At 42.2% G+C, this 57,671-nt stretch carries 50 protein-coding genes (2 of these 50 cut by a window edge); 38 read left to right on the top strand and 12 right to left on the bottom strand.

Going from position 1 to position 57,671, the window contains the following annotated elements:
• The 4 genes from RZO55_RS11830 to RZO55_RS11815 form a co-directional block, all read left to right on the top strand.
• Positions 1-585: the 3' portion of an ABC transporter ATP-binding protein gene (locus RZO55_RS11830; protein WP_318064488.1), read on the top strand. The gene continues 471 nt to the left of window position 1, outside the view; only the last 585 of its 1,056 coding nucleotides appear in the window; its start codon lies beyond the left edge, outside the window; its stop codon occupies positions 583-585.
• Positions 582-1,526 carry an ATP-binding cassette domain-containing protein gene (locus RZO55_RS11825; RefSeq protein WP_318064487.1) on the top strand — a complete coding sequence of 315 codons (945 nt, stop codon included), beginning with the start codon at positions 582-584 and terminating at the stop codon, positions 1,524-1,526. The genes RZO55_RS11830 and RZO55_RS11825 overlap by 4 nt, the downstream gene beginning before the upstream one ends.
• A 67-nt stretch (positions 1,527-1,593) precedes the next feature.
• Entirely contained in the window at positions 1,594-2,484 is an 891-nt protein-coding gene (locus RZO55_RS11820; RefSeq protein WP_318064486.1) for a C40 family peptidase, read from the top strand.
• Between the two features lie 21 nt (positions 2,485-2,505).
• A complete protein-coding gene (locus tag RZO55_RS11815) occupies positions 2,506-3,351 on the top strand; it encodes a serine hydrolase (protein WP_318064485.1) in 846 nt (281 codons plus the stop codon).
• Between the two features lie 4 nt (positions 3,352-3,355).
• Here the strand turns inward: RZO55_RS11815 and RZO55_RS11810 are convergent, their stop codons facing one another.
• Positions 3,356-4,027, bottom strand: coding sequence for a YjjG family noncanonical pyrimidine nucleotidase (locus tag RZO55_RS11810; protein ID WP_318064484.1), 672 nt, complete (start codon positions 4,025-4,027; stop codon positions 3,356-3,358).
• 4 nt (positions 4,028-4,031) lie between these two features.
• Entirely contained in the window at positions 4,032-4,670 is a 639-nt protein-coding gene (locus RZO55_RS11805) for a YczE/YyaS/YitT family protein (RefSeq protein ID WP_318064483.1), read from the bottom strand.
• A 77-nt stretch (positions 4,671-4,747) separates the two neighbouring features.
• On the opposite strand from RZO55_RS11805, the gene RZO55_RS11800 reads away from it, so the two are divergent.
• The 6 genes from RZO55_RS11800 to glyA all read left to right on the top strand — a co-directional run bounded on the left by RZO55_RS11800 (position 4,748) and on the right by glyA (position 11,492).
• The gene (locus RZO55_RS11800) at positions 4,748-5,371 is read left to right on the top strand and encodes a cyclic nucleotide-binding domain-containing protein (protein ID WP_318064482.1); all 624 of its coding nucleotides are present in this window, start codon (positions 4,748-4,750) and stop codon (positions 5,369-5,371) included.
• Between the two features lie 114 nt (positions 5,372-5,485).
• Complete coding sequence (locus tag RZO55_RS11795; protein WP_318064481.1) at positions 5,486-6,256, top strand: M48 family metallopeptidase; 771 nt, start codon at positions 5,486-5,488, stop codon at positions 6,254-6,256.
• Positions 6,234-7,349 carry an MCP four helix bundle domain-containing protein gene (locus RZO55_RS11790; protein ID WP_318064480.1) on the top strand — a complete coding sequence of 372 codons (1,116 nt, stop codon included), beginning with the start codon at positions 6,234-6,236 and terminating at the stop codon, positions 7,347-7,349. The genes RZO55_RS11795 and RZO55_RS11790 overlap by 23 nt, the downstream gene beginning before the upstream one ends.
• Positions 7,309-9,021 (top strand): single-stranded-DNA-specific exonuclease RecJ, encoded by a 1,713-nt coding sequence (recJ, locus tag RZO55_RS11785; protein WP_318064479.1) that lies wholly within the window; start codon positions 7,309-7,311, stop codon positions 9,019-9,021. The genes RZO55_RS11790 and recJ overlap by 41 nt, the downstream gene beginning before the upstream one ends.
• A gap of 22 nt (positions 9,022-9,043) precedes the next feature.
• Positions 9,044-10,171 carry a Gfo/Idh/MocA family protein gene (locus RZO55_RS11780; RefSeq protein ID WP_318064478.1) on the top strand — a complete coding sequence of 376 codons (1,128 nt, stop codon included), beginning with the start codon at positions 9,044-9,046 and terminating at the stop codon, positions 10,169-10,171.
• Positions 10,172-10,241: 70 nt separating this feature from the next.
• Entirely contained in the window at positions 10,242-11,492 is a 1,251-nt protein-coding gene (gene glyA / locus RZO55_RS11775) for a serine hydroxymethyltransferase (protein WP_318064477.1), read from the top strand.
• Positions 11,493-11,592: 100 nt separating this feature from the next.
• Here glyA and RZO55_RS11770 read toward each other — a convergent pair whose 3' ends face one another.
• Both RZO55_RS11770 and RZO55_RS11765 read right to left on the bottom strand, forming a co-directional pair.
• Positions 11,593-11,763: a DUF1540 domain-containing protein gene (locus RZO55_RS11770; RefSeq protein WP_318064476.1), complete on the bottom strand. Its 171-nt coding sequence runs from the start codon at positions 11,761-11,763 to the stop codon at positions 11,593-11,595.
• A 76-nt stretch (positions 11,764-11,839) separates the two neighbouring features.
• Positions 11,840-12,784 (bottom strand): glycoside hydrolase family 43 protein, encoded by a 945-nt coding sequence (locus RZO55_RS11765; RefSeq protein ID WP_318064475.1) that lies wholly within the window; start codon positions 12,782-12,784, stop codon positions 11,840-11,842.
• Positions 12,785-12,986: 202 nt separating this feature from the next.
• Here RZO55_RS11765 and RZO55_RS11760 point away from each other — a divergent pair, with 202 nt between their 5' ends.
• The 3 genes from RZO55_RS11760 to RZO55_RS11750 are packed head-to-tail and all read left to right on the top strand — an operon-like array spanning position 12,987 to position 16,508.
• Positions 12,987-13,763, top strand: a complete 777-nt coding sequence (locus RZO55_RS11760; RefSeq protein WP_318064474.1) for an FAD binding domain-containing protein — start codon at positions 12,987-12,989, stop codon at positions 13,761-13,763.
• A complete protein-coding gene (locus tag RZO55_RS11755) occupies positions 13,763-14,230 on the top strand; it encodes a (2Fe-2S)-binding protein (RefSeq protein ID WP_318064473.1) in 468 nt (155 codons plus the stop codon). The genes RZO55_RS11760 and RZO55_RS11755 overlap by 1 nt, the downstream gene beginning before the upstream one ends.
• Position 14,231: 1 nt before the next feature.
• The gene (locus tag RZO55_RS11750) at positions 14,232-16,508 is read left to right on the top strand and encodes a xanthine dehydrogenase family protein molybdopterin-binding subunit (protein WP_318064500.1); all 2,277 of its coding nucleotides are present in this window, start codon (positions 14,232-14,234) and stop codon (positions 16,506-16,508) included.
• Positions 16,509-16,538: 30 nt separating this feature from the next.
• Here the strand turns inward: RZO55_RS11750 and RZO55_RS11745 are convergent, their stop codons facing one another.
• Positions 16,539-17,579 (bottom strand): LacI family DNA-binding transcriptional regulator, encoded by a 1,041-nt coding sequence (locus tag RZO55_RS11745; protein WP_318064472.1) that lies wholly within the window; start codon positions 17,577-17,579, stop codon positions 16,539-16,541.
• Between the two features lie 189 nt (positions 17,580-17,768).
• Between RZO55_RS11745 and RZO55_RS11740 the strand changes: the two genes are divergently transcribed.
• From RZO55_RS11740 to RZO55_RS11720, 5 genes are read left to right on the top strand one after another with little or no spacing between them, the layout of a single operon-like run.
• Entirely contained in the window at positions 17,769-19,739 is a 1,971-nt protein-coding gene (locus RZO55_RS11740) for an alpha-amylase family glycosyl hydrolase (protein WP_318064499.1), read from the top strand.
• A 25-nt stretch (positions 19,740-19,764) separates the two neighbouring features.
• The gene (locus tag RZO55_RS11735) at positions 19,765-20,994 is read left to right on the top strand and encodes an extracellular solute-binding protein (protein WP_318064498.1); all 1,230 of its coding nucleotides are present in this window, start codon (positions 19,765-19,767) and stop codon (positions 20,992-20,994) included.
• A 20-nt stretch (positions 20,995-21,014) separates the two neighbouring features.
• A complete protein-coding gene (locus tag RZO55_RS11730; protein ID WP_318064471.1) occupies positions 21,015-21,905 on the top strand; it encodes a carbohydrate ABC transporter permease in 891 nt (296 codons plus the stop codon).
• Positions 21,902-22,744 (top strand): sugar ABC transporter permease, encoded by an 843-nt coding sequence (locus RZO55_RS11725; RefSeq protein ID WP_318064470.1) that lies wholly within the window; start codon positions 21,902-21,904, stop codon positions 22,742-22,744. Before RZO55_RS11730 ends, RZO55_RS11725 begins: the two co-directional genes overlap by 4 nt.
• Entirely contained in the window at positions 22,744-24,507 is a 1,764-nt protein-coding gene (locus tag RZO55_RS11720) for a glycoside hydrolase family 13 protein (RefSeq protein ID WP_318064469.1), read from the top strand. The genes RZO55_RS11725 and RZO55_RS11720 overlap by 1 nt, the downstream gene beginning before the upstream one ends.
• A gap of 123 nt (positions 24,508-24,630) precedes the next feature.
• Here RZO55_RS11720 and RZO55_RS11715 read toward each other — a convergent pair whose 3' ends face one another.
• The 6 genes from RZO55_RS11715 to RZO55_RS11690 all read right to left on the bottom strand — a co-directional run bounded on the left by RZO55_RS11715 (position 24,631) and on the right by RZO55_RS11690 (position 30,332).
• On the bottom strand, positions 24,631-26,061 hold the full coding sequence (locus RZO55_RS11715; RefSeq protein WP_318064468.1) for a cell wall-binding protein: 1,431 nt from the start codon (positions 26,059-26,061) through the stop codon (positions 24,631-24,633).
• A 194-nt stretch (positions 26,062-26,255) separates the two neighbouring features.
• Entirely contained in the window at positions 26,256-27,248 is a 993-nt protein-coding gene (locus tag RZO55_RS11710; protein WP_318064467.1) for a CapA family protein, read from the bottom strand.
• 168 nt (positions 27,249-27,416) lie between these two features.
• Complete coding sequence (locus RZO55_RS11705; RefSeq protein ID WP_318064466.1) at positions 27,417-28,001, bottom strand: cytidylate kinase-like family protein; 585 nt, start codon at positions 27,999-28,001, stop codon at positions 27,417-27,419.
• 21 nt (positions 28,002-28,022) lie between these two features.
• On the bottom strand, positions 28,023-28,688 hold the full coding sequence (locus tag RZO55_RS11700; protein WP_336624289.1) for an amino acid ABC transporter ATP-binding protein: 666 nt from the start codon (positions 28,686-28,688) through the stop codon (positions 28,023-28,025).
• A 64-nt stretch (positions 28,689-28,752) separates the two neighbouring features.
• The gene (locus RZO55_RS11695) at positions 28,753-29,421 is read right to left on the bottom strand and encodes an amino acid ABC transporter permease (protein WP_318064464.1); all 669 of its coding nucleotides are present in this window, start codon (positions 29,419-29,421) and stop codon (positions 28,753-28,755) included.
• A gap of 101 nt (positions 29,422-29,522) precedes the next feature.
• Entirely contained in the window at positions 29,523-30,332 is an 810-nt protein-coding gene (locus RZO55_RS11690) for a transporter substrate-binding domain-containing protein (protein ID WP_318064463.1), read from the bottom strand.
• 248 nt (positions 30,333-30,580) lie between these two features.
• Between RZO55_RS11690 and RZO55_RS11685 the strand changes: the two genes are divergently transcribed.
• From RZO55_RS11685 to RZO55_RS11650, 8 genes are all read left to right on the top strand, one after another.
• A complete protein-coding gene (locus RZO55_RS11685) occupies positions 30,581-31,750 on the top strand; it encodes an S-layer homology domain-containing protein (RefSeq protein ID WP_318064462.1) in 1,170 nt (389 codons plus the stop codon).
• Positions 31,751-31,767: 17 nt separating this feature from the next.
• Entirely contained in the window at positions 31,768-33,402 is a 1,635-nt protein-coding gene (locus tag RZO55_RS11680; RefSeq protein ID WP_318064461.1) for an efflux RND transporter periplasmic adaptor subunit, read from the top strand.
• Positions 33,383-34,144 (top strand): ABC transporter ATP-binding protein, encoded by a 762-nt coding sequence (locus RZO55_RS11675; protein ID WP_318064460.1) that lies wholly within the window; start codon positions 33,383-33,385, stop codon positions 34,142-34,144. The genes RZO55_RS11680 and RZO55_RS11675 overlap by 20 nt, the downstream gene beginning before the upstream one ends.
• Before the next feature lie 31 nt (positions 34,145-34,175).
• A complete protein-coding gene (locus tag RZO55_RS11670) occupies positions 34,176-35,306 on the top strand; it encodes an ABC transporter permease (protein ID WP_336624288.1) in 1,131 nt (376 codons plus the stop codon).
• Between the two features lie 107 nt (positions 35,307-35,413).
• On the top strand, positions 35,414-36,115 hold the full coding sequence (locus RZO55_RS11665; RefSeq protein ID WP_318064458.1) for a response regulator transcription factor: 702 nt from the start codon (positions 35,414-35,416) through the stop codon (positions 36,113-36,115).
• A gap of 13 nt (positions 36,116-36,128) precedes the next feature.
• A complete protein-coding gene (locus RZO55_RS11660) occupies positions 36,129-37,382 on the top strand; it encodes a HAMP domain-containing sensor histidine kinase (RefSeq protein ID WP_318064457.1) in 1,254 nt (417 codons plus the stop codon).
• A 113-nt stretch (positions 37,383-37,495) separates the two neighbouring features.
• The gene (locus RZO55_RS11655) at positions 37,496-37,951 is read left to right on the top strand and encodes a DUF6323 family protein (RefSeq protein ID WP_318064456.1); all 456 of its coding nucleotides are present in this window, start codon (positions 37,496-37,498) and stop codon (positions 37,949-37,951) included.
• Positions 37,941-38,798 carry a DUF6179 domain-containing protein gene (locus RZO55_RS11650; protein WP_318064455.1) on the top strand — a complete coding sequence of 286 codons (858 nt, stop codon included), beginning with the start codon at positions 37,941-37,943 and terminating at the stop codon, positions 38,796-38,798. The genes RZO55_RS11655 and RZO55_RS11650 overlap by 11 nt, the downstream gene beginning before the upstream one ends.
• 40 nt (positions 38,799-38,838) lie before the next feature.
• Here the strand turns inward: RZO55_RS11650 and RZO55_RS11645 are convergent, their stop codons facing one another.
• The gene (locus RZO55_RS11645; protein ID WP_318064454.1) at positions 38,839-43,080 is read right to left on the bottom strand and encodes an acyl-CoA dehydratase activase-related protein; all 4,242 of its coding nucleotides are present in this window, start codon (positions 43,078-43,080) and stop codon (positions 38,839-38,841) included.
• A gap of 251 nt (positions 43,081-43,331) precedes the next feature.
• On the opposite strand from RZO55_RS11645, the gene RZO55_RS11640 reads away from it, so the two are divergent.
• The 12 genes from RZO55_RS11640 to araA all read left to right on the top strand — a co-directional run.
• On the top strand, positions 43,332-44,273 hold the full coding sequence (locus tag RZO55_RS11640) for a magnesium transporter CorA family protein (RefSeq protein WP_318064453.1): 942 nt from the start codon (positions 43,332-43,334) through the stop codon (positions 44,271-44,273).
• Between the two features lie 18 nt (positions 44,274-44,291).
• The gene (locus tag RZO55_RS11635; protein WP_318064451.1) at positions 44,292-45,140 is read left to right on the top strand and encodes a DUF1751 domain-containing protein; all 849 of its coding nucleotides are present in this window, start codon (positions 44,292-44,294) and stop codon (positions 45,138-45,140) included.
• 15 nt (positions 45,141-45,155) lie between these two features.
• Positions 45,156-46,592 carry a pyruvate kinase gene (gene pyk / locus RZO55_RS11630; RefSeq protein WP_318064450.1) on the top strand — a complete coding sequence of 479 codons (1,437 nt, stop codon included), beginning with the start codon at positions 45,156-45,158 and terminating at the stop codon, positions 46,590-46,592.
• A gap of 142 nt (positions 46,593-46,734) precedes the next feature.
• Complete coding sequence (locus RZO55_RS11625) at positions 46,735-48,009, top strand: diaminopimelate decarboxylase (RefSeq protein ID WP_318064449.1); 1,275 nt, start codon at positions 46,735-46,737, stop codon at positions 48,007-48,009.
• Positions 48,010-48,371: 362 nt separating this feature from the next.
• On the top strand, positions 48,372-49,262 hold the full coding sequence (locus RZO55_RS11620) for a S8 family peptidase (RefSeq protein WP_318064447.1): 891 nt from the start codon (positions 48,372-48,374) through the stop codon (positions 49,260-49,262).
• 297 nt (positions 49,263-49,559) lie between these two features.
• The gene (gene recA, locus RZO55_RS11615; RefSeq protein WP_318064446.1) at positions 49,560-50,636 is read left to right on the top strand and encodes a recombinase RecA; all 1,077 of its coding nucleotides are present in this window, start codon (positions 49,560-49,562) and stop codon (positions 50,634-50,636) included.
• An 82-nt stretch (positions 50,637-50,718) separates the two neighbouring features.
• Positions 50,719-51,327, top strand: coding sequence for a regulatory protein RecX (locus RZO55_RS11610; RefSeq protein WP_318064445.1), 609 nt, complete (start codon positions 50,719-50,721; stop codon positions 51,325-51,327).
• A 125-nt stretch (positions 51,328-51,452) separates the two neighbouring features.
• A complete protein-coding gene (gene rny / locus RZO55_RS11605; RefSeq protein ID WP_318064443.1) occupies positions 51,453-53,012 on the top strand; it encodes a ribonuclease Y in 1,560 nt (519 codons plus the stop codon).
• 71 nt (positions 53,013-53,083) lie between these two features.
• Positions 53,084-54,514 (top strand): D-alanyl-D-alanine carboxypeptidase family protein, encoded by a 1,431-nt coding sequence (locus tag RZO55_RS11600; RefSeq protein WP_318064442.1) that lies wholly within the window; start codon positions 53,084-53,086, stop codon positions 54,512-54,514.
• A gap of 406 nt (positions 54,515-54,920) precedes the next feature.
• Complete coding sequence (fsa, locus tag RZO55_RS11595; protein WP_318064441.1) at positions 54,921-55,574, top strand: fructose-6-phosphate aldolase; 654 nt, start codon at positions 54,921-54,923, stop codon at positions 55,572-55,574.
• Between the two features lie 35 nt (positions 55,575-55,609).
• Positions 55,610-57,127: an arabinosylfuranosidase ArfA gene (gene arfA / locus RZO55_RS11590; protein ID WP_318064440.1), complete on the top strand. Its 1,518-nt coding sequence runs from the start codon at positions 55,610-55,612 to the stop codon at positions 57,125-57,127.
• 24 nt (positions 57,128-57,151) lie between these two features.
• Positions 57,152-57,671 carry the beginning of an L-arabinose isomerase gene (gene araA / locus RZO55_RS11585; RefSeq protein WP_318064439.1) on the top strand. It continues 974 nt past the right edge of the window, so 520 of the gene's 1,494 nt are visible here — the first part of the coding sequence; it begins with the start codon at positions 57,152-57,154; the stop codon falls past the right edge of the window.

The raw sequence follows: 57,671 nt of genomic DNA, 5'->3' as shown, positions 1-57,671 counted from the left end.
TATCAGTATCCCCATGAATTTTCAGGAGGGATGCGCCAGCGTGTGGTAATTGCCATAGCAATTGCCTGCAATCCAAAGATTCTTATCTGCGATGAACCCACAACGGCTCTCGATGTAACCATACAGGCACAAATTCTTGAGCTGATAAAGGAACTGCGGATGAAATATAAGCTTTCTGTTATACTGATTACCCACGATCTGGGAGTGGTAGCTAATATAGCAGACAGAGTTGCTGTAATGTATGCGGGGGATATTGTGGAGATTGGAACCTGTGAAGATATCTTCTATGATGCACGGCACCCCTATACCTGGGCGCTTCTTTCTTCATTGCCGCAGATAGGGATTAAAGGAGAAGATCTATTCTCCATAGCCGGGACGCCGCCCAATCTTTATACAGAAATAAAAGGGGATGCATTTGCTCCGAGAAATCCACAGGCGCTTAAAATTGATTTTGTAAAGAGTCCTCCATATTTCGGTATCTCCCCTACTCATAAGGCGAAAACGTGGCTGCTTGATGAAAGGGCACCAAAGGTGGATCCTCCCCAGGTACTAAAAATAATCAGAGAGGGAGGTCTGTTTAGATGAAGCGGGAAGTATTATTGGAAGTAAAAGATCTGGATGTGACCTTCGGAGAACGAAGAAAGAAATATCAGGCGGTTAAAGGGGTTAATTTTAAGATTTATAAAGGGGAGACCTTTGGACTGGTGGGGGAATCCGGTTCTGGAAAAACCACCATTGGAAGGGCTGTCATGAGAATTATTAAGACTTCAGGAGGAGAAATTCTCTATAAGGGTCAGAAGATAAACGGAGAGATATCCGCAGAACTGGACCGGAAGGTAATACAGGAGATTCAGATGATTTTTCAGGATCCCCAGGCATCACTGAATGAGAGAGCCAAGGTGGATTATATTGTCAGCGAAGGGTTAATGAATATTAAAAAAAACATTTCCGAGCCTGAGAGAAAGAAAAGGGTGAATCAGGCGCTTCTTGATGTGGGACTGCTCCCGGAGTTTGCCAGCCGGTTTCCTCATGAATTTTCAGGAGGCCAGAGACAGCGGATCGGAATTGCCAGATCTCTGATTATGAAACCTGAGTTTATTATTGCAGATGAACCAATCTCTGCTCTTGATGTATCGGTAAGGGCGCAGGTTCTTAATCTTCTTGCCAGAATGCAGAAAGAACGTCAGATCACTTATTTGTTCATTGCCCATGATTTATCGGTCATGCGTTTTATAACAGATCGGATTGCGGTAATCCGGAAAGGTGAGATCGTGGAGATGGCTGAGACGGAAGAACTGATCACTCATGCCATACACCCGTACACCAGGGCTCTGCTCTCAGCAATTCCCATGCCGGATCCAAAGCATGAACGGGATAAGAAACTGATGGTTTATGATCCGTATATGCATGATTATACGACAGATCAGCCTTCCTGGCAGGAAATCAGAAAGGATCATTATGTGCTGGCGAATAAAAAAGAGGCAGAAGAATATAAGAAATTATATGAATGCAGACGAAACGGATAAAAGGCAGCGGAATTGTCCGCTGCTTTTGATTTTTAAGTCCGGATCATTGTAAGGAATGGAGGCAGCGATGGAACAGTTTGCAGTGATTATAAAGCCGGTTATTACCATATGGGACCGGCCGGAGGAAACAAAAGAAAACAGGAAAAAGAAAATAGTTTCTTCCATTGCAGATGAAGGGATATATGGAATGGGACTCCGGATCAGAGGGGAGGAAGTACAGGGTTTTTACCCGGTTATGACTGCATATCATTATCCGGGGTTTGTAAGAAAAGAGGATGTTAAACTAGCCGGTCTTTCTGCACTGATTAACTGGGAAGAGGGGGGCCTTATGGTGACGGATGGAGAAGTCGTGGATATCATATCGCTGCCTAAGGTACAGGGTGTAAGAATTATAAGTGTTCCAAGGGGAGCGCTTATAAAGGTTATTGAGTTTGAATCCATGGAACCTGGATGGGCACTGGTGGAGTTATTTGACGGGCAGAGGGGATTTATGAGAAATCAGTATCTGCGTCCGAAAGAATATTCACAGAGCGGATTGTGGACAGGAAAGCTTCCCCAGAAGGAAATTGTGGATGAAAGGGGATTCCGTCAGGCAGTTGTGGAGAATGCAATGCAGTATTTGGGGACACAGTACCGATGGGGAGGAAGAACGTCACTGGGGATTGACTGTTCCGGACTGACTTCACAAAGTTATCTGCTGAGCGGGATCATTATCTTTCGGGATGCAAAGATCCAGGCAGGATTTCCGGTCCGGGAAATATTAAAGGAAGAAATGCTTCCCGCAGATCTGATGTATTTTCCAGGACATATCGCCATGTATATAGGAAATGGAAAGTATATTCATTCTACAGGAAAGATCGGAAACAGCGGAGTGGTGATTAACAGTTTAAATACGGATGCAGCAGATTACCGGGAGGATCTGGCAAAGAGCTGGTATGCATCGGGCAGTATATTCTAAGGGAATGAAACGGAGGAAGACATGGATGTAAGATTTACTTTAGAAAAAAGAATACAGGCGGAAATAATGAGCTACGATGGGAAGATGGGAATCTATTTAAATGATTTTCATGGCAATGAAATCGCTTTGGGCCAGGATGAGAAATATGAGACTGCCAGTACTATAAAAACCTTTATTCTGGCCTGCCTGTTTGATGAAGTGGAAAAAGGAAATAAAAGCCTGGAGGACCTTGTAGAATATAAGGAAGAGCATGTGGTGGAGGGGAGCGGAGTGCTGGCGGCTCTTGAACCGGGAGCTGTCTTGCGGGTTAAGGATGCGGCTGTTTTTATGATTATCGTCAGTGATAATGTTGCCACGAATATGATGATTGATTATCTGGGGCTGGACACCATTAACCGTTGCATTAAAGAGCTGGGATGCGACCATACAGTTCTATACAATCCCATTCATTTTGAACAGTATAAGAGACTTGGAACCAGTACGCCGGGGGATTATGGGAGTATTTTTACAAGACTGGTAAAGGGAGAACTGATCAGTCAGGAGGCTGATGCTGCAATGCTGGAAATATTAAAAAAGCAGCATTACAACAGTATGATTACAAAAAATTTCCCACCGGTTTATATGGACAGTGACAATACGGACGAGATACTGATTACCGTAGCTTCCAAAAGCGGGAGCATGGATGCCTGCCGCAATGATGGAGGGATCGTATTTACTCCATACGGACCTTATGTGATTGTCATGTTTCATAAGGAATTCTCTGACGCCATGTATTATCCGGCACATCCGGCTACGGTGTTCGGTGCCAGGGTAAGCCGTATGGTACTGGATCAGTTCCTTGCACTGGAAGGAAGACTCTGCCTGTAGAAAACTACAGGCTTAAAAGATCTGAAAGGTCATGAATGGTGTGAGTTGCGGCGGATTCGACGAAGGAATCTTTCCTGATAAAGAGACAGGAGTCGATTCCTGCATTCACAGCGCCCTGGATGTCAGAACTTAAACTGTCCCCTACCATAATGGTCTCTTTCTGATGAAAATCCGGAATGTGGTCAAAGCAGTGCTTGAAAAAGTGGACAGAAGGTTTTTCGCTTCCTACCTGTTCAGAGATAAACATGCCGTCAAACAGGTCGTGGATACCAGCCTGTTTCAGCCGCTTGATCTGAGTGGAATGGACTCCATTGGATGCGGTGTAAAGCCTTTTTCCCATATTTTTTAATTGTATCAGTGTATCTTTCGCGTGGGGCATCAGCTCAGGACTGCTCCCAAGAAAGCTTCTGTAGCGGGATTCAGCCTCGATCCCGTCTATCTCCTGGTTCAGAGTTTTAAAATATAGGGAAAAACGTGTGTGAAACACCTCTTCCCTGCTGATTTTCTCCTGTTCCAGAAGATCCCAGAGATGCCTGTTTATCTTTTTATATTCCCCCAGCATGGTGTGTTCAAAAGGAATGCAGTAGGATTCTATTACATTCTTAAAGCTCCGTTCTTCTGCAGCATCAAAATCCAGGATGGTGTTGTCAATATCAATTAAATATGTTTGGTACATGTATCTAGTCCTCCAAATTCCAGTGTTTTTTAAAAAAGCCATAGCAGATGCCTAGCAGTGGGGAAAGGAGCAGAACGCTGATTATGGTTCCTTCCCGAATCTGCCAGGGGGTATGTGCCCATAGAGTAAGGGCAATTGCAGCGGCCAAAAATATTACGTCAAAGCTCATACGGACAGCCGTGAATTTCTTGTGGTATAGTTTTGATATGGTCAGGCAGAGGCTTTCCAGCGGGAAGCTGATAATTCCAACTGCAAGGACTGCGCCAAGGCTTAAGGAAGCGATGAGCAGACCGGATATGTAAAGCAGCAGCCTGAAAAGATAGCTTTCAGCCGTAAAACCGGAAAGGATCTGATATAAAAAGAAGTTTATAATAATTCCGTTGGCTATGGTGGCAATAATCTGAATGATGTCCTTATAGTTTAATCTGGTACGTTTAAAAAGTAAATAGCAGATAAAAAAAATGGTATTGATCATATTTAATATGGTACCCACCTTCCATGGAATCAGGAAGGAAAGTGTAACTGCCAGGGCATTTAAAACACTCTGGCCGATGGCTGCTTTTAACTGCAGAGATATCCCGAAACCAAAGAATACAAAGGACAGGACAGAACAGACAGTTAATACTGTGTTTTTCTTCGTCATTGTTTTCACCTCGGTATTATGATACCATAGTTACTGAATAACCCACTATGAGAATTATCATATCAGAGGAATTTATAATGAAACAATTTGTAACGTGTGAGATCCCTGACAGCTTATTAAGAATAGGGCAGGAAAGACGGTTTTTAAAAGGCAGCAATATATTTAAGGTGGGGGAGGCCATTTCCCACTGTTATTATATCCGTTCCGGAGTGGTAAAAATATATATCGATCATGAAAACGGTCGACGGTCAATTCTGGATTTTGCAGGAAGAGAAGACTGGCTGGGGGAGCTTTCCATATTCTGCAATGAGGACTTTACGAAAGAAAACAGGGTGGTAGATGAGATATCCTGTCTGGAGTTTGATTTAAGTAAGATCAGGCAGATGTGCAAAAAGGATGGAAGCATATCCTTCTATTTTGCCTCCTATATTTCCAGCAAACTGATGACCAGAAGTTTCCGGCTTAGTGAATATTTAAATTATTCTCTGGAAAAAAGGTTTGCTTCTTTTATACTTTCCCACCACAAAGAAGGAAGATATGGGATATCTCATACGGATGTCTCAGAGTATATGAATGTCAGCTACCGCCATATTCTGTTTGTTATGAAAAAACTCTGTGATGAGGGGATTATGAAAAAGGAGAAAGGATATTTTATTGCTGATATCGGGAAGCTGAGAGAAATTGCAGAACGATCCGAATAGAATTGCAGGAAGCCGGCTGCTAATTTCCTATTGTTTCCTATTCCATTTTTCGCTATAATTAAAGATACGGGTTTTAGTGAAGAAAAGAAAACAAAAAAGATTGGAATTGTATGTATGGAAGAGGAACATAATGAAGATAGAAGGAGTACTGGAACTCTGCCCATGGAGGATGGTACCTTTTGCAGCTACCGGATTGTTAAATCCAACAGGAAATCAATGGCTTTGCAGATTTTAAAAACTGGTGAAATAATAGTAAGACTTCCATTGTCTGCACCTTACCGCTTTGGACACGATCTGATTGCAAAAAACAGCAGCTGGGTGTATCAGGCAGTGCAGAAGGTGAAGGTCTTGTCAGACCGGCAGCAGCAGCTCTCCTGGACGGATGGGAGTGCTCTGCTGCTTTTTGGGGAAAAGTTAACACTTCATATTCTTCCTGATTTTAAGCGAAAGGGAGTTCTGGTAAAAGAGTCAGGCGATGGTTTACTGCTTACCGGTTCTGTCAGCAATGAAGATAAAAAGGAGGGGGAGGATATCGTTAAAAATGCTATAAAGCACTGGTACCGGCAGCGGGCGAGGCAGTACTTAGAAGAGAAAACGGCTGTGTGGTCCCGGATTATGAATACGGATTATGGCAGGATTGCTATTCGGGACCAGGCGACCAGGTGGGGAAGCTGCAGTGGAAAAGGAAATTTGAATTTTAACTGGAGGCTGGTTCTGCTGCCGGAAGATCTGGCAGATTATGTGGTAGTGCATGAGCTGGCCCATCGGTTTTATATGAATCATTCTAAGGAATTTTGGTCTGTTGTGGAACAAGAAATACCGGATTACCGGTCCAGGAGGAAAAAATTAAGGGAATATGAAAATGAAATCTATCAGAAATATTAAAATAAAAACAAAGCTGCTTTTATTGGGGGCAATCAGCATTTTGGGCCTGTTATTTATCGGAACAGAATCTGTAATTACGGCAAGCAAAATTAATCAGGCCAGTACAGTGATTTCCCAGTCATGGGTGCCGGCCATCATCATTGCTGAGGAATTAAATACCAAGACCTCCGATTACCGTCTTAAGGAGTACAACCATGTGATTACCACCAATTGGGAAAACAAGTCTCAGCTTGAGAAAGAGATGGCGGATTTAAGGACTGAGATGGAACAGTCATTTACCCGGTACGAAAATTATACTGCTGATGAGTCGGACCGGAAGCTGATGGCACAAGCGAAAGAATACTGGAAAGAATATATACAATGCAGTGACAGCCTTTTACTGATCAGCCGGGAAAATGATTCCGCAGAAGCTTTCCAAATTATTATGGGGGAATCCAGCAAGCTTTATAATCGTGCAAGAAGCGGACTGTTAAAAGTTGTGGATTATAACAGAAAGGGATCAGAGGCAGCCAGCATCGGGGCGGATCATTTATATGAACGTCTTGCCAGAATGAAAGTCATCAGCGTAGGTGTGGTGGGTTTTTTGATTTCTCTTCTTGTCATTTACATTATTATAGCAATTGATAAACCGGTAAAGGATCTGGTGGAAGGAACCAGGAGAATGGCAGATGGAGATCTTGATGTTTATCTGTCCTATCGGTCCATGGATGAGATCGGCATACTCACGAATTCGGTCAATGAGCTGATTGACCGGTTAAAAAGAATTATTGATGATGAAAAATATCTGTTTCAGGAGATCGGCAGTGAGAATTTTGAAGTAAAATCCACTTGTGAAAAAGCCTATCGGGGAGATTTTGCTCCCATTCTTTATTCTATAACCAGCCTGATGAACCGCCTGTCTGCTGCTAAGAAGCGCAAGGAAGAGCCACAGAAGAATGGCCTGATTGAGAACAAGGGTATTCGGGAAATCAAAGGGATCAGAAAGTTAAGAGAGATGAAGGTATCAAAAGGAAGGGCAGCAGAAGTTTGTGTAGTTAAGGAGATTAAAAAAGATGGCAGCAGAAAAATGGATGCTTCAGACGAAAAGAGCTGATTTTAATGAAATGGCGAAAGTTCATCATATATCTCCCGTAACCGCAAGAATCATCAGAAACAGGGAGGTATTGGGTCCGGAAGCAGTGGAAAAGTATTTAAGAGGAGGACTAAATGATTTATATAGCCCGAATCTGCTAAAGGATATGGACCGGGCAGTGCAGATCTTAAAGGAAAAGATCGGTCAGAAAAAACGGGTCAGAATCGTGGGAGACTACGATATAGACGGAGTGTGTTCTACGTACCTGTTGTATCAGGCATTCAATGAAACAGGGGCAGTAGTGGATTATGAAATTCCTGACAGGATTAAGGATGGGTATGGAATTAATGAATCCATAATCAGGGCGGCTTTTAATGATGGTATCGATACAATTGTAACTTGTGATAACGGAATTGCTGCAGTTGAACAGATAATGCTTGCCAAAGAGCTTGGAATGACTGTAATTGTAACCGATCATCACGATATCAGAAAAGAGGAGGGGAAGGAAGTTCTGCCTCCGGCAGATGCCATTGTAAATCCTAAGCAGGAATCCTGCAGCTATCCGTTTCCTGAGATTTGCGGTGCAATGGTGGCATTTAAGCTGATACAGGCCTTATATAAAGCTTTCAACATATCGGAAGAGAAATGGCTTAATATGGTTGAATTTGCAGCTATCGCTACGGTTGGAGATGTGATGAAACTTCAGGATGAAAACCGGATTATTGTGAAGGAAGGCTTGAAGAGCATTGGAAAGTCGCAAAGTCTGGGGCTGTTAAAACTGATAGAGAAGAATAACCTGGATAAGGATCATATTACGTCTTATCAGATTGGATTTGTCATTGGTCCCTGTTTAAATGCAGGCGGTCGTCTGATGACAGCCAAACTGGCACTTTCCCTGCTTTTGTGCCAGGATGAGGAAGAAGCGGACCGAATGGCTGTTGAATTAAAGGATCTCAACGACCAGAGAAAGGATATGACAAAAGAGGGTACTGATAAGGCGGTAAAGCTGGTAGAAGAGCAATTCTCGAAGGATAAGGTTCTGGTGGTATATCTGCCGGACTGTCATGAGTCACTTGCCGGAATCATAGCAGGCAGATTACGGGAGCGGTATCAGAAGCCTGCTTTTGTGCTAACCGATGGAGAAGAGCAGGTAAAGGGATCCGGCCGTTCCATTGAGTCCTATCACATGTTCGATGCGCTGATGGAGGTAAAGGAGCTTCTCCTGAAGTTCGGAGGACATCCCATGGCAGCAGGATTGTCTCTGCTTAAGGAGAATGTAGATGAATTCCGGAGAGCGCTAAACAAGCATGCAGACCTGACGGAAGATGATTTTGTAAAGAAGGTGTGGATTGATGTACCGATGCCTCTTGAATACATAAATGAGCCTTTGATCGAGGAACTGGATCTTCTGGAGCCTTATGGACAGGGGAATGAAAAGCCTCTCTTTGCCCAGAAGGATTTATACATACGCAGTGTCCGTGTTCTTGGCAAGAATCGGAATGTGGTGAAATTTTCTCTGGCTACAGAGAATGGAACACCCATGGATGGTCTTTTGTTTGAGGATGGAGACAGATTTGTAAACGAACTTGGAAACAGCCGCCAGCTTGATGCGATCTATTATCCGGCAGTCAATGAATACAATGGAAATAAATCGCTGCAAATCGTGATAAAGAATTACCGGATCATAAGCTAAACAGATGTAATAAGGAGATTGCATGGAGACTATAAGAACCGTTATAATCGGCTATGGGGGAATGGGAAAGAAATATGCACGGATGCTGGCAGATGGGAAGGTCACCGGAATGGTTCTGGCGGGAATCTGCTGCCGGAATTCAAAGGGACAGGAGGAGATTAAGAATCAGTACCCGGATGTAAACATCTATCCTGATACAGATGCGGTATTCGCAGCCAAAGATACGTTTGATGCAGTAGTAATCGTAACGCCTCACGATACCCATGTACCCATCGGGCTTATGGCAGCAGAGGCAGGGAAGCAAATTCTTATGGACAAGCCTCTGGGAGTTTCGGCAAAAGAAGCAGGCGTGATGGTAAGAGAAGCCAGGAATTGTGGGATAAGTCTTGGGATGATATTTAATACCCGGATGAAAGGCGGTTTTCTGTCTGCCGGAGAGTTTCTAAAAAGTGGCGGACTGGGGAGAATAACCAGGGCTGTATGGGTCTGCAATACCTGGTACCGTACACCTGCTTATCATAACAGTGCTCCATGGAGAAGTACCTGGAGAGGAGAGCACGGCGGACTTTTAATCAACCAGTGCCAGCATTTTCTGGATGTCTGGCAGTGGCTTTTTGGAATGCCTGATGAGGTATATGCTTCCATTGATTATGGAAAATATAATACTATTGCAGTGGATGACAGTTTTGATCTTCAGTTCTTTTATAAGAATGGATTGCGGGGGACATTAATTAGTTCCACAGGAGAAAATCCTGGAACCAACCGCCTTGAAATCTGGGGATCTAAGGGCAGACTGACTGTTTCAGACGGAGTGGAATTAATTTTTGATGAAAACGTAGTTTCTACGGAGGAATTTGCACGGACGAATCAGGATCCGTTTGGAAAACTGGATTCTGTTCACAGCTCACTTGAAACAGTAGATCATAACGGAGAGGAATACCGTATGATCTTTCAGAATTTTTCCGATCACCTCCGTTTCAAAGCGGAATTGATGACTCCGGGTGAAGACGGACACCGGACACTTATGATGGCTAACGGAGCGTATCTTTCCTCCTGGCTGGATAAGAAAATTTCTTATCCCATCGATGAGGAGCTTTATGAAAAGCTGCTGGCGAAGCAGGAAGAGGACGAGAAAGCCTTGACATTTTAAGGAAGTTTGCTATATAATCTACCAAAATGCTAAAGAGTAACGATTCAAAAGGAAAAGTGAGGGAATGGACATGGTAAATGAAGTAATGAAGTTTATCACTGGCTTTGACAAAGAAGTAGGAGAAGCCATCGAAAAGGAATGCGCACGACAGAGAAGAAACTTAGAATTAATCGCATCCGAGAACATTGTTTCAGAACCGGTTATGATGGCAATGGGGACTGTGCTTACAAATAAATATGCAGAAGGATACCCTGGAAAGCGTTATTACGGCGGATGTGAAGAGGTGGATGTTGTGGAAAGCATTGCCATCGAACGTGCCAAAAAACTGTTTGGCTGTGATTATGCAAATGTTCAGCCCCATTCAGGAGCCCAGGCCAATATGGCAGTATTTCTTGCCATGTTAAATCCAGGCGATACAGTTATGGGAATGAACTTAAATCATGGCGGTCATTTAACTCATGGAAGTCCTGTAAACTTTTCCGGTCTGTATTTTAATATCGTTCCTTACGGAGTCAAGGATGATGGATTCCTTGATTACGATGAGATGGAGCGGCTTGCTATGGAGCATAAACCAAAGCTGATCGTAGCGGGAGCAAGTGCGTATGGCAGAGCAATTGACTTTAAGCGGTTTAGAGAGGTTGCAGATAAATCGGGTGCCTATTTAATGGTAGATATGGCTCACATTGCAGGTCTGGTTGCAGCAGGACTTCATCAGAGTCCCATTCCTTATGCAGATGTGGTTACAACGACTACTCATAAAACATTAAGAGGACCCAGAGGCGGTATGATTCTGGCGAACCAGGAAGCTGCTGATAAATTTAATTTTAACAAAGCAATTTTCCCAGGAACCCAGGGCGGTCCCCTGGAGCATGTAATCGCTGGAAAGGCAGTATGCTTTGGAGAAGCGTTAAAGCCTGAGTTTAAGACATATCAGGAGCAGGTGGTTAAGAATGCCAAGGCACTTGCTGCTGCACTGGTGAAGCAGGGATTTCATATTCTCACGGAGGGAACAGACAATCATCTGATGCTGATTGACTTAAGAGGCATGGAAGTTACCGGAAAGGAACTCCAGAACCGCTGTGATGAAGTATTTATTACTCTGAATAAGAATGCGGTGCCCAATGACCCAAGAAGTCCATTTGTTACTTCAGGTGTTCGTGTAGGTACTCCTGCTATTACTTCAAGAGGATTGAAAGAAGAAGATATGGATAAGATTGCTGAGTGCATCTGGCTTGCGGCAACGGACTTTGAAAATAAGGCCGATAGCATCAGAAGCGAGGTAACAAAGATCTGTGATAAATATCCGCTTTACAATAATTAATTATAGAAAGCTGCTGCACGTGGGGTGCAGCAGCTTTTTTCATATGCAGAAAAAATGTGTATCTCTTTCTGCATGTCAGGAGGAAATTAGAACTGGCTTTTTATGCCTGGTTTTTAAATGATTCGCAGTCTGTGCACTCTATCTTTGTAGGATTCTTCTCATGAGTTCCTACTCTGATTTTATCCAGTGTGCAGTAGTCTTCACTTTTGGCATGATAGGCGCAATTTTCAATGGTACATTGGATACATTCGTTTTTTCCGTTTACTAACATCGATGAACCCTCCTTTATTGGTTGTTGCATCTATTATTGTAAGCGTTTTTTGCTGATTTATTATGCCAAATTTTTCTTATTTAAAATCAGCATTTTTCAGTCTTTTGTATTCTATCTGGTTCAGTGCAAAGACCGTGCCGTGTTTAAATCCGTAAGGAAAAGAAAAGGATTGATCTGACCGGATAAAGCGTCCGGAGGAGATTGTATCAGCTATAAAGGGAACGTATCCCTGATCTTCTTTTATCTTTGTACCATAGTAATCAAGGAACAGACACCAGCGGCCATCTTCCAGGCGGATTGCAGTAGGGGCTTCGTATTGCCCCTGTTCCAGTTTTTTCATTTCTTCACTGAATTGTGGAATTATGGTAAATGGTCCCGTAATGGTCTGAGATTCGAGCAGTAATATAGACGCCGGATTTTTATCGCTTTTTACAAAGAGATAAAAACAGTTATCATCTTTGTATAGAGCGGAATCAATGATATCACTGCCATCCTTCTCATATAAGACTTCCGGGCTGGTAAAGCTTAGGAAATCCCTGGTTCTGCTGTAGTAAATCTTTTTCGGTCCGTATTGATTCAAAGGGTGGGAAGAGGACCAGTGGATGAGATACTCCTCTGTCTTATCATCATAGATGATATCGGGAGCCCAGACACAGCCAAAGGGTTCATCTCCCATCTGAATGAGGCGGGGAGCGGACCAGTGAATTAAGTCTTTAGATTCCCAGAGCACCAGGTTTCTGCTGCCTTCCCGGCTTATTTTGTCCCAGCTGCCTTCATATTTTGTCTTAAAGTTTCTTGCAAGACTCAAGTCAGTTGCAAGTATGTAATAAATCCCTTCTTTTGTACGGCAGATGGTAAAATCACGTACGCCCTGTTCTCCGATGGTACTGGTAAGTATGGGAAGACCATTATTGATCTCCTGCCAGTGAAATCCATCTTCACTGATAGAAAAATAAACGGCCTCTCCATCCGGATCTGTCTTTTCTTTAAAATGTACAAATAAATATCCCTGCATCTTCATTAATCCTTTCTCTTTTTTTCCATCTTACCACTTGCTGAGAAGTGGAACAAGTTGTTGATTGAGAAAATAATATTGTCAAACCTGTAAAGAGTATGTTATACTTTTTTGGTAATTTTAATAAATATATTATTGAATATAAGTTACACTTATTAATAAAACGTTATTTACTGATAGATCCAGTTCTATGCGGGAGGAAAATTTAGTGATCAGATTTAAGAACTACGTTAAGGCTGAAAGTCTTGAAGAGGCTTATAGCCTGAACCAGAAAAAAAGCAGCATAATCGGTGCGGGAATGATGTGGCTGAAGGTGCAGAACCGGGTGAAAATGACTCTTGTCGATATGTCCGGTCTTGGTCTTGACGGAATTGAGGAGACAGAAGATGAGTTCATTATTGGTGCCATGTGTACTTTGCGGCAGCTGGAAGTCCATAAGGGGCTTGACCGGTATTTTCCGGGTTTATTTAAAGAATGCACCCGTTCCATCGTAGGAGTCCAGTTCCGTAACGGGGCAACGGCAGGAGGCAGTATATACGGCAGATTTGGGTTTTCTGACATCTTAACCTGTATGCTGGCACTGGACAGCTATGTTGAACTTTATCAGGGAGGGATTATCCCCCTTGAGGAGTTTTGCAGACAGGAACTGAACCGGGATATACTTGTTAATATCCGGATTAAGAAGGATGGCAGGAGAGCATCTTATACTTCTTCCAGGCTTTCTAAAACTGATTTTCCTCTGATTGCATGCTGTGTTTCTCAAAAGAACGGAACTTATTATGTATCTGTGGGAGCAAGGCCGGCGCGGGCTGAGCTTGTTGAAATATGCAGTAAAGAGGCAGCAGGATTTGAGGAACTGGCAGGACTGGCTGCAGACCGGTTTCAATATGGTACCAATATGAGAGGCAGCGGGGAATACAGGAAGCATCTGGCAGAAGTATACATAAGACGGCTGTTCATGGCACTGGACCGGGAGGAAGGGTAATGCAGATTGAATTTACATTAAACGGGAGACTCATTTATGAGGAAACAGCAGAGGATGAAACACTGTTTCACTTACTGCGCAGAAAAGGATGTTACAGTGTGAAATGCGGGTGTGAGACGGAAAACTGCGGGCTTTGTACCGTCCTTATTAATGGAATCTCCAGGCTTTCCTGTTCTTTTCTTGCGGCAAGGGCAGATGGCTGTGAGGTGGTAACACTGGAAGGTGTTCAGGAGGAAGCGGAGGAATTCGGCGATTACCTTGCAGCGGAAGGGGCAGAGCAGTGCGGCTTTTGCAGTCCTGGACTGATCATGAATGTGCTTGCCATGGAAAAAGAACTGGATTCTTATGATGAAGAAGAGGTAAAAGAGTATCTGGCCGGCAACCTCTGCCGATGCAGCGGATATATGGGACAGCTCCGAGCTGTGAAAAAATACTTAAGCAGAGGAGTAAACAGGAATGAATGTTAAGATGCATACCGTCAATACTTCAGTCAAAAAGAAGGATTCAAAAGCATTGGTGACTGGAAAACCTGTTTTTACGGACGATATAGCACCAAAAGACTGTCTGATCGTAAAAGTTTTAAGAAGTCCCCATGCTCATGCCTTAATCCGCAGAATTGATACAGAAAAAGCAAAAAAGGTGGATGGAATCGCCTGTATTCTTACATACCTGGATGTGCCGAATAGAAGGTTTACCATGGCAGGGCAGACGTATCCCGAACCAAGCCCTTATGACAGGCTGATCTTAGAGGACAGAATGCGGTTTGTGGGAGATGCTGCGGCAATTGTGGCAGGAGAGACAGAAGAGGCGGTGGATCATGCCCTGCGCCTGATTAAAGTGGATTACGAGGTTCTTAAGCCGGTTCTGGATTTTAGAAAGGCAAAGGATCATACGGTATTGATTCATCCGGAGGAAAACTGGGAAAGTCTCTGCCCGGTAGGAGCGGATAACCACCGTAACTTATGTGCAAGTGGAGGCGAATCCCATGGTGATGTGGATGGATTACTGAATCAGTGTGATTACGTGGTGGACCGGGTTTATCATACAAAAGCCAATCAGCAGGCTATGATGGAAACCTTCCGCGCTTACTCTTATCTGGATGCATACGGCAGACTGAATATGGTTGCTTCGACCCAGGTTACATTTCATGTGAGAAGAATCCTGGCTCATGCGCTGGATATTCCCAAATCCAGGGTTCGTGTTATAAAGCCCAGAATCGGAGGCGGTTTTGGAGCCAAGCAGACAGTAGTAGCAGAGGTTTATCCGGCAATCGTTACTATGAAAACCGGAAGAGCAGCTAAGATTATTTACAGCAGATATGAATCCCAGATCGCTTCTTCTCCCCGCCATGAGATGGAGATACGGGTCCGGGTGGGAGCTGATAAGAATGGAATTCTTCAGGCAATGGATGTTTATACTTTATCCAATACAGGGGCATATGGAGAGCACGGACCTACAACTGTCGGATTATCGGGGCATAAGTCCATACCCCTTTACAGAACACCAAAGGCATTCCGTTTTGCTTATGATGTGGTTTATACAAACTGCATGTCAGCAGGTGCTTACCGGGGATACGGAGCCACCCAGGGGCAATTTGCAGTGGAGTCTGCAATCAATGAGCTTGCGGAAAAAATAGGAATGGATAAAGTAAAGATTCGGGAATTAAACATGGTAAGAGAAGGAGATATTATGCCTGCTTACTATGGGGAAACGCTAAAAAGCTGTGCGCTGGACCGCTGTATGGCCAGGGCAAAGGAAATGATGGACTGGGATAAGAAATATCCGGCAATAGATATGGGAAATGGAAAGGTACGGGGAGTAGGTGTTGCCATGGCAATGCAGGGCTCTGCTATATCAGGTGTTGATGTAGCTTCTGTGGAACTCCGCCTGAATGATGACGGATTTTATACACTTATGATCGGAGCCTCTGATATGGGAACAGGGTGTGATACCACTCTGGCACAGGTTGCGGCAGATTGTCTGGAGTGCGATCTGGATCAGATTGTTGTTCATGGAACGGATACGGATGTATCCCCCTATGATTCCGGTTCCTATGCCTCCAGCACCATGTATCTGACCGGGATGGCAGTGATGAAAGCCTGTGGTGAGATGCGGGATAAAATACTGGATAAAGGAGCGGAATATTTATCCTGTGATAAGAATTCACTGGAATTTGACGGCACCAGAGTGTGGCAGCCGGAAAGCGGTCTGGAAGTATCGTTAAAGGATATTGGCAATAAGGTAATGTGCTTTAATGAAAAGATGCTCTCAGCCGGTGCTTCCCATACCTCTCCCGTATCACCGCCTCCGTTTATGGTAGGAATGGCAGAGGTCGAGGTGGATATAGAAACCGGTGAGGCAGAGCTTCTGGATTATGTGGCAGTCGTGGACTGCGGTACAACCATCAATCCTAATCTGGCGAGAATCCAGACGGAAGGCGGTATTGCCCAGGGAATCGGCATGGCTCTTTGCGAGGATATTACCTATACGGAAAAAGGCCAGATGAAACAGAATTCATTTATGCAGTATAAGCTGCCCACCAGGCTTGATGTGGGCAATATACGGGTGGAATTTGAAAGCAGCTATGAACCGACCGGGCCTTTTGGTGCAAAATCAATTGGAGAGATTGTAATTAATACCCCATCCCCAGCCATTGCAGATGCTATTGCCAATGCGGCAGGAGCGAGAGTGAGGGAGCTGCCCATTACGGCAGAAAAGATATACCGGAGTAAAAATAAGAAATAAACAGAGCAGGGGCTGTTGCACCATAAGCGATTACTTATGGTGCAATGGCTCCTGTTTTATGCTGCGGGTTGATGAGCGGATAATCAGATTAGGGAGCGTTACAAAAGATGGAACCTGAAGAGCCGGATTTTTAATTTTCTGTAATAATATGGAAGCTGCCTGTTTTCCCATTTCATGTACATTGATGTCCACAACAGTCAGAGGAGGATCAATAAGCTGTGACAGTGGGTAGTCGTCAAACGTAATGATTCCCATATCCTTTGGGATTGATAAATGATGTTTTTCTATTGCATGAACCGCTCCCATAGCAATCTGATTGTTTTCACAGATAACGGCATCGGGGAGTATGGGGTGACTTAGCAGCTCTTCCATCATTGAAAAACCGCTTTCTTTTGTATATGTACCGTATTTTATAAATTCTTCCTGTATTGCAAGACCATTAATATTCATATATGATACGAAACCCTGAAGGCGGTGCCTTGAAATTTCATCGCTTTTAGGGCCTCCAATAAATGCGATTTTAAAATAGCCGCATGTCTGCAGATATTCCATAGCCATTTGACCGGATACACGGTTGTTTGTATCAATCCAGCAGGAGGAAGTGGCAAATGGGGGCCTTCCGATAAGAATGTGCGGGAAATTGTTCTTGTCTAAAAAATCAATCAATAATCTTGATGTGGCTGAGCCATGTACCAAAATACCGTCAGCAGTATTACAGCTTACAATTTTCTTCACTGATTCATAAGCATCTGATATGTCAGAAACACCCATGAAAGGCACATTGTAGTTTTCATTCCGAATTACATTTTGTGCACCGCACAGTATTTCAAACATATGCGGGTTATGGAATGCTGTATGTAATTGCGTAACAGCAAGAAAGATAATGTTACCAGTCCGTTTCTTTTTAAAATTACTGCCTTGTGCATTTGGATGATAATTAAGACGTTTTATTACCTCCATCACGCGCCTGGTAGTGCTATCTGAAATATAAGGCTTATTGTTAAGTACTTTAGAAACAGTAGCAGTGGAGACACCGGCTTCCTTTGCAACATCGATAATCGTTACAGACATAGGACTCTCCTTTCTTTGACTTGTATTAGAATAGTATAACGTTTACCTAGAAAAATCAAGCAATATACATAAAAAAACGTTGTTATATGGAAACATATTGTTATAATTTACTTATAAATACTAGTATTTTATGAGAATAGTAAACAACATAACATTGGTAAAGAAGAAAGGGGAAAAGTAGTGAAAAAGATGTTAAAACGTATTTCTGGCTTTGTACTTTGTTTCAGTATGATAATGGCGCTCTTACCGCAAATAAAGGTTTATGCTGCCGAAAGTCTTCGGGGAGAGTCTGTTTATCAGATTATGGTTGACCGTTTTTATGATGGGGATGAGACGAATAACGCAACAGGTGAAGCTTTTCGCTATGCAGAAAACTCACAGGATGATTTTCGTTATATGCATGGTGGTGACTGGCAGGGAATCATAGATAAAATTTCTTACATTAAAGATATGGGATATACCGCTATCTGGATTTCGCCGGTTTCAGACCCACAGCTTTGGGGAATACCTGATGCAAATGGCAGACAGTGGCCGACTGCCTATCATGGGTATAATGTATTTGATCCAAACCGTGCCAGCCGCTATTTTGGATCAAAAGATCCACAGGCCAGCAAGGATAAGCTAAAGGAGCTGGTAGAGGTTTGTCATGATAATGGAATTAAGGTTATTTTTGATGTTGTACCCAATCACGTAGGAGATTACCTGCAGGGAATAGGAAGTAATGCTCATTATACCAATGCCACAGGATTAAAAGAGGGTACACAATTACAGCCGGCGGAGCCGTTTAATAATGTCTTATGGTATCACAATAAAGGAGATATTAATTTTGACATAGAGCATCCGCATACCCCATCAAGTACGCAGATGCTGGAAGATCATGACCTGGGTGGTCTGGACGATATTGATTTTGATAATAAGGCTGCCAGGAGTGCAATATTTGATTCAATCAAAAACTGGTTTACTTATACAGGGGCAGACGCTGCCAGAGTAGATGCGGCTAAATGTATGAAACCTTCTGATATTCATGAATTACAGGAATATCTGGGTGTTGCAACCTTTGGCGAAAATTTCGATATGGATGTGGACTTTATAAAAGACTGGGTTGGAGATAATGCTGAAACAGGCATGCTTGATTTTCCGTTGTTTCAGGCTATTGTAAATGATTTTGCATATGGAAAGAATTTTAATAACACATCAGAGATATCAATTCAATCCATTTTAGCACAAGATCACTTTTATGGTACACATCTTAACGATATGGTTACATTTATTGACAATCATGATAGAAATCGTTTCTTAACTGAAGCAGGTGGTGATGTTGATAAACTCCATAATGCATTAACCTTTATATTTACGGCAAGAGGGATTCCGGTAGTCTTTCAGGGAACGGAGCAAAATAGAGGAAATGCGAATGGTCAGGGTATCAACGGGATTGCAGATACCTGGAATCGTTGGTCCATGGTGACCAGAGATAGTAACGGAAATGTTTTAAAGGATTATTTTAACACATCAACAAATACATATAAGCTTATCCGGACTTTAAATGATCTTCGTGGGGAATATGAAGCTTTGAGCCATGGTACACAGCGTGAAATGTGGACGTCTATGCATACCTATGTTTTTTCAAGAAGAATAGACAGCGGTAACAATGCAGGGCAGGAATTAATTTGTGCGTTCCATAATGCCAAAGGGACAGATACGCAGACAATGTCCATACGTGCCGAAAGCACCATTAAGCCTGGAACTACGTTGGTTAATGTCATGAATCCAAATGATAAGATTACTGTATCCTCAGATAGAAAAGTTACTATAACACTTACAGGAGATACTTCTAAAATATATGTGGCAGATGAAGACGCAGGTGAGACAATTCCAGTGACCATTCATATCCGCAATGCGTCTACCGACTGGGGGCAGAACGTTTATATCTCAGGAAACTGCGTGGAACTGGGAAACTGGGATCCGGACAAAGCAGCAGGGCCAGCCGTATGCCCCAATTATCCTGATTGGGATTTGACTGTATATCTTCAGGCAGGTCAGAAAATTGAGTTTAAAGCGGTTAAGAAAAATGCAGCAGGAAATCTCATATGGCAAAGCGGGGAAAACCGCAGCTATACGGTACCATTATCAGGTCTAGGAGAAGTTAGCATTGACTGGTAGAAGGAGGATATGCGAAGTGAGGAAAATGGTATTGGTTTTGTGTATTGTGATGGCTGTATCAATTTTTACAGGTTGCAGCAGAAGCTCACAAAGCGTTGCAGCAAAGCAGAAAAATAAGGAAGCTTTGAATACAATCCGTATCTGGCATGATGGAGATAAGGCGATCATACAGTTGATGGAAAATTATCTGAATGAGGCTCTGACTGATGATGGAATCACAGTAAAATTTGAGCAAAAGAGTGGATTGACAGACCAGTTAAAATTATATGGAAATGATGAGGTAAATGGTCCGGATATGTATATGTATGCCCATGATTCTCTTGGGATGTTTGTTGAGATGGGAGCTCTGGCACCATTAACTGATGTAATCGACAAAAACGTTTATGCGGATATGCTTCCCATGACACTTAAGGCGGGGAATTATAAGAATGATCAATATCTTATGCCTGTCTATTTTGAAACACTGCTTTTTATTTATAATAAGGATTTGTGGGAGGGAGAAGTGCCTTCTGCCACAGAAGAACTCTATTCGTACATGAAAAGTCATACGGATACCGCCGCAGGAACTTACGCTTTAGTCAACCAACATTCGACCGCTTATAATGTAGCTCCCTTTATTAATGGATTTGGAGGATTTATTTTAAATGAGCAGGCTGAGCCAGGATTAAATTATATAAAGACTAAGGAGGCAATTGAATATAATAAAAAGTTTGCGCAGTTAGAAGCAGACGGGGATTATAATACGGTAAATGCTCTTTTTATGGATGGAAAAGCTGATGCAATCATTGGAGGGCCATGGCTGATATCAGGAGTAAAAGAAGCCAGAATTAATTATGGTATAAAATCCTTATGTGATTTCAAGCTTCCAAATGGTAATACACTGATACCATATTCGGGCGTGCAGGGAATTGGTGTTATGAAACATGCAGCCAAATCGAAAAAGGATGCAGTGGAAAAGGTACTGAATGAAATTGTAAATCCTCAGCTTGGAATCGATCTGGCCCAGAATTCCGGATGCGCTCCTTCAAATCAAAAATCTTATAATACATCATCTGTTGCAAATGATGAGATGATAGCAGCCATGAGAAGAACTGCTGATATTGCCCAGCCAATGCCAAATATTCCTCAGATGAGCGTAATGTGGGGACCAGCAGAATCACTTCTTGCAGCGGTTAATAAATCAGGCAAAGACTTAAATACTGCTGCTGATGATTATCAGAAAGAAGCAGAAACTGCTATCGCGGATATGCAATAGCTGACAGGAGCAGGCAATTTATGAACAAGAAAAACAAAATTCTTCCCTGGCAATATAGTATTCCCTCAATTTTATTAATTGGATTAATTGTAGTTTTTCCCATTATATACACCATATATATTTCATTTACAAATATGAATCTGTATCATTGGACGAATTACGATTTTATAGGATTCGGCAATTACATACGTGCTTTAACAAAACTGGATTCAGGTTTTATGTCCGCATTATTGACTACAATCGTTTGGACTGTAATCAATATGGTAATACAGATTCTGGCTGCCTATATCATCGCACTGGGGTTAAATGCCAAAGGCTTAAAACTGGCAAGGCTGTATAAGACATTGCTTATGTTTCCCTGGGCAATGCCCGCTTATATATCAATTTTACTGTGGAGAGTAGGCATCTACAATCCACAGTACGGTTTATTAAATAAAATACGTACAGCGTTAGGGTTTTCCAGTATGAATTTTTTATCAGAGAATATTCCGGCTTTTCTTTCCTGTATGGTATTAAATTTGTGGATGGCGCTTCCATTTCTTATTATGATGATGGACGGGGCATTGCAGAGTGTTGATATCAGTTATTATGAAAGTGCAAGATTGGATGGAGGCGGCTGGTGGACACAAAATTTATATATTACAATACCACTGATCAGACCTGTTTTAGCACCCTCAATCATTATGACAACATTTACTACCTTTAAGCAGTTTGATATTATCTATTTATTGACAATGCAAAAAGGTTCTCTTACAGGTTCTACTCTTCAGACTGTTATTACATATGCACACCAAAACGCGTTTGTATCAAATAATTATGGGCTTTCATCTGCCGTTTCCATTGTGATATTTGGATTCATTATATTTTTTTCTATATTTGTCAATCGTGGTATTCGGGAGGAAAGCGAATGAACAAAAAAACAACAAATCGTATCGTACGTTTAAGTATCCTGAATATATTTTTTATAATGCTGTGTTTTATTACATTAATTCCTATTTTATATGCATTTCTGCTTTCAATAAGCAAGGGAAGCTCTGCATTTGGAAGCGGATTCCTGCTTCCTGAGAATCCCACACTGAAAAATTACAAAGCCATTCTTGTAGAGGAGCCTTTTCTTATATGGTTTAAAAATTCTGTGGTTCTTAGTCTGGGAACAATGATACTTGCAATGAGTACTTCGGTGACAGCATCGTATGCATTTTCACGTTTTCGTTTTCGGGGAAGAAATGAGATGTTAAAGCTTTTATTATTGCTAAATGCATTTCCGCAAATCTTATCGATGTTTGCCATTTTCAGATTATTTAAAAACATGAACCTTCTAAATAATTACATAGGATTAATCCTGATTTATGCAGGAAGCATGTGTATATTCAGTATTTGGAATATGAAAGGCTATTTTGATACTATTCCAATAGAAATTGAGGAATCTGCAAGAATTGATGGCGCAGGCTCGGGGCAGATCATCTGGAGAATTATATTGCCCCTTGCCAGACCTGCCATTATCGTAACTGCAGTTATGGTTTTGATTTTTGTATGGAATGAGTACTTATTTGCAACTACCTTTTTAATGAATGAGGAAAATTACAATCTTGCAGGCGGGCTTTATCAGCTTCAGGCCAATGACTATAGCAGAAACTGGTCCTTATTTTCAGCAGCTGCAATCTTAGTTTCAGTACCTATTCTGATCCTGTTTTTTTCCATACAAAAATATATGGTATCAGGGCTGATAACCGGAGGAGTGAAAGGATAATGAAGAGTAATATGAGATTAAATCGTGAGGCAGTTTTGCATATTCCTTTATCAAATTATGCATTTGCCAATTCTGAAAATAGATTAACAATAAGAATACGTACACAAAGGGGCAATGTTTCTGCCTGTACTTTATATTATGGTGATCGGGCATGTGCGGACACACCAGTGGTTTTTAAAGAAATTAAAATGGAAATAAAAGCAAGGGATGAATTATTTGACTATTATGAAGCAACATTTGAAACGCCTTTTTTGCGGGTCTGTTATTATTTTAAGCTGCAAAATGAGGTAGAATGGACCTATTATTACTCTGACCGCTTTACGAATGAGCTTGCGTTTACTTTTTTAGATCAAAATATGATGGAAGAGAGAAGTGAGTATTATCAATACCCTTACATATTAAAAGATGAGATACCAGATGTCCCGGATTGGTTTAAAAAGGCAGTTGTGTATAATATATTTCCGGATAGTTTTGCATGTGGAAAATATACCTCCCCTTTAAATCCAAAGAATGTGGTTTTAGAAAATGGAAAGGTATGTAAATCCAGATTAGGAGGTACGCTGAGAGGAATTTTAGAAAATCTGGATTATATTCAGACACTTGGTTTTAACTGTATTTATCTTAATCCCATATTTACAGCAGGGGAATACCACAAGTATGATACGATTGATTACTATCATATTGATCCGTGTTTTGGAACCAATGAGGAATTGAAGCACTTAGTGGAAGAAATTCACAAGCGGGAGATGAGGATCATTCTGGATGGAGTATTTAACCATTCCAGCTGGGAGTTTTTTGCTTTTAAAGATGTAATGAAAAAGGGGGAGGAATCAAAGTATATTAACTGGTTTTATAAATTAAATATTCCTGTCCGCAGACCTCAGTCAGAAAAGGAGAAGCCAGATTATGCCTGCTTTGCTTATGAAGCCAGAATGCCAAAACTAAACACTTCCAATGAAGAGGTACAAAAATATTTCGCAGACGTTGGTGCGTATTGGATACGTAATTACAAAGTGGACGGGTGGCGATTGGATGTAGCAAATGAAATTGACCGTAATTTTTGGAGAAAGTTCCGGGAGGCAGTGAAAAAAGAGAATAAGGAAGCAATACTTATTGGTGAAGTGTGGGAGAATTCTGAAAGCTGGCTTCGGGGAGATGCCTTTGATTCAACAATGAATTATGAATTCCGGAGAATTTGCCGTGATTATATAATCGGTGATCATAAAAATGCGTTAACTGCTGCAAAGCAGCTGGAACGTATGAGACTGCGATATCCTACCAACCTTGTGAACGGACAGCTGAATCTTTTGGATAGCCACGATGTACCCAGATTTTTATCGCTTTGCAAGGGAGATGAAAGAAAATGGCGGCTGGCCTGTATTTTACTAATGCTGTTTCCGGGAGTTCCCAGTTTATTCTACGGGGACGAACAGGCAATAGGAGGAATAAAAGAAAGTGAGTACAGGAATCCCATGGTATGGGGTAAAAATCCGTCATTGTGTAAATTCGTGCAAAATATGATAGAGATCAGGAAGGAATATATAGAGAATAATACTTCCTATGAATTGTTATGGGATGATACGAATGAACAAGTACTCTCTTTCGTGAGAGAAGGGAGTAAAGGAAGATTATTCGTAAGTCTGAATATATCAGAAATCAGTCAGAAGTGGGATAAGGAGGCTGGAAAAATGATTCTTGCTTCCTCAGGTGATAAAGAGTTTCTTGAAACAATGGGATATAAAATATATTTAAAAGGGAAGTAACCTTGCAGTATAAAAATGACTGCCGCACTAAGTAATTAGTGCGGCAGCCCCATCAGAAAGTATTTTTGATTGTCCTCTTTACAGTTACTGTAGCAGATAAGCTTTATTCAGCATGTTTTTAGTTTATCTGCTTAATTTGTCATAACCGGAATCTTTAATAGTACCATCGCTGTTGGTGATGTAGTATTTGTCATCGCCGTCTTTTACGTTGATTCTGTTCTTAACCAGCCGTCCGGAAGTGCTGACTAAGTATTCTTTTCCTTCGAATTCTACTACTTTGTATCTTTCATATCTGTCTGCTTCTAAAAGACGTCCCTGAATATAAATACTGTCGTCATAGATGCCGTTATATCCTTCACCCTTTTTGCTGCCTGATTTACGGAAGTTAAAGGTGTAGTTTTCTCCGTCCAGATCAATTCTGGTCTTTCCGGTTTCCATAGCGCCTTCCTTCGGTGAATTGCCGAAGTAGTAAACCCGGCTGGCGTCATCTACTTCAGGAAGCTCACTTTCGGTTTCGACCTCTTCATATGTTTCAATGTTTCTGTCAGAATCGAATGTGAGTTTGTAAAGTCCGTGAAGCATCTCACCTTTTTCATTGAAACCATATCTGATTCCGTTAATAGATTTAATGCGGCTCTTTACAAGGTCACCGTTGTTGCTTGCATAGAACCAGTACTCGGTGCCGTCATCGTAACCCTCTTCATCAAGCTCCTCGCTTGGTACGGTTTTAAACCATCCCTTTGCCTGCCAGCATTGTTCAGGAAGATTGTAGTACTGGTTAGATGAGCTTGCCGTAGAGGCAGATGCATTTGGTGCATCCTCATACCAATCATATTGAGTCGCTCCGTATTCATCAAAACGGTACTTTCTGCCGTTGATGGTTTTTGTGGTATCGGTCATCTTTTTCCCGTTTGAACGGAAGTAGAACCAGTAGGAACCATCAAAGAAATCATCATTCTCAGGTTCATCCATTACTTCAAGTGATCTCCAGCCATTTGCACGGGCACCGTCAGAAGGTGAGCCGCAGTAATAGATGCCTTCTTTCCATGCGTCATCTCCTGTAACACGGGTAGAGGAATCATCGATCCAGCCAAACAGCATTTTTCCTTCGTAATTAAATGCGTAAGAATTACTCTGCCCATTTGAAATTTTAATTGATTTAAAAGATGTTCTGCCGGAAGATGGTGCTTTATAAGCCCTTCCGTTGCTGCCAAAATAATACCAGTAGGTATCCGGTGAGTCCTCTTCTTCATAGTCGGAAGGAACCTCTCTCCATTCGTTGGTAACCATGGCACCTACGGAATTTACATAGTAGTAATTGCCATCTGTTTCGACAAGCTGGCTGGTTGAAAGCTGGCCGTCATAGTCCAAGTAGAACCAGCTGTCCCCGGATTTTCTCCAGGAATCTGTAGTTACGTCCCCGTTGTTATCGTAGTAAACCCAGCTTCCGTTTTCCTCGGCCCAACCTTGAGCTGCAAATGATGTCATGGAGGCACCTATGGTAAAGATCGCTGCAGCGCAGGGAATCAGCCATTTCAGTTTCTGTTTCTTCATTAAAAGTCTCCTTTCATATCTCCCGCCCGCTATCATTAGGCTATCGCTTATGATTGTTGGGCAATTTCAGCTTGCATCTGCTGATAAGGTGACTTTAAACCATGGAGTAGGTACAGGGTCAAGGAATGTTAAAAAGGCGTAAGATTCCGTAAGAAAATAACGAATTGTTAAAAAAATCGTAATAATTTCTTATTTTAGTTTAATAGAGTATGTATAATTCCCTCCCCATTGATGATAACAGACGGAGAGAGCTGCTGTATAAACTGTATGGCACTCTGCTTTTTATCAGGGGAGACAATCAGATCAGTGGTGCAATTTTTCTGAATACATGGGATAAACTGCAGTTTATTAAGTCCATAGGGAGTGACCGTTGCTTCCACTAGTCCGGTAGGAATCGTTTTGCTGTTGAACCAGAAATTGCCGAGGCTGTATACAATGGGAATGATACCAGCAGCAGATAAGGTGTCAAGTGTATCAAGCAGAGCATCCGGTCCGTAATCGTAAACGTGGTTATTAGCCAGAGATACCAGATCTACTGACAGGGTATGTAAATTTTGTACCATGGCGGGATCCGCCCGGAACGTAAAAGCCTTTCCCGGCAACGGATATCCCCTTCTGCTGTAACAGAATTCATTGTTTATCATCATGATATCTGCGGCAGACATCCGGGCTTTTACATTGGGGAGAATACAGGAATCAATGCCGCCTCTTGTGTGGTATGCGGACATGTTGGCGTATCCATCTGCAAAACTTAAATCTCCGGCAAAGGATAATACCACCTGATTGGGATCTGAAGAAACTTTCAGCCAGATGCGGTGGGAGCGTGCGGTGTCAGGGGTGCTAAGAACACCCGAATAGAGGTCCTTTAATACAAGAAGTGAACATCCGGTCAGTTTATGCCAGAGTTCGCTCCCGTTGGAGTCGGATTCAAAAGAGGCTATGAGTTTTTCATAGACATCGGTTCCATATTCGGATTTTATAAAAGCCATAAAATCATCGCTGATTCCTTCCGGAAGCCTGTCCGCATCAGCCCTTGTTTCCTGTGGAACAGCTGGAGGCTGGGTAGGTGAGGAAGCCTTATCTTGCCCGGTTACATAGTTTGAGGGAAGCGGGAGGGCGGCGGATCTTTCACAGCCGGTCAGCAGCATAAGGATGACGGCGAGAATAAAAAATTTATTCCTGTTCATAGTATTTTATCACACGTTTCCTTTCTTTATAATCTGTGAGATATGTTCCATATAACGTTATACTATATTGTGGTAGTTAGCAAGAGCTATTGGAAGCTTATAATATAAATAAGGTGTAAATTATTCCAGGACAGAATAATTTACACCTTGTCTATTAAATGTTCCCATTTACTGCTTTGCTAAATTACAGATGGTCTCTACACAGGTATCGATCCCTAATTTAGATGTATTTAAACTGATATCATAATAATCAGCTCCGCCAAATTCTGTATTAGTATAATAAGCACAATTTTTTCTTCTCATTTTATCAATAATAGAAATTTGCTCTTTTGTTTTAGCTTCAGATGCAACAGGCATCTGACCCTTCATACGCTCGAAACGCCATTGAGGATCTGCATGTACAAATACGTGTAACGTATAATCAAATTCCTTCAGTATGGTATTTGCATTTCGACCAACAATCACGCAATTTCCTTTTTCCGCTACTTCTTTAATAATATGACTCTGGGCATTAAAAAGTTTTTCACTCAGAGGCTTATTGTAAAAATCAAAAAGGCTCTGGGCAAACCCGAAGTTGACCGGAATCTTATCATCCCATTTCAATAAACTTTCAACATCTATATTGGATTCTCTTGCAGCTTTTAGAATTAATTCTTTATCATAAAATTCATAGTTCATAATACTGGCTACTTTTCTTCCGATTTCTCCTCCGCCAGCACCAAACTCACGACTGATTGTAATAATCTTTTTCATAGGTTACTCCTCCAAAACAGACTATAACACTTTATTTAGAAAATCGATGGTTCTGTTTTCTTTCGGGTTCATAATAACTTCCTGGGCTGAACCCTGCTCTACGATATAACCATCGTCCATGAACACAATTCGGTCTGCCACTTCTTTTGCAAAACCTATTTCATGTGTTACTACAACCATGGTCATACCTTCTGATGCAAGCTCTTTCATAACAGCCAGTACTTCGCCCACCATTTCAGGGTCCAGTGCAGAGGTGGGTTCATCAAAAAGCATAATGTCAGGATTCATGGCCAATGATCTTGCAATTGCGATACGCTGCTTTTGTCCTCCGGAAAGCTGGGATGGATAGGCATCTGCTTTTGTATTCAGTCCTACACGGTTCAATAATTGCATGCCCTTTTCTTTCGCCTCTGCCTTAGTCATAAGCTTTAGTTCTACCGGAGCAAGCATGATATTCTCTAAAACAGTTTTATGAGGAAAAAGATTGAAGTGCTGGAACACCATACCAATATTTTCACGTACTTTATTGATATCGGTATGTTTATCTGTAATATTCATACCATCTACGACGATGATGCCGGCGGTGGCTTCCTCAAGCTGATTAAGACACCGGAGAAAAGTAGACTTACCGCTTCCGGAAGGCCCTAGTAAAACAACCACTTCTCCTTCTAAAATATCAATACTCATGTCTTTCAGTACTTCTAATGAACCAAAATTTTTCTTTAAATTCTCAACATGAATTTTAATCGTTCTATCTTCCACGGTTAACCCTCCTTTCAATCCTCTTTGCAACTTTACTGAGAGTAATAATTACAACCATATACATGATACCTACAATTGCCCAGGTTTGCAGACTCTTTAATGTATTTCCACTAATTGTTTTTCCCATATTAGTAAGCTCCGGGAATCCAATAACAGAAAGAATAGAGGTGTCTTTTAATGTAATGATGAACTGATTGATAATAGACGGGATCATTGTGCGGACGGCCTGTGGCAGCACCACCAGCCGCATACTTTTCGCATAGTTTAAACCAAGACTTCTGCTGGCTTCCATCTGTCCCTTATCAACACTTTCAATACCTGCACGGATTATCTCAGCCATATAAGCACCGCAATTCATGGCAAGAGCGATCGTACCCGCCTGAAGAGCGGTCAGTCTGAAATCCTGTATTCCCATCATTTTTATTCCGGTGGGGATACCAAAATATATAAAATAGGCCAGAACAATCAGCGGAACACCACGAACCCCATCAACATATGCAATCCCGATAAAATTAAAAAAGCGATTTTTCCCAACGTTCATCAATGAAAAAACCAATCCGATTACCATGGCGAAAACCAATGATAACAACGTAAGAAGTAACGTTTTGCCCAATGCCTGAAGCAGCATGGAGCCATAGGTTTGAATGATCGTAATCATAACTTAACCTCCGTATTTTTATTTTATATAGGATGATAACAAGAACGTGAGATTCCTGTTACAGTCTCTCACGTTCGTAATCAACTTTCGTATATTTATAGCTATTTTAAATATTTATCGATAATTTCTTCGTATTTTCCATTTGCTTTAATATTTGCAAGTCCTGCATTAAACATATCCAGTAATTCCTGCTTATCTTTATTCAGAATAGCAAATCCGTAAGGAGCGCCTTCACTTTCCATACCTTCCGGAATCATAAGATCAAGTCCGCCTTCTTTAATAGAAGCTTTCATAATCGGTAAATCTTCCACACATGCTGCGCTGTTTCCCAGTATTACATCCTGATACATGGTTGGTGAATCATCAAAAACAGTTACTGTAAATCCATACTTGTCTTTCAGGCTGTTTGCAAAATCGGCACCAGCTGTAGCGTTTTTAACTGCAACATTTTTACCTTTCAGATCTTCAAAGGTCTTAATGTCGCTTCCCTTGCCCACTACAAAGGTCTGGGAGGCATTATAATATCCTTCGGAGAAAATCCAGCCGGAATCAATACGTTCCTGTTTAATTGTGGCACCTGCAATAAGACCATCTGCCTGACCTGACTGAACAGCAGCAACTGCGGCATCCCAGCCAAGGCTCTGTAATTCATACTTAAATCCCTGATCTTCAGCAATAGCAGCAAGCAAATCAACATCAATACCAACAAATTCGTTCTTTTCATTGGTATATTCAAATGGTTTAAATACAGTGTCCGTAGCAATAATCCAGGTTTTGTCATTAGATGAGCCGCCATCTGCCTGTAAAGTAGTTTCTTTAGCAGTATCCGCCTTCTCCTGGGAACCGCAGCCAGTCAATAATACAGCACTGGATAAAAGTGTACATAAAACCAAAGCCAACATTTTTTTCATAATTAATCTCCTCTATTATTTCATTTTTTAATAAACAATAACAGCTTAGCTTATCACAATATAAGAAATATTATATATAATACAATTTATATTGTCAATTTTTAAATCTCGTTTTATGTTTTCTGCCGTTATCCAAATTTTGCCATAATGTAATTTATGGTTTTAGAATTGTTCAGAAGCCATTTAGAAACCATTAAGATTTTTTGCTCATAATAGAATCATCAAGTAAAAAAGGAGAAAGATATTGTATGAGTATTAAAAATGGTCTGTATCGTAACTTAGGAAGCTTTTTGACAGCAGCTGTCGTTATTTCCGGTCTGTGTCCGGTAACTTCTTATGCTAATATAAGTTCTTCTGATTTTAATATGCGGGATAAAGTTGTTAATTTAACAGGAATTATGCAGCTTACAAATAATATGGGGATTGTGACAAGGGGAGAATTTGCCCAAATGCTGGTAAACGCTTCCAGCTACAGGGAGAACCTTTCTAAATCCAATTCTTCTGTTTTTAAAGATGTTCCTGCAAATCATCCCATGGCTGAATATATTAAAATAGCAGCTTCTCAGGAGTGGATGGCAGGTTATCTCGGCGGAGTCTTTAAACCAGAAGAAAAGGTTACATACAGAGAAGGCGTAAAAGCAGTGCTTTCACTGCTGGGATATAAAGATGAGGATTTTACAGGGGATATCACTTCTTCCCGCATATCAAAATTTCAATTTCTGGAGCTGAATGAAAATGTAAGCCGGACAGCCAATGAGTGCATGACTCAGACAGACTGTGTAAATCTTTTTTATAATCTCCTGAAAACAAAGAAAAAGGATACAGGTGAAATCTATGGCAAGCTCTTAAATTGTGAGCTTAATTCGGATGGGGAAATCAATCCGATCTCTATTCTTAAAGATGAAAGAAAAGGTCCGCTTCTGGTACGGAGGGGATTTAGTGTGATTCAGTCTGTACCTTTTGGGTCAGAAAAGGCAAACGTTTTTTTAAACGGAGCGGCCAGTACGTTAGCGGCTGTGAAGCAATCTCAAAAAGCCAACGGTTTTGCAGTCATCTATTATAATGTCAAATCAAAAACCATTTGGGCTTATACCACGGATGGTTGGGATAAAGATACTCTGACGGGTGAGAATGCTTATGTTCTGATAATGGGTGAAGTTAAAAATATTTATTATAAATCTACCGATGTGATTACCCCCACCTCTATTCGCCTTGAGATTGACAGCAGCAATTCAGACAGCGATATAACTAATAGTGAGAATGTAGACAGCAATGGATATCTGTCCATTAATTTAGAGTCTTCCAAGCTGCAGTATCTGTTTTCGATCTATGGAAAAGTGACGGTGGGAGATAAGGTAGTGATGGTATGCAGCAAAAATGGCACCAGCTATACGGCAGTGGATGCCATTGACTATTGAAAATGAGGCGAGAGTTTATGAATAAAAATAAAAGAAATATTCTGCTTATTGCTACAGTTGCTGTTGCCATATCAGCAGGATTTATTGTGATAAAGCAAATTAGAAAAACGAGCATGCCTGACGACAGGATTACGTTAAATACTGCTGTCGTTACAAAGGGAAATATTGTCACTGAATTAAAGGCATCCGGAACTTTGGCTGCAAAAAATACATACAAAATTACATCTATGGTGGAAGGAGAGATCTTAACTGCCGATTTTTCGGAGGGAGACCAGGTAGAGAAGGGACGGATCCTGTATGAGATTAATAAATCTGCCATGGATTCTGAACTGTCTGGCTCTGAAAATGCATTATCCAGGGCAAACAGCTCTCTGGAGCAGGCGAAAAAACTTTATGAAGATGCTGTTTTAAAATACAGTGGTAATACCTACAAGGCAAAAAGATCTGGATATATTAAGGAATTATATATTAAAGCCGGTTCTAAAGTGGATAGCGGAACAAAAATTGCAGATCTTTATGATGATCATGTGGTAAAACTGAAGGTACCGTTTCTTTCCGGAGATGCCGCCGCTTTTGCAGGAGGCGCAGCAGCAGTTATCACTCTTCCAGACACGGGAGAGCAGATTCAGGGAACGGTGGAAACAGTTTCCAGCCAGGAAACTGCCCTGACCGGAGGCAGACTGGTTCGCAGGGTGACTGTTTCTGTGCAAAATCCCGGAGGTTTAACCAGCGGGATAAAAGCGAGTGTATCCGTAGGAGGGGTATCCGGTGCGGAAGACGGAACTTTCGAGCCGGAGATTAACAGCGCTCTGGAGGCAGATCTTCCCGTTTCTGTTGAAGTAGAAGCACTTCTTGTAAATGAAGGAGATTATGTACAAAAAGGGACTCCCTTGTTTCGTATTACAGAGATAAGTGCAGATGATCTGAAGAAAAATTATACAGATCCCATGAATCAGGCAGAAGAAAATGCAGAATCAGCAGAGAATAAATTAGATATTACAAGAAAAAATTATGAAAATTATACGATTAAGGCTCCAATATCCGGAACAGTTGTTGCGAAAAAATATAAAACCGGAGATACCATAAGCAAAAATACAAATACTGATCCAGATCTTGCTGTCATCTATGATCTTTCCCAACTGACTTTTAAGCTTCCGGTGGATGAACTTGATATACATAAGGTAAAAACAGGCCAAAAAGTGGCTGTGACTGCAGATGCCTACCCTGGAAAAACGTATTCTGCGACTGTTACCAATGTAAGCCTGGAAAGTACGGTAACCAATGGGGTCAGCACCTATCCGGTCATTGTCACTCTGGATAATAAAGAGGATTTGCTTCCAGGTATTAATGTGCAGGGAGTGATTTCCACCGGCAGTGCAGAGGATGTTCTTCTGATACCGGCAGCAGCACTAATGCGGGGAAACCTGGTTTATATAAAGGATGATAAAGCACTGGAGAGTCAGGGTGATGTGCCTGCAGGTTTTCGGGCGGTAAAGGTAGAGACCGGACTGATCAGTGCAGAAGCTGTGGAAATAAAAAACGGACTGGCAGAAGGGGATGTGGTTTATGCTGCACAGAAAGAAACCGAATTGCCAATGGGTAATCTTATGGAAGACATGGGAGGTGGGCCTGATGGTGAAGCTGGGGAATAAAAGAAATGACAGCAGAGAAACTTTGGGAACCTGTGGGGACTGCGAATTAATTAAGCTGGATCATATCTATAAGATCTATAACATTGGAGGAGAGGAAATCTATGCCAACGACGATGTAAGTATTGCCATCACAAAAGGGGAATTTGCTGCAATTGTAGGTAAGTCGGGAAGCGGGAAATCAACTCTTATGAATATCATAGGCGCCTTAGATGTCCCGTCTAAAGGGGAATATTACTTAGGGGGAGAGCCGGTACGGAAGATGGGGGACAAACAGCTGGCCCGTATCCGGAATGAGATGATCGGGTTTATATTTCAGCAATATAATTTACTCCCAAAGTTAAATATAGCTGAAAATGTGGAACTTCCCCTTCTCTATGCAGGAGTAGAGGCCGGAGAACGAAAAGAGCGTACGTACCAGGCATTAAAGAAAGTGGGGCTGGCAGAAAAATGGAGAAATCTTCCTGGGCAGCTCTCAGGAGGGCAGCAGCAAAGAGTTTCCATTGCCCGGGCACTTTCCGGAAATCCGTCACTGATTCTGGCAGATGAACCTACGGGAGCGCTTGATTCCAAAACCAGCAGGGAAGTTCTGGATTTTTTAAAGCAGATCAATGAGGAAGGCAATACAATTGTGATGATTACCCATGACAATACGATTGCATTGGAAGCAAAACGGATTATCCGCATTGCGGATGGAAAAATCAATTTTGACGGAAAGGCAGGAGATTATGCGACAATCCTTTAAGCTTGCACTAAGAAGTATATGGGGCAATAAAATGCGCTCTTTTCTGACAATGCTGGGAATTATAATCGGAGTAGCCGCTGTGATTGTCCTGGTGAGCCTGATTAACGGTTACATGGATAGTGTAATGAAAAGTTTCTCCGATATGGGTGCCAATCAGATACAGGTTAATGTGACCAACCTTTCATCAAGGGCCGTAAATAGTGGGCAGATGTATGGATTTTATGAAGAAAATACCAATATATTTGAACGTATGAGTCCGGTTGTGAATGTTTCCGGGAAAGTACGAAACGGAGAAAAATCACTTAAATATACAGCGGTTTCAGGGTGCAGTGAGCAGTATGGAGATATGAAGGGGCTGAAGATTAAAGCAGGACGTTCCATACTTTATTCCGACATTGAATCCAGACAGAGGATTTGTGTGATTGGGGGATATGTGGCTAAGAAGCTATATGGAGCCGAAGAAAATGCGGTAGGTAAAAAAATAAAAATAGGAGAAAACACATTTGATATAGTGGGTGTATATGAAATAAAAAACAAACAGTATTCAGAAAGCGGAGGAGAAGATGATTTTGTCTGGATTCCTTTTACGGTTGCAGTTAAAATAGAAAAGAATGCCAATATAGGGGATTACATATTCACTGTCAGAAATGTGTCAAAGGCAAATGAAAGCGTTGAAAGGATTCAAAAATTTGTGGTGGAGATTCTTAAAAATAAAGAGCTTGTCCGTGTTATGGCTATGAGTAAAGTTCTCGATTCCATGAATAAGCAGATGGCAATGATAAGTGGACTTGCAGGAGGGATAGCCGGCATATCTTTACTGGTGGCCGGCGTGGGAGTAATGAATATCATGCTGGTTTCCGTGACTGAGCGTACCAGAGAGATTGGTATACGAAAATCACTTGGAGCAAATAAAGGTGCCATCATGCAGCAGTTTATTATTGAAGCGGCAGTTACCAGTTCGATTGGCGGGCTCATTGGGATCATATTCGGCTGCTTTGTAACAGCTATTGTGGGTAAGATGATTAACATAACAGCAGCGCCTGCATTAAATGCCGTTTTGATAGCATTTGGAGTCTCCGTTGCCATTGGCCTGTTTTTCGGATATATGCCTGCCAGAAGAGCAGCGGGATTAAATCCTATTGATGCATTAAGAAGCGATTAAGCATTTTTACGGAGAATCAGAAAAATTCAGATTTTATTTAAGGGTAATTATTTCCGTTATGTAGTATAATTTTTCTAACAGAAATTTTTGGGTGAGGAAGGAATGCGATGGAACAATTAAAAATTTTAATCATTGAAGATGATGAAGATATCCGGGAAGGTGTGAGAATTCTTTTAGAAAGCCAGAATTATCTGGTAGAAGAAGCAAAGAATGGGAAGGAAGGTCTGGAGCTCTTAACAGAAGATACGGATATGGTCATTTTAGATGTCATGATGCCAGGCATGAATGGATTAAAGACATGCAGAGAGATACGCAAGCGGTCTTTTGTTCCGGTTTTGTTTCTTACAGCAAAGACTCAGGAATCGGATAAATTAATTGGACTTATGGCAGGGGGAGACGATTATCTTTCCAAACCCTTTTCTTACTCTGAGCTTCTGGCAAGAGTACAGGCACTCCTTAGAAGATACCGTGTGTACAAAGGAAAGGAGTTCACAGACAGTATTCATGAAAGATGGCTGGAACTATATGATATCCGCATTAATGAAGAGTTTAACGAGGTGTGGGTAGGGGAAGAAGAGAAAGAACTGACAGATATCGAGTATAATATTCTGCTTCTTATGATGAAGCACCCGAAACGTGTTTTCTCAGCTCAGAATCTGTATGAAAGCATATGGGAAGAGCCTTATTTTTATTCATCCAACAGTACGGTTATGGTTCATATCCGTAAGCTTAGAATGAAAATTGAGGCAAATCCCCAGGAACCGGTACACATAAAAACCGTATGGGGAAAGGGGTACCGCTTTGAATAAACGTTACCACAGCATGAAACTGCAGTTTTCACTGGTGATTATTGGAGCAGGAATCCTGGCAGTTCTCGTGTATCTGGGAGTGAGTATGGCATCTCAGAAAACTTTGGATTCTTATTTTAACAGTAAGGCTTTTATAGCAGGAGCGCAGAAGAAGAGTGCAGATCAGTTTCAGGAATATGTAAGAAAGAATCATATCAATTCATATGACAAGTCTGCCCTTGATACTTGGACAGAACGCCAGAATATGGTTTATATAACGGTATACAGAGATGACAGTGTAATTTATGATTCGATTATGAGTGACAGTGATTATTATAAGAGTCAGCCTTATTTTGTTATTCAATTTGAGGATGGACCAGCAAAAGTGTATTTGGACGGATTCTTTGGATACCAGTTTTATCTCACTGCAATGACCATATCTCTGATCGTCGCTGTACTGGTTTTTTTAGCGGTCTGTATCGGGTTTATGGAAAAGAAGATCACATATATCACACTTCTGGAGCGGGAGGTAAAGGTATTAAAGGGAGGTTCTCTTGAAAAGGCAATTTCAATCAGGGGATCAGATGAGCTTACTTCTCTTGCTCAGGGCTTAAACGAGATGAGAGTGTCATTAAAAGAGAATATGGAGATGAGGGAAAAACTGCGTTCTGCCAACAAGAGTCTGGTAACAGGATTATCCCATGATTTGAGAACCCCTCTTACCACGTTAATGATCTACCTGGAATTACTGTCTAACGGGAAGGTTCCTGAGGTAGAAAAGCAGATGCAGTACTTAAAAAAATGTACAGAAAAGGCAAAGCAGATGAAAGTGCTTTCGGATCAGCTGTTTGAAAGTGTTCTGGTAGCTGAAGAAAAAGAAGCAGAACTGGAAGAACCCCAGATGGTCCAGTATATCATGGAAGATGTGATCTCTGATCTGATTATGTTTCTGGAAAGCCAGGGGTTTGATACGGATTGCAGGATTGAGTGGGAGCCGGTGAAAATAGCAGTTTCCATTGACTATATAATTCGCATTGTCAATAATATAAGCTCCAATATCATAAAATATGCTGATTTGGGTAAGCCGGTTATCATTGAGATGAAATATTTAAGAAATCAGGTGGAAGTATGTTTCATCAATGGAATATCTCCATACAAAAACAATGGGGAAAGCACAAAAATGGGAATTCAGAATATCAAATCAATGATGGAGAAAATGGGTGGGGAATGTGAAGTGAACAGCCACGACAGCAGCTATATGATGAAAATAAAATTTCCGGTAAAATAAGAATAATTGCTTTATCTGATGGTAATATAATACCACAAAAACAACTTTTTTTCAAGTCTTGTAATTCCTCTGAAACAGGCGTAAACTGTGGATTTATCAGAAAGGAGTATATTATGGACGTTGAAAAATGGCTGGTGCAGAAAGATGAAGGGGATTTTGCCGCAATAATAAAAAAATCAAATGAATATACCGGACAGTTTGGTCTTAAACTGTCTGAGGAAGATGCAGCCCTGCTTTTAACAGAGAGATTAAATATCTTAAAAAAGCAGGAGAGGGTGGAATTCGGAGAAGGAATTCTTCCTAAACTGATATTTGCTTTCTGTGATTCTCCGTTTGTTTATCAGGAAAACTATACGGATACCCTGGGACGATTACAGGAAATTTTTTATTTGTATAAAAATGAGACTCTGGACGAAATACCGGATGATGAACTGATCGAGTTTATGAAAAAGCAGTTCGATGGTCCTTGTCAGGGATCAGTGGACTATCTGGAAGAAACTGTACTGGAGGCATATGCACGGGAATCCAGATCTGGTCATCATGAGAGCGGGGACGAGGATGAGATATAGACAGGAGGAACTGATATCTGTTGTGGCGAAGCTTGCATCCCGGTATACAAGCAATGAAAGTACGTCAATCTCATATGAAAAAGCCCGGCAGTTGATGGAAGCTGTCATTTATTGCATTCATGAATATGAGAATGGCGGAGCAGGTCCTGGCGAGCTTGCAGCCGATGATTCCGGACTTCCGGCAGATATGGCTTATAAACAGGGATATGAACGACTCTTAGACAAGGTTTCTAAAATACGCCAGGAATATAACCTTATGATGGAGGATTTCCGGCACTATGGCAACCGGTGCTGTTACGATACCTTACAAGAGGGATTACCGGCATTTTTCCTGTATTACGATCCACGTTTTAATCCGATGAACCATATTCTTACTCTGGATTATCCGATTTTGATTCCGTTAAAATCGCTATGCGGAGCCGATCTGATGGAAATTTATGTAAGCTGCGCACATTTGGAACAGAGATTTCTGCAGAAATTGCCGGCTGATTATATTCTGTATGTACTCTATGCATATTCCGGTGATTATGAGGAACTGATCATCAATCTGGCATCTGTTGTGTTAAGAAATGTACTGGGATGCCGGATCGCAGGAAAAACCATTGATTTATGTGAGTATTCCGAAGCGGAACTAACACGCCTTACGAATTTTATCCTTACAAATACAAGAGAGGATATAGAGGAGCAGTTAAAGAAGTACGTGGATGAAATGATGGACGCTGCATATGAGGGAGATAGAGTGCTGGGACATTATTTAAAAGAGGATATAAGAGACTTTAGCTTTGAGTTGAAAAATGCATGGAGCAATAACTGCCTTCATACAGTTTTGGCAGTGGAAAGACGGTAAAAATAACCGGAAGACCTTTTGGAAGGCTTCCGGTTTTATTTTATTCATTCAAAAGATTCTTCTGCGCAGTTGAAAGCATAAGCTTAATACGGTTTAACTGATTGACCTCACTGGCGCCGGGATCATAGTCTACAGCGATGATGTTGGAATCAGGATACGCCTTTCTTAACTCCTTGATTACACCTTTTCCCACAATATGATTGGGGAGACAGCCAAATGGCTGTGTACAGACTATGTTATTGGTGCCTGAATGGATCAGCTCCAGCATCTCTCCCGTTAAAAACCAGCCTTCTCCGGTCTGATTACCGATGGATACAAACTGGTCTGCCATTTCAGCAAGGTTTCCGATATGAGCCGGAGCGGTAAAGTGTTTGCTTTTTTCCAGCTCCCGTTTGGCTGTTTTCCGGAAAAACTCCAGAAGTGAGATACCCATATTAGCAAAGAAAGCAGTGGATTTTTTTCCACCCAGGAAATCTGCCTTAAAGTTGGTATTATAGAAACAGTAAAGTAAAAAGTCCATTAAATCAGGCATTACGGCTTCAGCACCTTCGGCTTCGAGAAGTTCTACAATCCGATTATTGGCAAGAGGAGAGAACTTCACCAGAATTTCGCCTACGATACCAACCTTTGGCTTTTTCACCGAGTTTCTTGGAAGGCTGTCAAAATCTCTGATGATTCCCTTGATATTGCGGGAGAATTCCATCATGTCAGCGGTCTTTTTAGACAGAGACACAATGCAGCGATCCTTCCATTTGTCATGCAGGGAGTTGGCGGAACCAGGTATCTTCTCGTATGGCCGTGTGGCATACAACACTCTCATAAATACATCTCCGTAAACCACTGCCTGCATGGCTTTCGTCAGCATGGGAAGGGAGATGGTAAAGCCGGGATTGCTCTCCATATTGCCTGCATTGACTGAAATTACCGGCACCTGGCTCATTCCTGACTTTTCCAGGGCTCTGCGGATAAAGCCAATATAGTTAGAAGCACGGCAGCCGCCCCCTGTCTGGCTCATAAATACAGCCGTCCGGTTTAAATCATATTTCCCGGAAAGAAGAGCGTCCATGATCTGGCCCACCACAATCAGTGAGGGATAGCAGGCGTCGTTGTTCACATATTTTAAACCGGTATCAATGGCAGAACGGTTATCATTCTGCAGAACCTCCACGCGGTAGCCGAATGCCCGCAGTGCTGGTTGTATAAGATCAAAATGCAAAGGAGACATCTGAGGACATAAAATGGTGTATTCCTTTTTCATCTCCTTGGTAAACAGGACCCGGTTGTAAGCGCTGGAAACCACTTTTTGCTCAAAATGCCGTTTCTCCCGGACCTTTAAGGCTGCAATGAGCGAACGCACGCGGATTCTGGCTGCTCCTAAGTTATTCACTTCGTCAATTTTTAGTACTGTATAAATTTTACCGGAACCGGTCAGGATATCATTAACCTGGTCGGTTGTAACTGCATCCAGACCGCATCCAAATGAATTGAGCTGAATTAAGTCTAAATTGTTTTCTTTTTTTACCAGACTGGCGGCCCGGTAAAGCCTGGTGTGGTACATCCACTGATCTGTAACTACCAGCGGGCGTTCGATCTCAGCAAGATGAGAAACGGAATCCTCAGTCAGCACTGCAAAGCCGTAGGAGGTGATCAGTTCGGGAATTCCGTGATTAATTTCCGGATCAACGTGGTAAGGCCGGCCTGCAAGTACGATGCCGTGTCTGTTATTTTCCTTTAACCACCGTAAGGTTTCTTCTCCCTTTTTCTCCATATCTGTGCGGGAGGATAAAAGCTCCAGCCATGCTTTATGGGAAGCGTCTGCGATCTCTGCTGCAGGGATTCCAAATTCCTTCGTAAAGACTTCCGTTAAACGTCTGGTTACTATTTCTTCATTGGTGAAAGCAATAAATGGATTTAAAAAACGGATTGCTTCTGTTTTAATGCTTTCTACGTTATTTTTAATATTTTCTGCGTATGAAGTTACAATCGGGCAGTTAAAGTGATTACCTGCATCAGGACTTTCATTCCGTTCGTATGGAATACAGGGATAAAAAATAGTTTTAATTCCCTGCTTAATCAGCCATTCTACGTGCCCGTGTGCAATTTTTGCCGGATAGCATTCTGATTCACTGGGAATGGATTCAATACCCAGTTCATAGATCTTTTTGGTGGACTGGGGGGACAGCATGGTGCGGAATTTTAATGTATGGAAAAATACAGCCCAGAAGGGGTAATTCTCATACAGGTTTAAAACTCGCGGGATTCCGATGATTCCCCGGGTCGCCAGATCATTGCTTAACGGCTCGTAATCAAACATGCGGTGGTTTTTGTAATCAAACAGGTTGGGAATTTCCCGCCTTGTTTTTTCCTTACCAAGTCCCCGTTCACAGCGGTTTCCTGAGATAAACTGGCGTCCGCCGTCGAACCGGTTAACAGTGAGTACACAGTTGTTGGTACAGCCCTTACACCGGCTCATGGAAGTCTCATAGTGGAGAGTAAGGATCTTATCAAGATCCAGCATAGATGTCTTTGCAGATCCATTATAACGCTCTCTTGCGATTAGTGCGGCTCCAAATGCGCCCATAATTCCGGCAATATCAGGTCTGACAGCTTCACACCCTGCTATTTTTTCAAAACTGCGGAGCACAGCATTATTATAGAAGGTACCGCCCTGGACTACCACATGCTCTCCTAAATCAGAGGCATTTGTTATTTTAATTACCTTAAATAAGGCGTTTTTAATGACGGAGTACGCAAGTCCTGCGGAAATGTCGGAAACCTGGGCGCCTTCTTTCTGAGCCTGCTTTACATTGGAGTTCATAAAAACAGTACATCGGGTTCCAAGATCTGTGGGGTTCTTTGCAAAAATAGCTTCAATAGCAAAATCTTCCACTTTATAGTTTAAGGAATTGGCAAAGGTTTCAATAAAGGAACCGCATCCGGAAGAGCATGCCTCGTTTAACTGGACACTGTCTACCGTATTATTCTTAATGCGGATGCACTTCATATCCTGTCCGCCAATATCTAAGATACAATCAACTTCCGGCTCAAAAAATGCTGCCGCATAGTAGTGGGAAATCGTCTCAACTTCTCCCTCATCAAGGAGAAAGGCAGCCTTTAATAAGGCCTCGCCGTACCCGGTTGAGCAGGACCATACAATCTGGCTGTCTGATGGCATCTGTTCCTTAATCTCTTTTATGGCAAGGATGGCGGTTGAAAGCGGAGAGCCATTGTTGCTGCTGTAAAAACTGTAAAGCAGGGTACCGTCTTCTCCAACCACGGCAACCTTCGTGGTGGTGGACCCGGCATCGATCCCTAAAAAGCATTTGCCATGATAGGAGGATAATTCGCCTTTCTTCACACAATGGCTGTTGTGGCGGCGGATGAATTCATCGTAATCTTCCTGACCTGCAAACAGTGGTTCCATTCGTTTTACTTCAAATTCCATCCGAATACCATTTGATAATCGGGAGATCATATTCTCAAGAGTTGTTATTACATCTGTCTTTCCTTCTGTGCACATGGCAGCACCAATGGCAGCGAAAAGATGGCTATGATCCGGAGCAATAATGGCATCTCCCGTAAGGTTTAACGTACGGATAAAGGCTTTTCTCAGTTCAGGAAGAAAGTGAAGCGGTCCTCCTAAGAACGCCACATTGCCTCGAATGGGTTTACCACATGCCAGTCCGCTGATCGTCTGGTTTACGACTGCCTGAAATATAGAGGCAGCCAGATCCTCTCTGGTGGCTCCTTCATTAATAAGTGGCTGTATATCCGTTTTGGCAAATACGCCGCACCGTGCAGCGATTGGATAGATGGCTTTGTAGTTGGCAGCATATTCATCAAGACCTTTGGCATCCGTCTGTAATAGTGAAGCCATCTGGTCGATAAAGGAACCGGTACCTCCGGCACAGATTCCGTTCATTCTCTGGTCAATGCCGCCGGTAAAATAAATTATTTTTGCATCTTCTCCGCCCAACTCGATTGCCACGTCGGTCTGCGGGGCATAATCCTTAAGGGAAGCGGCAACTGCAACTACTTCCTGTACAAAGGGAGTCTTTAAATGCCTGGACAGAGTAAGCCCGCCGGATCCGGTTATAGAAGGGACAAGCTCCATTGGCCCTAACTGTTCATAGGCCTTCTTTAAAAGGCCTGCCAGTGTTTCCTGTATGTTAGCATAATGCCGCTCGTAATCAGCAAATAAAAGCTGTTGATTTTTGTCTAAAATAGCAATCTTTACGGTAGTGGAACCGATATCGATTCCCAGTGTATTATATGTATTCATATGTGCGGGGTAACCCCTGCCTCCTTTTAGGTAAAAGTAAGTTACTGACTCACCGGACATCAGTTTAACATAAAATAAGAAATAAAACAATTGCCTGTATATGCTAAAATAATGTTAATCTTAGTAAAATTTGTGTAAGTTCACAAATTGCGGTAGCATTTCGTTTGACAAAAATGGTCTGGGAAACTATAATGTATAAGTCAAAGTCCGCCAAAGTATGCAGGATTAATTCCGTAGAAGGGGGAAAAGCTATGATTCAGATTTATAAAACAGAAGACGGCCTGATTCATCAAAAGGATGAGCTTTCTCCGGGGTGCTGGGTAGCACTTACCAATCCCACAGCTACGGAGATATTGGAGATCGCTGATACCTATCGTATCGATCCCGATGATTTAAGGGCTCCTCTTGATGAGGAAGAGCGTTCCCGTATTGAGACTGAGAATAATTACACCTTGATTCTTGTTGACGTTCCTACCATTGAGGAAAGGGGCGGGAAAGACTGGTATGTAACAATCCCTATGGGAATCATTACAACCGATGACGCAATCATAACGGTATGCCTGGAAGAAACCACAGTGTTAAATGCCTTTATGGATGGAAGAGTCAGGGATTTTCATACTTATATGAAGACCCGTTTTATTCTCCAGATTCTTTATAAGAACGCATCATTATACTTACAGTATTTAAGAGTAATTGATAAAAAAAGTGCAGTTGTAGAAGAAAAACTTCATAAGTCCACAAAGAACCGGGAACTGATTGAGCTGCTGGAACTGGAAAAGAGTCTGGTGTATTTTACCACTTCGCTGCGTTCCAATGAAGTAGTGTTAGAAAAGCTCATGAGGAATGAAAAGATTAAGAAATATCCGGAGGATACCGAGCTTCTTGAGGATGTTATCGTCGAGAACAAGCAGGCGATTGAGATGGCGAATATCTACAGTGGTATTTTAAGCGGAACTATGGATGCATTTGCTTCCGTTATTTCCAACAACTTAAATATTGTTATGAAATTTTTGGCAACTATCACCATTGTAATGTCTATCCCGACTATGGTAGCAAGCTTTTATGGTATGAATGTTAACCCTGTTGGCGTTCCTTTTGCCCACAGTCCATATGGTTTTTGGATTGTACTTGGTCTTACATTGATTCTGACACTGAGTGTTGCCTGGATTTTTTCAAAAAAGGATTTGTTTTAGCTTAGGAAGGTTGAACGCATGAAATTTTTTTATAATCTGGAACGCAGATTCAGAAAATATGCCATTCCGAATCTTATGTACTATATTATTGGCATGTATGGGACCGGGCTGTTTTTACAGCTTTTTACACCGGGGTTTTATGTACAGTATTTAGCTCTCGATGCACAGAAGATTTTAAGCGGTCAGGTATGGAGAGTTGTTACCTTCATGATTTATCCGCCAGGCGGAGGAAGTCTTTTCGGAAGTCTGATCGGCATGTATCTCTATTATATGCTGGGAGTTAACTTAGAGAGAATCTGGGGGGCTTTCCGGTTTAATGTTTACTTCTTTATGGGAGTGATCGGTCATGTAGCAGCCGCTTTGGTTGTTTACATCTTTTTCAAGCAGAATATCTATCTGACCACGGAATTTTTAAACTATTCTCTGTTTTTTGCTTTTGCTGCGACATTTCCTGATCTGGAATTTCTTCTGTTTTTTGTAATTCCAATCAAAGCCAAATGGATGGCTTTATTTAATGGAATCTATTTCCTCTATGAGTTTATTATGGGAAATATGGCAATCAGAATTACAATTGTAATGTCGTTAATTAACTTCTTTGTGTTTTTCCTTCTGACCCGGGATTTAAACCGGTTTAATCCGAGGGAAATAAAAAGAAAGCAGAATTTTCACCGTCAGATGAAAATTATGCCCCAGGGAGGAACCCATCATAAGTGCGCCGTATGCGGCAGGACCGAAAAGGATTCCCCAAACCTGGAATTCCGTTATTGTTCAAAATGTGAAGGCAGTTTAGAATACTGTTCCGAGCATTTATATACACATAAACATGTAACATCGGACAACCCCACAACCGGTGATACGACTAACTAGCTACGGAGGATAATAATGAAGAGAACCAAAATTATATGCACGATGGGACCAAACACAAATGACCGCGCACTGATGAAATCACTTGCTGAGCACGGAATGGATATCGCCAGATTTAACTTCTCACATGGTGACTATGAGGAACAGAAAGCACGTCTTGAAATGCTTAAAAGCATTCGTGAGGAATTAAGCCTTCCGATCGCTGCTCTTCTTGATACTAAAGGACCGGAGATCCGTACCGGACTTTTAAAAGATGGAAAAAAAGTTACCTTAAAAGAAGGTGATACCTATGTTCTCACAACAGATGAGATTGTAGGAGATGAGACCAGGGGTCATATCAACTACGACGGCTTAAACGATGATGTAGCAGCCGGCAACCGTATTTTGATTGATGATGGTCTGATTGAACTGGAAGTTTTAGAAGTCAAGGGCAGCGAAATCGCCTGCAGAATTGTAAACGGCGGCGAACTGGGAGAGAGAAAGGGAGTCAATGTTCCCAATGTGAAGATTAAACTTCCTGCTCTTACTGATAAGGACAAAGCAGATATCCGTTTTGGTATTGAACAGGGCTTTGACTTTATTGCTGCTTCCTTTGTACGTACAGCTGATGCGGTACGTGAAATTAAGGATATTCTGGCAGAGAATGGTTCTGATATTGCAGTTATTGCAAAGATAGAGAATGCAGAAGGCATTGAAAATCTGGATGAGATCATTGAGGTCAGTGATGGAATCATGGTAGCCCGTGGTGATATGGGAGTTGAGATTCCGGCTCAGGAAGTACCTTTTATCCAGAAGAGCATTATTCAGAAATGTAATGAAGCCTGCAAACCGGTTATTACTGCAACACAGATGTTAGATTCCATGATCCGCAACCCACGCCCGACCAGAGCGGAAGTAACGGACGTTGCCAATGCGGTATATGACGGAACTGATGCAGTTATGCTTTCCGGTGAAACCGCGATGGGAAAATATCCGGTAGAAGCACTTTCCATGATGGCTTCCATCGTAGAGGAAACGGAGAAACACTTAGATTACTCCGGATACAGACAGCGTAAGGTATCTGCAGTGAATACACAAAACGTATCAAACGCAGTATGCTACTCTTCTGTAGCCACCGCTCACGACCTGGGAGCAAAGGTAATTGTGGCTCCAAGTATTACCGGTTTTACCACAAGACTTTTATCCAAATGGAGACCGGAAAGTTTAATTATCGGTTTATCTCCAAGTGCATCTGCTCTTCGCCAGATGCAGCTGTATTGGGGAGTTGTGCCATTCCAGGCAAGACGTGCTGAATCCACAGACGTTTTAATTTATTCTTCTTTAGAACTGTTAAAATTGAAAGAGATTGTTAAAGAGAACGATGTGGTAGTTGTAACCGCTGGTGTTGTCAGCCCTGCAAGAAAGCATGAACCTGCAGCCCACACCAATATCATGCGTGTTGTAACTGTCGATTAATAGCTTATTACAGTAATTCTGAATATTTATACAAAAAGTGTAGACAAAAGAGTCTATCCCCGGTACAATGTAGCTTACCAGCAGATGTGCCGGAGAGGGCTCTTTTCTGCATATGGTAACGATATGAGAGGAGAGGAAAGCAATGGAGAAACGACCATTTGTAACCAGAGAACAATTAGAAGAAATTGTGAAAGATTATCCAACTCCCTTCCATTTATACGATGAAAAGGGCATCAGGGAGAATGCACAGAAATTAAAAGAAGCATTTGCCTGGAATCAGGGATTTCGGGAATATTTTGCGGTAAAGGCAACCCCCAACCCCTTTATTTTAAATATATTAAAAGAGTATGGATGCGGAGCAGACTGTTCTTCTATGACGGAGCTTATGATGTCTGATGCCATTGGATTTTCCGGTTCTGATATTATGTTTTCCTCCAATGATACGCCTGCTGAGGAATTCCAGTTTGCAGACCGTATCGGAGGCATCATTAATCTGGATGACATCACGCATATTGATTTTCTGGAAAAAGCGATCGGACATATTCCGGAAACCATCAGCTGCCGTTATAATCCTGGTGGAATTTTTAAGATCAGCAATGATATTATGGATAATCCGGGAGATTCCAAGTATGGTATGACGACAGAACAGATCTTCGAGGCATTTCGTATTTTAAAGAGCAAGGGAGCAAAGAAATTTGGCATTCATGCATTCCTTGCAAGCAATACGGTGACTACAGAGTACTATCCCCTTCTTGCAAAAGTTCTTTTTGAACTTGCAGTTAAGTTAAAAAAGGAGACAGGAGCAGAGATAACCTTTATTAATCTTTCCGGTGGAATCGGAATTCCCTATCACCCTGGTCAGGAACCCAATGATATCATGGCCATCGGCGAAGGGGTAAGAAAGGTATATGAGGAAGTGCTGGTTCCCGAAGGAATGGGAGATGTGGCGATCTGTACGGAGCTTGGCCGCTTTATGTTAGGACCTTATGGCGCACTGGTTACCAGAGCAATTCATGAAAAACATACCCATAAGGAGTATGTAGGAGTAGATGCCTGTGCCGTGAATCTTATGAGACCAGCCATGTACGGCGCTTACCATCACATAACGGTTATGGGAAAAGAAGAGGCTCCCTGCAGCCATAAGTACGATGTTGTAGGATCACTTTGTGAGAATAACGATAAATTTGCCATTGACCGCATGCTGCCTGAGATATCTGCAGGAGATCTGCTTTTCATTCACGACACCGGCGCTCACGGCTATGCTATGGGTTATAATTATAATGGAAAATTAAAATCTGCAGAGCTGCTGCTTAAAGAGGATGGTTCTGTGCAGCTGATCCGCAGGGCAGAGACGGCAAAGGATTATTTTGCAACGTTTGACTGTTTTGATGTGCTTAAAAATGTAAAATACGAATAGAATTAAAATAAATGAACAAAATCCCGTTTTCAGTCATCTGAGAGCGGGATTTTTTCCATAACACAGAAAAATCCCTGTGTCATAGACACAGGGGGATTTTTCTTAGGATTTTCGGATTTTCAAAAAGGGTGAAAGGATAATTGTTACGTTGTGCATTTCTTATGTATTTAGTATAACACACCACATCTGGAAAAGTTTGTATATTGTTTGAATAGATTATGAAGATTTTCTTAATATATTTGAAGCGGATTTGAGAATCAAAGATGTATACGGCAAATTCCATCCAGCATTTTAGCCTGGAAATGAAACCATGGGGAACGTACCGGAATATCCTAATAAAAAAAGGAATCAGGTAGCGGACTGTGAATCAGGTGAGAGAAGTGATACACTGCGACAGTGCCATACGCATGGGTTTAACCGGGCGCGGCATCGGTGTTGCAGTTCTTGATACGGGAATTTACCTTCATGAGGATCTTGAACATAGATTGGCAGCTTTTGTAGATATAGTTCACCGCAGGCGGGAGCCCTACGATGACAACGGTCATGGTACCCATATATCCGGGATTATAGCGGGAAGCGGCAAAGCATCCGACGGCCTTTATATGGGTATCGCCCCGGAGTGTCATATTATTATGCTGAAAGTATTGGATAAAAAAGGAAATGGATATGCTTCGGATGTGCTTTCCGGACTGAAATGGATCCGTGACAACAGGGAGCGGTACGGAATCCGGATTGTAAATATTTCCGTTGGTTCCTTTTCGAGAAAAGGGATGACAGAAAATTCAGTTCTGGTAAGAGGGGTGAATGCGGCCTGGGATGATGGGCTGGTGGTGTGTGTGGCAGCAGGAAATATGGGACCGGGAACTAATACCATTACAACCCCGGGAATCAGCCGGAAGGTGATCACTGTAGGGTGCTCTGATGATTACAAAGAAGTAAATGTTATGGGAAACCGGATGATTGACTACTCTGGCAGGGGGCCTACCGGAGCCTGCATCTGTAAGCCGGAAATTATCGCGCCCGGAGCTGGGATTATAAGCTGTTCCAACGAACCGGGACAGTATCAGACAAAAAGTGGAACCTCCATGTCCACGCCTCTGATTTCAGGGGCCATTGCGCTTTTACTGCAGAAATATCCGTATATGAGTAACCGGGATGTAAAATTGATGCTGAGAGAACGGGCTGTGGATACCGGGCTTCCCATGAACCAGCAGGGCTGGGGAATGCTTGATGTGGAACAGCTTTTACTCTAGAACCGGAACATGGACCGCCTTTTACTTAGGGCGGTCCGTTCCCTGTTTCAGGCAGAAAAAACTTGCAGAGCCTGATTCTGTGTGCTATAGTTAAACGGAAGTCTAAGGCAGTCTGCCTTTTAGTTTCCTATTCAGGCGTTTCGCCCTAATTTCCAAAGTAACCGTGCATTTTGAACAGACAGAAGCAGGAGTGTGATGCATATGATTGAAGAAGCATAAAATACAGGTTGACATTTGTAACGAAGTATACTATTATTATATATAGAAAAAGAACGTTTGTTCGTGTTGGAGGATAAGATGAATAAAGATGATAAGCTGAAAGCACTGGATGCCGCACTTACCCAGATAGAGAAAGCATATGGAAAAGGATCTGTCATGAAATTGGGAGATTCAGGAACCAATATGAATGTAGAGACCATACCGACCGGAGCATTAAGTCTGGATATTGCACTAGGTCTTGGAGGCATTCCCAAGGGAAGAGTTGTGGAGATCTATGGACCGGAATCCAGTGGTAAAACCACAGTTGCGCTTCATATGGTGGCAGAAGTTCAGAAGCGTGGCGGAATCGCAGGCTTTATTGATGCGGAGCATGCGCTTGATCCTGTATATGCTAAACATATAGGAGTCGATATAGACAATTTATATATATCCCAGCCGGATAACGGGGAACAGGCTCTTGAGATAACAGAGACCATGGTTCGGTCCGGTGCAGTTGATATCATCATTATAGACTCTGTAGCGGCCCTGGTGCCAAAAGCCGAGATCGAGGGAGATATGGGTGATTCTCATGTGGGTCTTCAGGCAAGGCTCATGTCTCAGGCTCTCCGGAAGCTGACTGCTGTGATCAGCAAGTCCAATTGTATTGTTTTATTCATTAACCAGCTTCGTGAAAAGGTAGGAGTCATGTTTGGCAGCCCGGAGACAACTACAGGCGGACGCGCACTGAAATTTTATGCCTCTGTCCGCATGGACATTCGTAAGATTGAGACCTTAAAGCAGAGCGGCGACGTGGTCGGCAACAGAGCCCGTATAAAGGTAGTGAAGAATAAAATTGCCCCTCCGTTTAAAGAGGCGGAATTTGATATCATGTTTGGTAAGGGGATTTCGAAAGAAGGCGATATTCTGGATCTGGCTGTAAAAGAGAACATCGTTGAGAAAAGCGGTGCATGGTTCGCTTACAATAATGTAAAGATTGGTCAGGGAAGAGAAAATTCCAAGATCTATCTTCAGGACAATCCCGCCGTTTGTCTGGAGATTGAAAACAAGGTTCGGGGAAAGTATAACCTAGCAGAGGAAAAAGCGGTTGCAGGGGCTCCGGAAAAGGAAAGTAAGCGCATAAAGCCGGAAGAGAGCAAGACCGGGCCGAAAGAATAGGACCACTGGATTCCCATCTGCCTGAAGCTGAAAAAGAAGGGGCCAGGCAGGGACAGAATGATTAATAGGAAAAGGGGCATATATGACAGTAACAGAGATTGTGCCCGTCGATAAACGCAGGAGTAAAGTCATTCTTGATGATGACTTTACTCTTGTTCTTTATAGAGGGGAATTAAGACGGTTTTCCATTGAGGAAGGCAGCGAGATCACCAGGGATGTTTATGAAGAGATAATCAGAGAGATTCTGTGTAAGAGAGCCAGGGAACGGGTTTTGTTTCTTCTCAAATCCTCCGATAAGACGGAGCAGGAGCTGCGAAGAAAGTTAAAAGAGGGATATTATCCACAGGAAGCCATTGATTATGCCATTGATTTTTTAAAAAATCATCGGTTTATTAACGATGAAGATTATGCCAGAAGGTATGTGGAATTTAATTCCAGAAGAAAGAGTGAAAGACAGATTCGGTTTGAGCTGCAGAGAAAAGGTCTGGATAAGGAAACAGTCGGAGATATTTTAAAGGAACAGCCGGTTGATGAGGCCGCCATAATACGGGATTATATCAGGAAAAAGCGCTTGTGTCCGAAACAAATGGACGCCAGAGAGAAGAGTAAAGTGATGGCATCCCTCGGAAGAAAAGGCTTCTCTTATGAAGCGGTAAGCCGTGTTTTAGGTGAAATTTTTGTCGATGACTGACAATAGTGAAAATGTGTATAAGTATACCGGAAACGGGAGTGAAATACTTGACATAATGTATAAAACAGTTTAAAATTGTAGTGTTGTATTGTTGTACAATGAAAATAAAATAAGGAGGTGCTCCTGTGTCAGTATCAGTATTCACGGCTGCATTGATTACGATCATTGCATCAGTAGTAGTTGCTTTTATTGCCTGGTCAGCTGCGACCGCATACCGTAAGAACACTTACGAAAGCAAGATTGGCTCTGCAGAAGAAAAATCCCGGGAAATAATAGATGAAGCATTAAAGACCGCTGAGACAAAGAAGCGTGAAGCTCTCCTTGAGGCGAAAGAAGAGTCTTTAAAGACTAAAAACGAACTGGAAAAGGAAACCAGGGAAAGAAGAGCTGAGCTTCAACGTTATGAAAGACGAGTACTAAACAAGGAAGAAAACTTGGACAAGAAGTCTGAGACGATGGAAAAACGAGAAGCAGGTCTTGCTGCTCGAGAGGAAGCCCTGAATAAAAGAAATTCAGAAGTAGAATCTCTCTATGAGAAAGGCATTCAGGAACTGGAAAAAATTTCCGGACTTACCTCCGAACAGGCAAAAGAATATCTTTTAAAATCTGTTGAAGATGATGTTAAACATGACACTGCGAAATTAATTAAGGAACTGGAAAACAGAGCAAAAGAAGAAGCTGATAAGAAAGCAAAAGAATACGTGGTTACTGCCATTCAACGATGTGCAGCAGATCATGTTGCAGAGACAACCGTCTCGGTTGTTCAGCTTCCTAATGACGAGATGAAGGGCCGTATAATTGGTAGAGAAGGCCGCAACATCCGTACATTAGAGACCTTGACGGGTGTGGAATTGATTATTGATGATACCCCGGAGGCAGTTGTTTTATCCGGATTTGATCCGGTTCGTAGAGAAGTAGCTAGAATCGCATTGGAACGCCTCATTGTGGATGGACGTATTCACCCAGCCAGAATTGAGGAGATGGTGGAGAAGGCGCAAAAAGAAGTTGAGACCAACATGCGTGAAGAGGGAGAAGCAGCCGCTCTTGAAGTAGGGATTCACGGACTGCATCCGGAACTCATCCGTTTGCTTGGCAAACTGAAATACAGAACAAGTTATGGACAGAATGCGTTAAAGCATTCTATCGAGGTCGCTCAGTTATCCGGGTTGTTAGCCGGGGAGATCGGTCTTGATATCCGTATGGCAAAACGTGCCGGTTTATTACATGATATTGGAAAAGCTGTGGATCATGAGATGGAAGGTTCTCATATTCAGCTGGGTCTGGAGTTGTGTAAGAAATACAAGGAATCCGCAATCGTATTGAACACCGTGGAATCACATCATGGTGATGTAGAACCACAGAGTCTGATTGCCTGCATCGTTCAGGCTGCAGATACCATATCTGCTGCAAGACCTGGTGCACGAAGAGAGACTCTGGAAACATATACAAACAGATTAAAACAGTTAGAAGATATCACCAACTCCTTTAAGGGAGTGGACAAGTCCTTTGCCATTCAGGCGGGACGCGAAGTTCGGATTATGGTAGTTCCCGATCAGATCAACGATGATGATATGGTGCTTCTGGCGCGTGATATCTCTAAGAAGATTGAAGATTCTTTAGAGTATCCGGGACAGATTAAGGTTAACGTGATCCGGGAGTCCAGAGTTACAGATTACGCGAAGTAAAATAATGCCCTAAAACCGTATACTTAATCTTGTGCGGCTTTAGGGCATATTTCATGTCAGGAGGATGATACGTGAAACGTCGGATAAAAGTACTGTTAAGCTGCATACTGATTTGCCAGCTGTTTCTTATGACCGTTTATGCAAAACCGGACTGGCCGTCTGACACAGGGATACAGGCAGAGGCGGGAATTGTGATTGATGCAGATTCAGGAACCGTTATCTTTGGACAGAATATACACGCCGCTTATCCGCCGGCAAGTATTACGAAGATACTGACTGCTTTAATTGTCCTCGAGAACAGTAACCTGAGCGACATGGTGACATTTTCAAAGGACTCTGTTTACAATGTGGAAGAAGGAAGCGGTAATAAACTGAATGTTACCAATGGGGATACATTGTCTGTGGAGGATTGTCTGTATTCTCTCATTCTGCATTCCTGCAATCAGGCTGCCAATGCTTTAGCAGAACATGTAGCAGGAAGCAGAGAAGAGTTTGTCCGTATGATGAATGACAAATTAGCAGAACTTGGCTGCACAGAAAGTCATTTTGACAATCCTTCCGGTTTAAATGGTGATACCCAGTATGTAACGGCATATGATATGGCACTCATTGCCCGCGCTGCTTATAATAATAAAAAACTGGTGGAGATCAGTTCTGCTATCAGCCATAAGATTCCCCCCACTGCCAACAATCCTGAGGGTCTGACCATTTATAATGAGCACAGACTGGTAAAGACGACTGATGAATCCAGTCAGTATTATTATCCGGCGGCTGTTGCAGGAAAAACCGGGTATCTGATTAAGGCAGGCAATACCCTTGTGACTTATGCCAAAAAAGATGGAAGAAGAATGATTTCCGTTATCTTAAAGGGAAGTCCAAGGCAGTATTTTGTTGATGGAAAGGATCTTCTTGAATTTGGATTCAGCCAGTTTGAAAATCTGCCGGTGTCAGGTAATGATACAGAGTATACCACAGGAGAGACGCCTGTTTCCATAGGAACGAAAAGCTATCAGCCCTCAGATCTTGAACTGGAGCCGGATACGGTAATTACTGTTCCAAAGGGTGCACTATTCTCCCAGGTTGACAAGGAACTGGTAACGGATCTGCCGGCGGACAGCCCAAGAGGTGCGGTGGCACTGATCCGATATTCTTATAATGACAGGAGAGTGGGACAGACATATCTGCTTGCAAAAGCCCAGGAGGAATCTCAGAGTGAAACGTCTGTTTCTGAAACTTCAAAAGAACATGAGGAAGAGACAAAAGCGGAGGCAGATGCCAGTTCACAAAAGGGAATTGGAGTAATTGTCACCGTTGGGATCACTGCAGGAGTGTTGCTTTTGGCAGCAGGGACCGCATTGCTTGCCATGAAAAAAAGAAAAGAGAACAGGGAAATTGCGGCTCGCAGAGAAGAACGAAGACGCCGTTTGAAGGAAGAGGGCGATACAGCCGACTTTGATCGCATTTTAAATGAACGAAGAAACAAAAAGAAAAAGAATAAATAGAAAATGAAAAAGACCAGCTGGGGAAGCTGGTCTTTTTTCGGAGAAGGTATTTCGTTTCTTATGGGGTGTAGCAAAAACTATATAATGTATTGGGGGGGGTTACATGTAATAATATACCCCATTTTTCTTTGAAAGTGTTAACAAACATTAACAAAATTAAAAAACAAAATTGTGCATTTTATCTTGATTTATTGATGCAATTGTGGAAAAAACATAGATTTATATATTAATACCCGGATCTCTTGTGCTATATAACATTCTATAAAAGTATGAATTATTTGGAAGTTGCAGGACAGATATGGTAAAATATATAAAAACAACTTGTGCAATGGTGCGTACAAGTTATAAATTGTAAGTAAGAGGATGACTGGTTCACTCTCATGGAAAAATCAGGAGGTAGAAATCAATGAGGTTTTTTGTAGACACAGCTAATATTGAAGAAATCAGAAAAGCCAATGAGATGGGAATTATCTGCGGTGTGACCACCAATCCGTCTTTGATTGCCAAAGAAGGAAGGGATTTTAATCAGGTAATAGAAGAGATTGCGTCAATCGTTAATGGTCCCATCAGCGGTGAAGTAAAAGCGACAACAGCCGATGCAGCCGGGATGATAGAAGAAGGGCGGCAGATTGCAGCCATTCACCCCAATATGGTGGTTAAGATTCCCATGACTTCAGAAGGTTTAAAGGCGGTGAAAGTCCTGACAGGGGAAGGAATTAAGACCAATGTGACTCTGGTATTTTCTGCAGCTCAGGCACTTTTGGCTGCCAGGGCTGGTGCCACCTATGTATCACCATTCCTGGGAAGACTTGATGACATCTCCATGCCTGGAATTGATCTCATAGGTGAGATTACCGAAATATTTTCAATTCATGAGATTGAGACTGAAATCATAGCCGCAAGCATACGAAATCCGATTCATGTGATTGACTGTGCAAGAGCTGGTGCAGATATTGCCACAGTACCTTATCCGGTGCTGGAACAGATGACAAGACATCCCTTAACGGATCAGGGTATTAAAAAATTTCAGGATGACTACCGAAACGTATTCGGAGAATAAAACTAATTATCGTTTAGAAAGGTTGGGAACGACAAATGGCATGTAACAAAGTAAAAATGGTGATTGACAAAGAGTTTCGTATTGCGGAGATTGATGAAAGGATCTACGGCTCATTTATTGAACATCTGGGAAGAGCCGTGTACGACGGCATTTATAGTCCGGAGCATCCTACAGCAGATGAGCATGGCTTTCGCAATGACGTAAAGGAAATGATTAAAGAACTGAATGTTCCTATTATCCGTTATCCAGGCGGGAACTTTGTTTCAAGCTTTAACTGGGAAGACAGTGTTGGCCCTGTCAGTGAGCGTCCAAGAAGGCTGGAGCTTGCATGGAAGAGCATAGAAGAGAATAAGGTTGGATTAAACGAGTTTACAAAATGGGCCAGAAGTGCAGGATCTGATGTGATGATGGCGGTAAACTTAGGGACAAGAGGGATTGCCGATGCCTGCAACATACTGGAATACTGCAATCATCCGGGCAATACCAAATACAGTGATTTAAGAATCAGCCATGGATACAAAGAACCTCATAATATCAAGACCTGGTGCCTGGGCAATGAGATGGATGGACCCTGGCAGCTGGGACATAAGACTATGGAGGAATATGGCCGGCTGGCGGAAGAGACAGCTAGAGCCATGAAGATTATTGATCCTTCCATTGAACTGGTTTCCTGCGGAAGCTCTTCTCTGACTATGCCAACATTCCCTGACTGGGAAGCGGTTACGCTCCAGCACACCTATGATTATGTGGATTATGTTTCCATGCATCAGTATTATGGCAATGGAAAAGGAGACAGTGAGGATTTCCTGGCCTGTTCCGATGACATGGATCAGTTTATCCGCACAGTAATTGCCACCTGTGATTATGTAAAGGCAAAAAAGAGAGGCAAAAAGGACATTAAGATCAGCTTCGATGAGTGGAATGTATGGTATCACTCCAATGCCGCTGATAACGATATTACAGAAAATCATCCATGGCAGGTAGCACCGCCCATGTTAGAGGATATTTATAATTTTGAGGATGCGCTTTTGGTGGGATTGATGCTGATTACCTTATTAAAGCATGCAGACCGGGTAAAGATGGCATGTCTTGCACAGCTTGTTAATGTAATTGCGCCAATTATGACGGAAGCAGGCGGCGGAGCAGTCTGGAAGCAGACCATTTTCTATCCATTTATGCATGCTTCTGCATTCGGCAGAGGAACTGCACTTCTTCCTGTCATCAGCTCACCCAAATTTGACACTGCCACTCATGCAGACGTGACAGCAGTGGAGGCAGTTTCTGTTTATAACGAGGAGAAGGATGAAGTTACGATCTTCGCTGTCAACCGTTCCATTAAAGATGATGCAGAAATGACCATTGATGTCAGAAGCTTTGAAGGATACCGCATTCTGGAGCACATTGTATTAGAAAGTGATGATCTGCTGGCAGAAAACGGACCTTTCAATGAAAAGGTGGCACCAAAACAGACCAGCCAGTCTTCTCTTGACGGAGGAATGGTGACCAGCTTGCTGCATAAAGCATCCTGGAACGTAATCCGTCTCGGTAAATAAATCAAACAGGAGGGGGTTATACATATGAAACAAAAAGCGTATCAATTCTGGTTTGCAACAGGCTCTCAGGATCTTTACGGAGAAGCCTGCTTAAGGGATGTAGCAGAACATGCAGGAATTATAACCGAGAGGCTTAACGCTTCCGGTATCCTGCCCTATGAAGTGGTTTTAAAGCCTGTGCTCATTGACAATGCCTCTATACGGTCTCTGTTCCGTCAGGCAAATGACGATGAGAACTGCGCAGGTGTCATCACCTGGATGCACACCTTTTCTCCAGCAAAGTCATGGATCTTAGGTCTGCAGGAATACAGAAAACCCCTGCTTCATTTACATACCCAGTTTAACCAGGAAATTCCGTATGATTCCATTGATATGGATTTTATGAACGAGAACCAGTCCGCCCATGGAGACCGGGAATTCGGACATATGGTGACCAGGATGGGGCTGGTAAGAAAGGTGATTGCCGGTTTCTGGGATGATGATTCGGTAAAAAGAAGAATTGCGTCCTGGATGAGGACTGCAGTGGGAATTGTGGAAAGCAGCC

It is taken from the genome of Clostridium boliviensis (genome assembly GCF_033342255.1).
Taxonomy (GTDB): Bacteria; Bacillota; Clostridia; order Lachnospirales; family Lachnospiraceae; genus Lacrimispora; species Lacrimispora boliviensis.
This window is presented reverse-complemented; position numbering and strand designations above follow the sequence as displayed.

What these genes read in the sequence shown, in the direction of transcription:
- pyk (WP_318064450.1), top strand. Translation starts at nt 45,156, where the DNA reads ATGAAGAGAACCAAAATTATATGCACGATGGGACCAAACACAAATGAC.
- fsa (WP_318064441.1), top strand. Translation starts at nt 54,921, where the DNA reads ATGAGGTTTTTTGTAGACACAGCTAATATTGAAGAAATCAGAAAAGCC.
- RZO55_RS11705 (WP_318064466.1), bottom strand. Translation starts at nt 28,001, where the DNA reads ATGAAAAAGATTATTACAATCAGTCGTGAGTTTGGTGCTGGCGGAGGA.
- RZO55_RS11640 (WP_318064453.1), top strand. Translation starts at nt 43,332, where the DNA reads ATGATTCAGATTTATAAAACAGAAGACGGCCTGATTCATCAAAAGGAT.
- RZO55_RS11685 (WP_318064462.1), top strand. Translation starts at nt 30,581, where the DNA reads ATGAGTATTAAAAATGGTCTGTATCGTAACTTAGGAAGCTTTTTGACA.
- RZO55_RS11645 (WP_318064454.1), bottom strand. Translation starts at nt 43,080, where the DNA reads ATGAATACATATAATACACTGGGAATCGATATCGGTTCCACTACCGTA.
- RZO55_RS11740 (WP_318064499.1), top strand. Translation starts at nt 17,769, where the DNA reads ATGTTAAAACGTATTTCTGGCTTTGTACTTTGTTTCAGTATGATAATG.
- RZO55_RS11675 (WP_318064460.1), top strand. Translation starts at nt 33,383, where the DNA reads ATGGTGAAGCTGGGGAATAAAAGAAATGACAGCAGAGAAACTTTGGGA.
- RZO55_RS11650 (WP_318064455.1), top strand. Translation starts at nt 37,941, where the DNA reads ATGAGATATAGACAGGAGGAACTGATATCTGTTGTGGCGAAGCTTGCA.
- RZO55_RS11745 (WP_318064472.1), bottom strand. Translation starts at nt 17,579, where the DNA reads ATGTCTGTAACGATTATCGATGTTGCAAAGGAAGCCGGTGTCTCCACT.
- RZO55_RS11635 (WP_318064451.1), top strand. Translation starts at nt 44,292, where the DNA reads ATGAAATTTTTTTATAATCTGGAACGCAGATTCAGAAAATATGCCATT.
- recA (WP_318064446.1), top strand. Translation starts at nt 49,560, where the DNA reads ATGAATAAAGATGATAAGCTGAAAGCACTGGATGCCGCACTTACCCAG.
- RZO55_RS11820 (WP_318064486.1), top strand. Translation starts at nt 1,594, where the DNA reads ATGGAACAGTTTGCAGTGATTATAAAGCCGGTTATTACCATATGGGAC.
- glyA (WP_318064477.1), top strand. Translation starts at nt 10,242, where the DNA reads ATGGTAAATGAAGTAATGAAGTTTATCACTGGCTTTGACAAAGAAGTA.
- recJ (WP_318064479.1), top strand. Translation starts at nt 7,309, where the DNA reads ATGGCAGCAGAAAAATGGATGCTTCAGACGAAAAGAGCTGATTTTAAT.
- RZO55_RS11655 (WP_318064456.1), top strand. Translation starts at nt 37,496, where the DNA reads ATGGACGTTGAAAAATGGCTGGTGCAGAAAGATGAAGGGGATTTTGCC.
- RZO55_RS11700 (WP_336624289.1), bottom strand. Translation starts at nt 28,688, where the DNA reads ATGAGTATTGATATTTTAGAAGGAGAAGTGGTTGTTTTACTAGGGCCT.
- RZO55_RS11720 (WP_318064469.1), top strand. Translation starts at nt 22,744, where the DNA reads ATGAAGAGTAATATGAGATTAAATCGTGAGGCAGTTTTGCATATTCCT.
- RZO55_RS11795 (WP_318064481.1), top strand. Translation starts at nt 5,486, where the DNA reads ATGGAAGAGGAACATAATGAAGATAGAAGGAGTACTGGAACTCTGCCC.
- RZO55_RS11755 (WP_318064473.1), top strand. Translation starts at nt 13,763, where the DNA reads ATGCAGATTGAATTTACATTAAACGGGAGACTCATTTATGAGGAAACA.
- RZO55_RS11725 (WP_318064470.1), top strand. Translation starts at nt 21,902, where the DNA reads ATGAACAAAAAAACAACAAATCGTATCGTACGTTTAAGTATCCTGAAT.
- RZO55_RS11670 (WP_336624288.1), top strand. Translation starts at nt 34,176, where the DNA reads ATGCGCTCTTTTCTGACAATGCTGGGAATTATAATCGGAGTAGCCGCT.
- RZO55_RS11800 (WP_318064482.1), top strand. Translation starts at nt 4,748, where the DNA reads ATGAAACAATTTGTAACGTGTGAGATCCCTGACAGCTTATTAAGAATA.
- arfA (WP_318064440.1), top strand. Translation starts at nt 55,610, where the DNA reads ATGGCATGTAACAAAGTAAAAATGGTGATTGACAAAGAGTTTCGTATT.
- RZO55_RS11625 (WP_318064449.1), top strand. Translation starts at nt 46,735, where the DNA reads ATGGAGAAACGACCATTTGTAACCAGAGAACAATTAGAAGAAATTGTG.
- RZO55_RS11750 (WP_318064500.1), top strand. Translation starts at nt 14,232, where the DNA reads ATGCATACCGTCAATACTTCAGTCAAAAAGAAGGATTCAAAAGCATTG.
- RZO55_RS11710 (WP_318064467.1), bottom strand. Translation starts at nt 27,248, where the DNA reads ATGAACAGGAATAAATTTTTTATTCTCGCCGTCATCCTTATGCTGCTG.
- RZO55_RS11660 (WP_318064457.1), top strand. Translation starts at nt 36,129, where the DNA reads ATGAAACTGCAGTTTTCACTGGTGATTATTGGAGCAGGAATCCTGGCA.
- RZO55_RS11770 (WP_318064476.1), bottom strand. Translation starts at nt 11,763, where the DNA reads ATGTTAGTAAACGGAAAAAACGAATGTATCCAATGTACCATTGAAAAT.
- RZO55_RS11805 (WP_318064483.1), bottom strand. Translation starts at nt 4,670, where the DNA reads ATGACGAAGAAAAACACAGTATTAACTGTCTGTTCTGTCCTGTCCTTT.
- RZO55_RS11680 (WP_318064461.1), top strand. Translation starts at nt 31,768, where the DNA reads ATGAATAAAAATAAAAGAAATATTCTGCTTATTGCTACAGTTGCTGTT.
- RZO55_RS11825 (WP_318064487.1), top strand. Translation starts at nt 582, where the DNA reads ATGAAGCGGGAAGTATTATTGGAAGTAAAAGATCTGGATGTGACCTTC.
- RZO55_RS11695 (WP_318064464.1), bottom strand. Translation starts at nt 29,421, where the DNA reads ATGATTACGATCATTCAAACCTATGGCTCCATGCTGCTTCAGGCATTG.
- RZO55_RS11665 (WP_318064458.1), top strand. Translation starts at nt 35,414, where the DNA reads ATGGAACAATTAAAAATTTTAATCATTGAAGATGATGAAGATATCCGG.
- RZO55_RS11765 (WP_318064475.1), bottom strand. Translation starts at nt 12,784, where the DNA reads ATGAAGATGCAGGGATATTTATTTGTACATTTTAAAGAAAAGACAGAT.
- RZO55_RS11790 (WP_318064480.1), top strand. Translation starts at nt 6,234, where the DNA reads ATGAAATCTATCAGAAATATTAAAATAAAAACAAAGCTGCTTTTATTG.
- RZO55_RS11690 (WP_318064463.1), bottom strand. Translation starts at nt 30,332, where the DNA reads ATGAAAAAAATGTTGGCTTTGGTTTTATGTACACTTTTATCCAGTGCT.
- RZO55_RS11815 (WP_318064485.1), top strand. Translation starts at nt 2,506, where the DNA reads ATGGATGTAAGATTTACTTTAGAAAAAAGAATACAGGCGGAAATAATG.
- RZO55_RS11735 (WP_318064498.1), top strand. Translation starts at nt 19,765, where the DNA reads ATGGTATTGGTTTTGTGTATTGTGATGGCTGTATCAATTTTTACAGGT.
- RZO55_RS11610 (WP_318064445.1), top strand. Translation starts at nt 50,719, where the DNA reads ATGACAGTAACAGAGATTGTGCCCGTCGATAAACGCAGGAGTAAAGTC.
- RZO55_RS11780 (WP_318064478.1), top strand. Translation starts at nt 9,044, where the DNA reads ATGGAGACTATAAGAACCGTTATAATCGGCTATGGGGGAATGGGAAAG.
- RZO55_RS11715 (WP_318064468.1), bottom strand. Translation starts at nt 26,061, where the DNA reads ATGAAGAAACAGAAACTGAAATGGCTGATTCCCTGCGCTGCAGCGATC.
- RZO55_RS11810 (WP_318064484.1), bottom strand. Translation starts at nt 4,027, where the DNA reads ATGTACCAAACATATTTAATTGATATTGACAACACCATCCTGGATTTT.
- RZO55_RS11730 (WP_318064471.1), top strand. Translation starts at nt 21,015, where the DNA reads ATGAACAAGAAAAACAAAATTCTTCCCTGGCAATATAGTATTCCCTCA.